This window comes from Streptomyces sp. Ag109_O5-1 (assembly GCF_003814875.1).
In the GTDB taxonomy this organism is placed as follows: domain Bacteria; phylum Actinomycetota; class Actinomycetes; order Streptomycetales; family Streptomycetaceae; genus Streptomyces; species Streptomyces sasae.
Genome location: NZ_RKQF01000001.1, coordinates 398,828 through 455,409 on the forward strand (window position 1 = coordinate 398,828; position 56,582 = coordinate 455,409).

The 56,582-nt window shown below is 70.8% G+C and carries 49 protein-coding genes and 4 pseudogenes (2 of these 53 running past the window's edge); 22 read left to right on the plus strand and 31 right to left on the minus strand.

Going from position 1 to position 56,582, the window contains the following annotated elements:
• On the plus strand, positions 1-193 hold the end of the coding sequence (gene hemC / locus EDD90_RS01800; RefSeq protein ID WP_123971402.1) for a hydroxymethylbilane synthase. Its footprint begins 743 nt before the window's first position; the window shows 193 of its 936 coding nt (coding positions 744-936); its start codon lies beyond the left edge, outside the window; its stop codon occupies positions 191-193.
• Positions 194-198: 5 nt separating this feature from the next.
• On the opposite strand, the gene EDD90_RS01805 is transcribed toward hemC, so the two are convergent.
• The 5 genes from EDD90_RS01805 to EDD90_RS01825 all read right to left on the minus strand — a co-directional run bounded on the left by EDD90_RS01805 (position 199) and on the right by EDD90_RS01825 (position 3,673).
• Positions 199-627 carry a VOC family protein gene (locus EDD90_RS01805; protein WP_123971403.1) on the minus strand — a complete coding sequence of 143 codons (429 nt, stop codon included), beginning with the start codon at positions 625-627 and terminating at the stop codon, positions 199-201.
• A gap of 230 nt (positions 628-857) precedes the next feature.
• On the minus strand, positions 858-1,385 hold the full coding sequence (locus tag EDD90_RS01810) for a hypothetical protein (protein ID WP_123971404.1): 528 nt from the start codon (positions 1,383-1,385) through the stop codon (positions 858-860).
• 194 nt (positions 1,386-1,579) lie between these two features.
• Positions 1,580-2,434 (minus strand): ABC transporter permease, encoded by an 855-nt coding sequence (locus EDD90_RS01815; RefSeq protein ID WP_123971405.1) that lies wholly within the window; start codon positions 2,432-2,434, stop codon positions 1,580-1,582.
• A complete protein-coding gene (locus EDD90_RS01820) occupies positions 2,394-3,221 on the minus strand; it encodes an ABC transporter ATP-binding protein (protein ID WP_123971406.1) in 828 nt (275 codons plus the stop codon). Before EDD90_RS01820 ends, EDD90_RS01815 begins: the two co-directional genes overlap by 41 nt.
• Complete coding sequence (locus EDD90_RS01825) at positions 3,218-3,673, minus strand: MarR family winged helix-turn-helix transcriptional regulator (protein WP_123971407.1); 456 nt, start codon at positions 3,671-3,673, stop codon at positions 3,218-3,220. Before EDD90_RS01825 ends, EDD90_RS01820 begins: the two co-directional genes overlap by 4 nt.
• 275 nt (positions 3,674-3,948) lie before the next feature.
• On the opposite strand from EDD90_RS01825, the gene EDD90_RS01830 reads away from it, so the two are divergent.
• Complete coding sequence (locus EDD90_RS01830) at positions 3,949-4,737, plus strand: RNA polymerase sigma factor SigF (RefSeq protein ID WP_123971408.1); 789 nt, start codon at positions 3,949-3,951, stop codon at positions 4,735-4,737.
• Between the two features lie 3 nt (positions 4,738-4,740).
• Here EDD90_RS01830 and EDD90_RS01835 read toward each other — a convergent pair whose 3' ends face one another.
• Positions 4,741-5,058, minus strand: coding sequence for an ANTAR domain-containing protein (locus tag EDD90_RS01835; protein ID WP_123971409.1), 318 nt, complete (start codon positions 5,056-5,058; stop codon positions 4,741-4,743).
• A gap of 127 nt (positions 5,059-5,185) precedes the next feature.
• On the opposite strand from EDD90_RS01835, the gene EDD90_RS01840 reads away from it, so the two are divergent.
• Complete coding sequence (locus EDD90_RS01840; RefSeq protein WP_185148874.1) at positions 5,186-6,007, plus strand: VOC family protein; 822 nt, start codon at positions 5,186-5,188, stop codon at positions 6,005-6,007.
• On the opposite strand, the gene glgX is transcribed toward EDD90_RS01840, so the two are convergent.
• Together glgX and EDD90_RS01850 are read right to left on the minus strand one after the other, a co-directional pair.
• Positions 5,976-8,150, minus strand: a complete 2,175-nt coding sequence (gene glgX / locus EDD90_RS01845; RefSeq protein WP_123971411.1) for a glycogen debranching protein GlgX — start codon at positions 8,148-8,150, stop codon at positions 5,976-5,978. The genes EDD90_RS01840 and glgX overlap by 32 nt on opposite strands.
• Before the next feature lie 23 nt (positions 8,151-8,173).
• Positions 8,174-8,677, minus strand: a complete 504-nt coding sequence (locus EDD90_RS01850; protein WP_123971412.1) for a pep a2 — start codon at positions 8,675-8,677, stop codon at positions 8,174-8,176.
• Positions 8,678-8,984: 307 nt separating this feature from the next.
• Here EDD90_RS01850 and EDD90_RS01855 point away from each other — a divergent pair, with 307 nt between their 5' ends.
• The 8 genes from EDD90_RS01855 to EDD90_RS01890 all read left to right on the plus strand — a co-directional run bounded on the left by EDD90_RS01855 (position 8,985) and on the right by EDD90_RS01890 (position 20,472).
• Positions 8,985-9,278: a DUF5133 domain-containing protein gene (locus EDD90_RS01855; protein ID WP_123971413.1), complete on the plus strand. Its 294-nt coding sequence runs from the start codon at positions 8,985-8,987 to the stop codon at positions 9,276-9,278.
• Positions 9,279-9,380: 102 nt separating this feature from the next.
• Positions 9,381-11,366, plus strand: a complete 1,986-nt coding sequence (locus EDD90_RS01860; RefSeq protein ID WP_123971414.1) for an alpha-1,4-glucan--maltose-1-phosphate maltosyltransferase — start codon at positions 9,381-9,383, stop codon at positions 11,364-11,366.
• Positions 11,363-13,081, plus strand: coding sequence for a maltose alpha-D-glucosyltransferase (treS, locus tag EDD90_RS01865; RefSeq protein WP_123971415.1), 1,719 nt, complete (start codon positions 11,363-11,365; stop codon positions 13,079-13,081). Before EDD90_RS01860 ends, treS begins: the two co-directional genes overlap by 4 nt.
• Positions 13,082-13,112: 31 nt before the next feature.
• Positions 13,113-14,468, plus strand: coding sequence for a maltokinase N-terminal cap-like domain-containing protein (locus EDD90_RS01870; RefSeq protein WP_123971416.1), 1,356 nt, complete (start codon positions 13,113-13,115; stop codon positions 14,466-14,468).
• Between the two features lie 4 nt (positions 14,469-14,472).
• Positions 14,473-16,677, plus strand: coding sequence for a 1,4-alpha-glucan branching enzyme (gene glgB / locus EDD90_RS01875; protein WP_123971417.1), 2,205 nt, complete (start codon positions 14,473-14,475; stop codon positions 16,675-16,677).
• 151 nt (positions 16,678-16,828) lie between these two features.
• On the plus strand, positions 16,829-17,917 hold the full coding sequence (locus tag EDD90_RS01880) for a glutamate--cysteine ligase (RefSeq protein WP_123980782.1): 1,089 nt from the start codon (positions 16,829-16,831) through the stop codon (positions 17,915-17,917).
• Positions 17,918-18,046: 129 nt separating this feature from the next.
• Entirely contained in the window at positions 18,047-19,951 is a 1,905-nt protein-coding gene (locus tag EDD90_RS01885; RefSeq protein ID WP_123971418.1) for a long-chain fatty acid--CoA ligase, read from the plus strand.
• A gap of 89 nt (positions 19,952-20,040) precedes the next feature.
• Positions 20,041-20,472: an ATP-binding protein gene (locus tag EDD90_RS01890; protein ID WP_123980784.1), complete on the plus strand. Its 432-nt coding sequence runs from the start codon at positions 20,041-20,043 to the stop codon at positions 20,470-20,472.
• A 13-nt stretch (positions 20,473-20,485) separates the two neighbouring features.
• On the opposite strand, the gene EDD90_RS01895 is transcribed toward EDD90_RS01890, so the two are convergent.
• Positions 20,486-21,295 carry a methyltransferase domain-containing protein gene (locus EDD90_RS01895; RefSeq protein ID WP_123971419.1) on the minus strand — a complete coding sequence of 270 codons (810 nt, stop codon included), beginning with the start codon at positions 21,293-21,295 and terminating at the stop codon, positions 20,486-20,488.
• Between the two features lie 250 nt (positions 21,296-21,545).
• Between EDD90_RS01895 and EDD90_RS01900 the strand changes: the two genes are divergently transcribed.
• Entirely contained in the window at positions 21,546-22,922 is a 1,377-nt protein-coding gene (locus EDD90_RS01900; protein WP_123971420.1) for an NAD(P)/FAD-dependent oxidoreductase, read from the plus strand.
• Positions 22,923-22,938: 16 nt separating this feature from the next.
• Entirely contained in the window at positions 22,939-25,188 is a 2,250-nt protein-coding gene (locus tag EDD90_RS01905) for an FUSC family protein (RefSeq protein WP_260327520.1), read from the plus strand.
• Positions 25,189-25,195: 7 nt separating this feature from the next.
• Here EDD90_RS01905 and EDD90_RS01910 read toward each other — a convergent pair whose 3' ends face one another.
• Together EDD90_RS01910 and EDD90_RS01915 are read right to left on the minus strand one after the other, a co-directional pair.
• The gene (locus EDD90_RS01910; protein WP_123971421.1) at positions 25,196-26,020 is read right to left on the minus strand and encodes a SigB/SigF/SigG family RNA polymerase sigma factor; all 825 of its coding nucleotides are present in this window, start codon (positions 26,018-26,020) and stop codon (positions 25,196-25,198) included.
• A 238-nt stretch (positions 26,021-26,258) separates the two neighbouring features.
• Positions 26,259-26,693 (minus strand): ATP-binding protein, encoded by a 435-nt coding sequence (locus EDD90_RS01915; RefSeq protein WP_123971422.1) that lies wholly within the window; start codon positions 26,691-26,693, stop codon positions 26,259-26,261.
• Between the two features lie 397 nt (positions 26,694-27,090).
• Here EDD90_RS01915 and EDD90_RS01920 point away from each other — a divergent pair, with 397 nt between their 5' ends.
• The gene (locus EDD90_RS01920; RefSeq protein WP_123971423.1) at positions 27,091-27,540 is read left to right on the plus strand and encodes a cyclic nucleotide-binding domain-containing protein; all 450 of its coding nucleotides are present in this window, start codon (positions 27,091-27,093) and stop codon (positions 27,538-27,540) included.
• An 11-nt stretch (positions 27,541-27,551) separates the two neighbouring features.
• Here EDD90_RS01920 and EDD90_RS01925 read toward each other — a convergent pair whose 3' ends face one another.
• A complete protein-coding gene (locus EDD90_RS01925; RefSeq protein WP_123971424.1) occupies positions 27,552-28,856 on the minus strand; it encodes an MFS transporter in 1,305 nt (434 codons plus the stop codon).
• A 96-nt stretch (positions 28,857-28,952) separates the two neighbouring features.
• Entirely contained in the window at positions 28,953-29,669 is a 717-nt protein-coding gene (locus EDD90_RS01930; protein WP_123971425.1) for a TetR/AcrR family transcriptional regulator, read from the minus strand.
• Between the two features lie 123 nt (positions 29,670-29,792).
• Here EDD90_RS01930 and EDD90_RS01935 point away from each other — a divergent pair, with 123 nt between their 5' ends.
• Both EDD90_RS01935 and EDD90_RS01940 read left to right on the plus strand, forming a co-directional pair.
• Positions 29,793-31,007: a saccharopine dehydrogenase family protein gene (locus EDD90_RS01935; RefSeq protein WP_123971426.1), complete on the plus strand. Its 1,215-nt coding sequence runs from the start codon at positions 29,793-29,795 to the stop codon at positions 31,005-31,007.
• 114 nt (positions 31,008-31,121) lie between these two features.
• Positions 31,122-31,376, plus strand: a complete 255-nt coding sequence (locus tag EDD90_RS01940; protein WP_123971427.1) for a WhiB family transcriptional regulator — start codon at positions 31,122-31,124, stop codon at positions 31,374-31,376.
• Here EDD90_RS01940 and EDD90_RS01945 read toward each other — a convergent pair.
• The 4 genes from EDD90_RS01945 to EDD90_RS01960 are packed head-to-tail and all read right to left on the minus strand — an operon-like array spanning position 31,369 to position 36,137.
• Positions 31,369-33,228, minus strand: coding sequence for a cell wall metabolism sensor histidine kinase WalK (locus EDD90_RS01945; RefSeq protein WP_123971428.1), 1,860 nt, complete (start codon positions 33,226-33,228; stop codon positions 31,369-31,371). The genes EDD90_RS01940 and EDD90_RS01945 overlap by 8 nt on opposite strands.
• The gene (locus EDD90_RS01950; protein ID WP_123971429.1) at positions 33,225-33,923 is read right to left on the minus strand and encodes a response regulator transcription factor; all 699 of its coding nucleotides are present in this window, start codon (positions 33,921-33,923) and stop codon (positions 33,225-33,227) included. The genes EDD90_RS01945 and EDD90_RS01950 overlap by 4 nt, the downstream gene beginning before the upstream one ends.
• A gap of 19 nt (positions 33,924-33,942) precedes the next feature.
• On the minus strand, positions 33,943-34,680 hold the full coding sequence (locus EDD90_RS01955; protein ID WP_123971430.1) for a L,D-transpeptidase family protein: 738 nt from the start codon (positions 34,678-34,680) through the stop codon (positions 33,943-33,945).
• 41 nt (positions 34,681-34,721) lie between these two features.
• Positions 34,722-36,137, minus strand: coding sequence for a M1 family metallopeptidase (locus EDD90_RS01960; RefSeq protein ID WP_123971431.1), 1,416 nt, complete (start codon positions 36,135-36,137; stop codon positions 34,722-34,724).
• Between the two features lie 170 nt (positions 36,138-36,307).
• On the opposite strand from EDD90_RS01960, the gene EDD90_RS01965 reads away from it, so the two are divergent.
• A complete protein-coding gene (locus EDD90_RS01965) occupies positions 36,308-36,655 on the plus strand; it encodes a DUF488 domain-containing protein (RefSeq protein ID WP_123971432.1) in 348 nt (115 codons plus the stop codon).
• Positions 36,656-36,665: 10 nt separating this feature from the next.
• On the opposite strand, the gene EDD90_RS01970 is transcribed toward EDD90_RS01965, so the two are convergent.
• On the minus strand, positions 36,666-38,342 hold the full coding sequence (locus tag EDD90_RS01970; RefSeq protein WP_123971433.1) for an FAD-binding dehydrogenase: 1,677 nt from the start codon (positions 38,340-38,342) through the stop codon (positions 36,666-36,668).
• Positions 38,343-38,355: 13 nt separating this feature from the next.
• The gene (locus EDD90_RS01975) at positions 38,356-38,982 is read right to left on the minus strand and encodes a TetR/AcrR family transcriptional regulator (RefSeq protein WP_123971434.1); all 627 of its coding nucleotides are present in this window, start codon (positions 38,980-38,982) and stop codon (positions 38,356-38,358) included.
• Positions 38,983-39,105: 123 nt separating this feature from the next.
• Between EDD90_RS01975 and EDD90_RS01980 the strand changes: the two genes are divergently transcribed.
• The 3 genes from EDD90_RS01980 (at position 39,106) to EDD90_RS01990 (ending at position 41,818) form a co-directional block, all read left to right on the plus strand.
• Positions 39,106-39,732, plus strand: coding sequence for an alpha-ketoglutarate-dependent dioxygenase AlkB (locus EDD90_RS01980; RefSeq protein WP_123971435.1), 627 nt, complete (start codon positions 39,106-39,108; stop codon positions 39,730-39,732).
• An 87-nt stretch (positions 39,733-39,819) separates the two neighbouring features.
• Entirely contained in the window at positions 39,820-40,572 is a 753-nt protein-coding gene (locus tag EDD90_RS01985) for an MBL fold metallo-hydrolase (RefSeq protein ID WP_123971436.1), read from the plus strand.
• A 10-nt stretch (positions 40,573-40,582) separates the two neighbouring features.
• Positions 40,583-41,818, plus strand: coding sequence for a DUF4032 domain-containing protein (locus tag EDD90_RS01990; RefSeq protein WP_123971437.1), 1,236 nt, complete (start codon positions 40,583-40,585; stop codon positions 41,816-41,818).
• Positions 41,819-41,854: 36 nt separating this feature from the next.
• Here EDD90_RS01990 and EDD90_RS01995 read toward each other — a convergent pair whose 3' ends face one another.
• From EDD90_RS01995 to EDD90_RS56705, 5 genes and pseudogenes are all read right to left on the minus strand, one after another.
• Entirely contained in the window at positions 41,855-42,724 is an 870-nt protein-coding gene (locus EDD90_RS01995; protein ID WP_123971438.1) for a universal stress protein, read from the minus strand.
• 288 nt (positions 42,725-43,012) lie between these two features.
• A pseudogene (locus EDD90_RS02000) lies at positions 43,013-44,106 on the minus strand (integrase core domain-containing protein).
• 71 nt (positions 44,107-44,177) lie between these two features.
• Positions 44,178-44,491: pseudogene (locus EDD90_RS02005) on the minus strand (transposase); the annotation flags it as partial.
• Positions 44,492-44,574: 83 nt separating this feature from the next.
• Positions 44,575-44,775 (minus strand): hypothetical protein, encoded by a 201-nt coding sequence (locus EDD90_RS56700; protein ID WP_260328825.1) that lies wholly within the window; start codon positions 44,773-44,775, stop codon positions 44,575-44,577.
• A 20-nt stretch (positions 44,776-44,795) separates the two neighbouring features.
• A pseudogene (locus tag EDD90_RS56705) lies at positions 44,796-45,020 on the minus strand (nucleotidyltransferase family protein); the annotation flags it as partial.
• A gap of 83 nt (positions 45,021-45,103) precedes the next feature.
• On the opposite strand from EDD90_RS56705, the gene EDD90_RS02015 reads away from it, so the two are divergent.
• Positions 45,104-47,257, plus strand: a complete 2,154-nt coding sequence (locus EDD90_RS02015; RefSeq protein WP_123971439.1) for a SpoIIE family protein phosphatase — start codon at positions 45,104-45,106, stop codon at positions 47,255-47,257.
• A 393-nt stretch (positions 47,258-47,650) separates the two neighbouring features.
• Here the strand turns inward: EDD90_RS02015 and EDD90_RS02020 are convergent, their stop codons facing one another.
• The 7 genes from EDD90_RS02020 to EDD90_RS02055 form a co-directional block, all read right to left on the minus strand.
• Positions 47,651-48,637, minus strand: coding sequence for a diacylglycerol kinase family protein (locus EDD90_RS02020; RefSeq protein ID WP_123971440.1), 987 nt, complete (start codon positions 48,635-48,637; stop codon positions 47,651-47,653).
• 59 nt (positions 48,638-48,696) lie between these two features.
• Positions 48,697-49,743: an NAD(P)-dependent alcohol dehydrogenase gene (locus EDD90_RS02025; protein WP_123971441.1), complete on the minus strand. Its 1,047-nt coding sequence runs from the start codon at positions 49,741-49,743 to the stop codon at positions 48,697-48,699.
• 23 nt (positions 49,744-49,766) lie between these two features.
• Positions 49,767-51,035 (minus strand): cytochrome P450, encoded by a 1,269-nt coding sequence (locus tag EDD90_RS02030; protein WP_260327521.1) that lies wholly within the window; start codon positions 51,033-51,035, stop codon positions 49,767-49,769.
• Between the two features lie 60 nt (positions 51,036-51,095).
• Positions 51,096-52,499 carry an NAD(P)/FAD-dependent oxidoreductase gene (locus EDD90_RS02035; RefSeq protein ID WP_123971443.1) on the minus strand — a complete coding sequence of 468 codons (1,404 nt, stop codon included), beginning with the start codon at positions 52,497-52,499 and terminating at the stop codon, positions 51,096-51,098.
• On the minus strand, positions 52,496-52,714 hold the full coding sequence (locus EDD90_RS02040) for a ferredoxin (RefSeq protein ID WP_123971444.1): 219 nt from the start codon (positions 52,712-52,714) through the stop codon (positions 52,496-52,498). Before EDD90_RS02040 ends, EDD90_RS02035 begins: the two co-directional genes overlap by 4 nt.
• Positions 52,715-53,209: 495 nt before the next feature.
• Positions 53,210-53,635, minus strand: coding sequence for a hypothetical protein (locus EDD90_RS02045; RefSeq protein ID WP_260327522.1), 426 nt, complete (start codon positions 53,633-53,635; stop codon positions 53,210-53,212).
• 498 nt (positions 53,636-54,133) lie between these two features.
• Positions 54,134-55,537, minus strand: a complete 1,404-nt coding sequence (locus EDD90_RS02055) for an IS1380 family transposase (RefSeq protein ID WP_123971446.1) — start codon at positions 55,535-55,537, stop codon at positions 54,134-54,136.
• 178 nt (positions 55,538-55,715) lie between these two features.
• Between EDD90_RS02055 and EDD90_RS02060 the strand changes: the two are divergent.
• Positions 55,716-56,582 (plus strand): annotated as a pseudogene (locus tag EDD90_RS02060) (SDR family NAD(P)-dependent oxidoreductase); it runs 50 nt beyond the window's last position.

Sequence of the window (56,582 nt, forward strand, 5' to 3'; positions counted from 1 at the left end):
CGCCGGGTACGCCCGTGTCGACCACGCGGGTGAACTGTCGCTGCGCGCCTGCGTGTTCACCCCGGACGGCAAGACCCGGCTGAACGCCCACGAATGGGCGGGCCGTCTCGACCCGGCCACGCTGGGCACCTCGGTCGCCGTGGCGCTGCTGCGGCAGGGCGCCCGCGAGATCATCGACGGGATCCCCCACTAGGGCGGCTACGGGCGGACATAGGGCCGGGTCATGATCTCCATGTTGTGGCCGTCCGGGTCGTCGAAGTAGGCGCCACGACCGCCGAACAGCCGGTTGATACTGCCGGGTTCGGAGTGGGCGGGGTCGGCGTAGTAGGTGACCCCGAGCACCTCCAACCGGGCGATCATCGTGTCGAACTGTTCGTCCGGCACGAGGAACGCGTAGTGCTGTGACTGGATCGGCTCGTCCCGCTTCTCGTAGTAGTCGAGCGTCACCCCGTTGCCGAGGTCGACGGGCAGGAACGGCCCGAACGGGGCGCCGGCCTTCAGACCGAGGATCACGGCGATGAACTCGGCGGACAGCTGCCGGTCGCTCGCGTAGACGGCGGTGTGGTTCAGCTGGACACCGGCCGCCGGCGGCTCGGATGCATGCGGGTACTGCGGGTGAGGGGACATCGGTGACGTTCTCCGGTCTCGGGATCCGCTGTGGTGCGGCGCCGCACACGGGCGCCGGGAGCAAAGACACGGAGAAGGGGGGCGGGCCTCTTGCCCGCCTCGTGCTCACGCCGAGGCCGGGAACCTCACTCGTGCGTGGCCCATGGCCGACCCGGCAGTCACCCGAGCGACGTTAGCGGTCGTCCCGGACGGGGGCAACGCCGTTTCCGGCCGTGCTCCAGATGTCCGCATCAGGCGGAGGAGCCGGGCTCCGTCTGGTCCTTGAGGAAGACGCTCACCTGGTGGGCCAGGCTGCCCGGTCCGGCGCCCTGGCAGGCGGTGGCGGCGGTCGACTCCAGTACGCCGATGCCGCCCGCCCACAGCCGGCGCTCGGTCCACTCCTCGTCGACGCGCAGATGGACCTGGATGTCCACCTGGGTCAGGGCGGCCTCCGGACCGGCGGCGTAGAGGACGGCGGTGGCGCGGCGCAGCGGGTAGACGTCGAAGCCCTCGATGAACTGGGAGTTGCGCCAGTCGATGAACGCGCCCTCCCCGTCGGGGCCGACCCGGACGTCGATCTGGCCGTCCTCCAGCTGGACGCTGTGATGGCGGGAGCCACGGTTCTCGATGGTCACCCGGGCGCTGAAGTACGTCAGACCGGCCGCGGCGTCGTCCCGGCCGCGGGGCGGCTCGGCCTCCTCCAGACGGTGGACGCGGACCCGCAGACCGGCATGCTCCTCGTACTCGTGCCAGTCCCCGACCACGTTCGGCTCGTACACAATGCCCCTCTCGACCCCCGCTGTTTATCTGTGCGCTCAGCGCACTGTCAAATGAGCGGAATGCGCTGTGGCCAGGGGATTCGCCCGCTTTGATCGCTGATCAAGCGTTGCGCAGGGCTTATCCCGCTCCGGGTCTTCGGGGCGGGTGGTGCCCGCGTGCCGCACATCACGTCGGCCGGCCGCCCACGGCAAGATCAGCGGGCCAGGCGGCCGAGCAGCGAGGAGGCGGCGGTGATACCGAGGGCCGCGGCGACCGCCAGCACACCGAAGTCGAGGGCGAGATGCGCGGGCGTGCCGAGCAGCAGGCCGCGCAGGGCGTCGACCTGATAGCTCAGCGGGTTGGCCTTGCTGACCGCCTGGAGCCAGCCGGGCATGATCGCCACGGGATAGAGGGCGTTGGAGCCGAAGAACAGGGGCATGGTGATCGCCTGCCCGATGCCCATCAGCCGGTCGCGGCTGAGGACGATGCCCGCGATGCTCATCGACAGGCAGGAGAAGAAGGCGGAGGCGAGGACGACGGCGAGGCCGACCCCGAGCAGTTTCAGCGGGTTCCAGGTGAGGGCGACCCCGAGGATCGCGGCGATGACGATCACCACGACGGCCTGGATCAGGGACTTCACCCCGGCCGCGAACGCCTTGCCGGTGATGAGTGCCGAGCGCGGGGTCGGGGTGACGAGGAGCTTGTTGAGGATGCCGGCGTCGCGTTCCCAGATGATCTGGATGCCGTAGAAGATGGCGATGAACATCGCGGACTGGGCGATGATGCCCGGCGCGAGGTAGTCGATGTAGGGGATGCCGCCGGTGGGTATCGCCTTGATCCGGGTGAAGGTCTGGCCGAAGATCAGCAGCCAGAGGGCGGGCTGTATCGCCCGGGTGTAGAGCTCGGTGCGGTCGTGGCGGAGTTTCTGCAGCTCGACGGCGCACATGGCGAGGACCCGGGCGGGCAGCAGCCGCCAGCCGGAGCGCGGCTTGGGCGGGGTGAGCAGCAGGGACGCCGCTCCCGTGTGCTCAGCCGACGCGGTTCGCGGTGCGGCGGGTGCTTCGGACATCGCGGAATCCTCCTGACTGCTCGTCGAGGCCGCTGCCGGCCACGTCGCGGAAGACGTCTTCGAGGGTGGGCAGGGTGTCGGTGCCCTGGCGTTCGGCCAGGCCCCGGCGGAGCTCGGTGGGCGTGCCGAGGGCGCGGATGCGGCCGCGGTGCATCAGGCCGACCCGGTGGCAGTGCTGGTCGGCCTCGTCCATGTAGTGGGTGGTGACGAGGACGGTCATGCCGGTGGCCTCGCGTACGGCGTTGATCTGGTCCCACACGCTGGTGCGGGCGATCGGGTCGAGGCCGATGGTGGGCTCGTCGAGGATCAGCAGCCGGGGTGCGCTGACCAGGGCCTGGGCCAGTTCGAGACGGCGGACCATGCCGCCGGAGTAGGTGCCCGCGAGCCGGTCGGCGGCGTCGGCGAGGTCGACGGCCTCCAGCGCCTGGGCGACCCGTTCGGCGCGTTCGCGCCGGGGGACGTCGAAGACACGGGCGAACAGGGCGACGTTCTCGCGTCCGGTGAGCCCGCTGTCGGCGGACAGCTGCTGCGGGACATAGCCGAGCAGCCGCCGTACGGCCATCCGGTCCCTGCCGGTGTCGTGGTCGAAGACGCGGACCATTCCGGCGGGCACGGGGAGCAGGGTGGTGATGCAGCGGATGGCGGTGGTCTTGCCGGCGCCGTTGGGGCCCAGCAGTCCGAAGACCTCGCCCTCGCCGACGGTCAGGTCGAGCCCGTCGACGGCCTTGGTGTCCCCGAAGGAGTACGAAAGCCCGGTGCAGGCGACTGCGGTGGTGTCCGGCGTCATGATTCCTCGGCCTCCTCGTTCAGGGTGACGGCCAGCCTGCGCAGCGCCGGAAGCGCCGCTCTCAGCGCTTCCCGGTCGGCCTCGTCGAGCCGGGCGACCCGGCCGGCGACGAGTTCCGTGCGGCGCCGCTGCCAGTCGGCGAGGCGTTCGGCGGCGGCCTCGGTCAGCAGCAGCCGGGCGGCACGGCGATCGGCGGGGTCGGTCTCCCGCAGCAGGTAGCCGTCCTTGACTAGCTGGTTGACCAGGGTCGACACCGAGTTGCTCGCCAGGTACAGCTCCTTGGCCGCGTCCGAGATGCCGATCCCCGGCCGCGACTCGACCAGGCGCAGCAGCTCGACCTCGGCGCCCCGCAGCCGGGGCAGCGCCAGCCCGCGGCGCAAGCGGCGGCGGATCAGCCGCTGGATGCCGAGAAGGGCGTCGCCCAGCTCTTCCGGAAAGGTCTGCGATTCCACACCTGGAAGATTACCTCTGCTACAGAGATATCTCCTTCAAGGGGGAGTCAAGGGAGACCCCGGCCGCGACTGTAGGCCACATGAGAACAATCTCACCTTTTCGGGTTAATTGTTTCCCTTTACCCTATTCAGGGCATTCGCAGATCAGTGCTTCGGACCGGAGGCACATGCGTGGGAGCCGGCTTCCGCCCGGCCGCCCCGTGACCCCCGACGGTCCGAGCGCGTTCCTCCCACGGTGTCAGTCCACCCAGCACATGCTGAGGGAGGTGCGCGCGATGCGTACCACCTGCAAACCCAGGTCCCATCCGCACGACGACGCCCCGGACACGGCCCAGGACTTCGTACGACTGGCCGAGCTGCCCGAGGGGCCGCAGCGCCGGGCGCTGCGGGACGAACTGGTCGAGCTCTGGCTGCCGATGGCCGAGCGCATCGCCGTACGGTTCCGCGGCCGCGGGGAGACCCTGGAGGATCTCTACCAGGTCGCCGCACTGGGACTGGTGAAGGCCGTCGACCACTATGCCCCGGAGCGTGGCCGGGCCTTCGAGGCGTACGCCGTGCCGACGATCACCGGCGAGATCAAGCGCCACTTCCGCGACCACATGTGGACCCTGCATGTCCCGCGCCGGGTCCAGGAGCTGCGCAACCGGGTCCGGGTCGCCCTCAAGGAGCTCGGTCAGACCACCCCGGGCCGCGCTCCCACCGTCGCCGAGATCGCCGCCCGCGCCCAGCTCACCGAGAGCGAGGTGCGCGCCGGGATGGAGGCGCTGGACTGCTACTCGGCGCTCTCGCTGGACGCCGAGGTGCCCGGCGGCGACGGTTACGTGCTCGGCGACACCCTCGGCGCCGACGACTCCGGCTACGACCTGATCGTCGACCGGACCGCGGCGGAGCCCTGTCTGCAGGGCCTGCCCGAGCGTGACCGGCTCATCCTCTACCTGCGGTTCTTCCGCGGTATGACGCAGAGCCGGATCGCAGAGCAGCTGGGCATCTCGCAGATGCATGTGTCCCGCCTGCTCAGCGCCTGTTTCGACCGACTGCGCGAGGAACTCCTGGCCGAGGTCTGAGCCTCACTCGACGGGCGGCGCGCCGGGGATCTGGGTCGGACCGTACCGCTCCAGGGCTTCCGCCAGTTCGGCGCGGATCTCGTCGGGCATGCCGCCGGTGCGCCCCCAGGCCAGGATGAGGTCCGCGACGTTGCGCAGCTTGATGTTGGTGTGCTGGGAGACCTCCTTGAGGATCTCCCACCCTTCGTCGGGCGTGACCCGGCCGAGGGCGACCACCATCCCGATGGCCTGGTCCACCACGGCATGGGAGGCGACGGCTTCCTTGAGCTGGTCGACCTCTTCCTGGAGGTGGAAAATCCTGTCAGGCTCGCTTTCGCCCATCCCCCCATCGTGTCACTCGTCCGGCCCCCTGCCACCGGGGTACTCGGCAGGCGTTTCTGCCGCTTCCGGTTGGAGACTGGTGTCAGACCGGTTCCCCAGCCGGCCCCGACACCAGGACACGAGCGCCATGAACAACGACATGCCTCCCCCTCCCCCCGGCCCCGCGAAGAAGAAGCGAGACGTCGTCTCCACGCACTCGGTCTTCGGGGCCCCCTGCTGGGTGAGCCTGACCAGTCGCGACCTCCAGGCCACGGAGGATTTCTACAGCGCCGTGCTCGGCTGGCGATGGCGCAGCGTCCGGCTCGGCGACCACTTCCGGATCGCCCTGGCGGACGGGGTGCCGGTCGCGGGCATCGCCGCGGTCGCCGCGATGTGGCAGATGGCGGTGGCCTGGACGCCGTACTTCGCCGTGCAGAACGCGGACGAGTCCGTCGCCCGGGCCCGTGAGCGTGGCGGCACGCCGGCGGTGGGGCCGCTGTCCTTTCCGCCCGGCCGGGCGGCGCTGATCGCCGACCGGGACGGCGCCGTCTTCGGCATCTGGGAGGGGGAACTGGTCTCCAACTGGGAGACCTGGCGCCGGGCCGCCCCGACCTTCATCCGCCTGCACACCCGCAACGCCTTCGACTCGGCGATCTTCTACGGCGAGGTCCTCGGCTGGGCCTCCGACAAACAGGGCTGCTGCGAGGTGGAGTACGAGGGCGGCGAGGTCGTGCTGCGCAGCCGGGGCGATGCCGTGGCCCGTATCGACTCGGGCGCGGTGGAGGCGGCGCCCGATCCGTCGGTACGGCCGCACTGGCAGGTCCACTTCGCGGTCACGGACGTGGGCGAGTGCGCACGGGCGGCCGAGAAACACGGCGGCAGCGTCCTGGAGGAGCAGGAGCTGGAGGCGATCCTGCGCGACCCGGACGGAGCCCAGTTCACCGTGACCGCCCGCCCGCTCCTCCCCTAGTCCTGCGGTCCTTGCCTCGGGACGGCTTGTCGTTGCCGCGGGACGGCCGGGACAGCAGGACCAGGCTGCGGGCCTCGACGCGCAGGCGGGTACCGGCCTTGCGTTCGCGTTCGTAGGGGATGCCGTCGGGTTCGGCGGTGTCGATGAGGGTGGTCCAGCGTTCGCCGTAGGAGTCGTCGGGCAGGCAGAAGTCGACCGGTTCCCAGTAGCCGTTGAGGAGCAGCAGGAACGAGTCGTCGACCAGGCGCCGCCCGTACGGGTCGCGTTCGGCGATGGCGTCGCCGTTGAGGAAGACGCCGACCGAGTGGGCGTCGGGGCGCTGCCAGTCCCGGTCGGTCATCTCGCGGGCGTCGGGCAGCAGCCACACCAGGTCGGGCAGCGGCTGCCCGGCATGGGTCGCGGTCTCGCCGCGGAAGAAGCGGCGTCGGCGCAGCACGGGATGGGCGGCGCGCAGTGCGATGACGTTCCGGGTGAAGTCGGTGAGGCTCCGCTGTTCCTCGGTCAGCTCCCAGTCGGTCCAGGAGACCTCGTTGTCCTGGCAGTAGGCGTTGTTGTTGCCGCGCTGGGTGCGGCCGAGTTCGTCGCCGTGGCCGATCATCGGGATGCCCTGCGAGAGCAGGAGCGTGGCGAGGAAGTTGCGCTGCTGGCGGGCCCTGAGTTCGAGCACGGCCGGGTCGGTGGTCTCGCCCTCGGCGCCGCAGTTCCAGGACCGGTTGTGGCTCTCGCCGTCCCGGTTGCCCTCGCCGTTGGCCTGGTTGTGCTTGTCGTTGTACGACACCAGGTCGCGCAGCGTGAAACCGTCGTGCGCGGTGACGAAGTTGACGCTCGCCCGCGGCCGCCGCCCGCTGCGCTGGTACAGGTCGGAGGAGCCGGTGAGCCGGGAGGCGAACTCGCCGAGCGAGCCCGGTTCGGCCCGCCAGAAGTCCCGTACGGCGTCCCGGTAGCGGCCGTTCCACTCCGACCACAGCGGCGGGAAGTTGCCGACCTGGTAGCCGCCCTCCCCCACGTCCCAGGGTTCGGCGATGAGCTTGACGCGGCTGATGACCGGGTCCTGCTGGATCAGGTCGAAGAACGCCGAAAGACGGTCCACCTCGTGGAACTGCCTCGCCAGCGTGGCCGCGAGGTCGAAGCGGAAGCCGTCGACATGCATCTCGGTCACCCAGTACCGCAGCGAGTCCATGATCAGCTGGAGCACATGCGGGTGCCGCATCAGCAGGCTGTTCCCGGTGCCGGTGGTGTCGTAGTAGTGCGCCCAGTCGCCGTCGACGAGGCGGTAGTAGGAGGCGTTGTCGATGCCCCGGAAGGACAGCGTGGGGCCCATCTCGTTGCCCTCGGCGGTGTGGTTGTAGACCACGTCGAGGATCACTTCGAGCCCGGCCGCGTGCAGCGCCTTCACCATCGCCTTGAACTCGTTGACCTGCTGGCCCCGGCTGCCGAAGGCGGCGTAGGCGTTGTGCGGGGCGAAGAACCCGATGGTGTTGTAGCCCCAGTAGTTGGACAGCCCCCGGTCCTGGAGGACGCCGTCCTGCACGAACTGGTGGACCGGCATCAGCTCGACCGCCGTGACGCCGAGCGCGGTCAGATGCTCCAGGACCGCCGGGTGCGCGAGACCGGCGTAACTGCCCCTGAGCCGTTCGGGTACCTCCGGATGGGTGGCGGTGAGGCCGCGGACATGGGCCTCGTAGATCACCGAGTCGGAGTACGCCCGCAGAGGCGGCCGGTCGTCGCCCCAGTCGAAGTAGGGGTCGGTGACCACGCCGAGCATCGAGTGCCCGGCGCTGTCGCCGGGGGCCGGCCCGCCCGGGGTGCGCTCGTACAACGACGTATGGTTGTCGATCTGGCCGTCGACCGCCCGGGCGTACGGATCCAGGAGCAGTTTCGCCGGATTGCAGCGGTGGCCGAGGTCCGGGTCCCAGGGACCGGTGACCCGGTAGCCGTAACGCTGCCCGGGGCCGACCCCGGGCAGATAGGCGTGCCAAACGAAGCCGTCGACCTCGTTCATCGGCACCGGCCGCCGGGTCCCGGCGTCGTCCACCAGGATCAGTTCGACGTGCTCGGCGACCTCGCTGAACAGGGCGAAGTTGGTGCCCTGCCCGTCGAAGGAGGCCCCCAACGGGTAGGGGTGCCCGCTCCACACGGGCACCCCTTTCCGGGACTTCCTCGCCGTCACCGGGCGCCCGCCAGGACCCCGTCGGCGGGTTCGGCCAACTGGGCGACCGGGGCGGCGCGGGGCACCCGCAGCGTCCGGCGGATGCTGGGCGCAGGCGCGGTCGGGACCAGCGGGACGCGCTCGCCGGCCCGGGCCCGCTGCGAGAACCAGATGATCTTGCTGCCGGTGTCCGAGGCACAGCAGCCCCAGCCGTCGCTCATGGCGGCGATGTGCGCCAGGCAGGAGCGCAGATCCTGGTCGGGGCGGAGATCGCGGTCGTCGTCGCCGATCGCGGTGATGAGGTGCTGCCCGTTCCACCACATCTCGATGGACGTGTGCTTGTCCGTGGCGTGCTGGTCGATGGCATGCAGCAGCAGTTCGGCGCCGCCGCAGACGGGGTCCACGAGATTGTCGAGATCCCAGTAACGGAGATGGGCGGCCAGGATACGGCTGACCTGTCCGACCCGTTCCGGGCTCACCTCCACGTCGAGGTGGTAGTAGCAGGGCACTGCGGTCTTCATTGTCGCTAGCTCCTCACCGGCGAAGCTCCCGCTCCCCCTCACCCACCCGGAAATCCGTTCCGGACGCACAGCGTGAGCAGTTGATCGCTCCTGAGTCACCTTCACTGTGGGGCCGCTACGCCATTCGTGCAACACGAGAGCCGCACGGGGTGGTTGAAGATCCAACAAGACGCTCGGTGATGACACGTGCACCATGAGTGAAAGCCTCGATTCGCCGTAACGGCTCCGTGCCTCTCCGTGCCCGGACGCTCCCCCGAACGTCGGGGACACGTGCCCACTCGAGAGCGTCGGAAGGAAAGACACGGCCATGCTGCTACCCGCGAAGGCCGAGGTGGCCCGGCAGCTGCGGCGCTACCGGGCGTGGGAGCGAGTGATGCTCGCCTCGCCGCAGGACCGCGAGGTGCGCTCCACCTTCGAGGACTCGGGCTACACGCTGTGCGTGCTGATGGGCAAGCGCTGTGCCCGGGAGGCTGTGGACGCGGCCGAGCGCTATCTGCGCACCAGCCTCGTCACCTATCTGCGGGAACAGGGCGGCAGGGCCCAGCTGAGCGAGAAGGTCCGCCGCGGTCCGCCGTCGGACCGGAGTTCCGCGAGGCAGTGATCCCGAAGACGGACCCCGCGGGAAGACACCGGTCTTCCGGCGCATCACGGACCGTGGAGCCGGGCCCCGGGCCCGGCTCCACGCACGGCGGAGGTGAGACCCATGAAGGCGACTGAGGCCATCGGCCGTGTTCCGGTGCGCGACGTCCGGCCGGCCGTGGAGTGCGGGAGACATCCGGCGAAGGCGGTCCCGGGCGAGACGTTCGAGGTCACCGCGACCGTCTTCCGCGAGGGGCATGACGCCGTCGGCGCCAATGTGGTGCTGTGCGACCCCGAGGGCCGCCCCGGTCCGTGGACGCCGATGCGGGAGTCGGTCCCCGGTACCGACCGCTGGGGCGCCGAGGTCACCCCGGACGCGACGGGCCGCTGGACGTTTCACGTGGAGGCCTGGAGCGCCCCGCTGACCACCTGGCGGCAGCACGCGCGGGTGAAGATCCCGGCCGGCATCGACACCGGTCTGGTCCTGGAGGAGGGCGCGGAGCTGTACGAGCGCGCGGCCGCCGGGGTTCCCGAAGGCCCCGAGCGCGAGCGGGTGCTGGCGGCGGCACGGGCCCTGGGCGACGACAGCCAGCCCCTCGCCACACGGCTGGCGTGCGCGCTGGCCCCCGAGGTGGACGAGATCCTCGTCCGGCATCCGCTGCGGGAACTGGTCACCGCCTCCGAGCCGCTGCCGCTCCTCGTGGAGCGCGAACGGGCCCTGTACGGCTCCTGGTACGAGTTCTTCCCGCGCTCCGAGGGCACGCCCGAGCGGCCGCACGGCACTTTCCGGACAGCCGCCCGGCGGCTGAAGCCGATCGCCGACATGGGCTTCGACGTCGTCTACCTCCCGCCGATCCATCCGATCGGGACCACGTTCCGCAAGGGCCGCAACAACACCCTGACCCCGGGGCCGGACGACGTGGGCGTGCCCTGGGCGATCGGCTCCCCCGAGGGCGGGCACGACGCGGTCCATCCGGACCTGGGCACCGTCGAGGACTTCCAGTGGTTCGTGGAGCAGGCGAAGGGGCACGGCCTCGAAGTCGCCCTGGACTTCGCGTTGCAGTGCTCGCCGGACCATCCGTGGGTGGAGAAGTACCCCGAGTGGTTCCACCACCGGTCCGACGGGACCATCGCCTACGCCGAGAACCCGCCGAAGAAGTACCAGGACATCTACCCGATCGCCTTCGACGCCGACATGGACGGCCTGGTCGCCGAGACCGTCCGCGTGCTGCGGCACTGGATGTCCTGCGGGGTGCGGATCTTCCGCGTCGACAACCCGCACACCAAACCGGTCGTCTTCTGGGAGCGGGTGATCGGGGAGATCAACGCGGCCGACCCGGACGTCATCTTCCTCGCCGAGGCCTTCACCCGCCCCGCGATGATGCGCACCCTCGCCCAGATCGGCTTCCAGCAGTCGTACACGTACTTCACCTGGCGCAACACCAAGCAGGAACTCACCGAGTACCTCACGGAGCTGTCGGGCGAGTCCGCCGCCTGGATGCGGCCGAACTTCTTCGCCAACACCCCCGACATCCTGCACGAGTACCTGCAGCACGGTGGCCGCCCCGCCTTCGAGACCCGCGCCGTGCTCGCCGCCACCCTCTCCCCCACCTGGGGCATCTACAGCGGCTACGAACTCTGCGAGAACACCCCGCTCAGGGAAGGCAGCGAGGAGTACCTCGACTCCGAGAAGTACCAGCTCAAGCCCCGCGACTGGGCACGCGCCGAAACGGACGGCATCGCACCCCTCGTCACCCGCCTCAACACCGTCCGGCGTGCCCATCCGGCGCTCCGGCAGCTGCGCAACCTGACCTTCCACCACACGGACAACGACTCCGTGATCGCGTACAGCAAGCGCTCCGGGACGGACACGGTTGTGGTTGTCGTCAACCTCGATCCGCACCACACCCAGGAGGCGACGGTCTCGTTGGACATGCCGCGACTCGGCCTGGACTGGAACTCCGCCCTGTCCGTGCGGGACGAACTGACGGGTGAGACCTACTCATGGGGCAGGACCAACTATGTGCGCCTCACGCCCGGCCGGACGCCGGCGCATGTGCTCCAGGTAGGGCGACCGACCCCAGCGAACGGAGGACCCAGCGCGCCATGACTGTCAACGACCCCGTCCCGGACACCTTCGAGGACACCCCTGCCAAGGACCGGGACCCGGACTGGTTCAAACGCGCCGTCTTCTACGAGGTCCTGGTCCGCTCCTTCCAGGACAGCGACGGCGACGGAATCGGCGACCTCAAGGGCCTGACAGCCAAGCTCGATTATCTGCAGTGGCTGGGCGTCGACTGTCTCTGGCTCCCCCCGTTCTTCAAGTCCCCGCTGCGAGACGGCGGTTACGACGTCGCCGACTACACCTCCGTACTCCCCGAGTTCGGTGACCTCGCCGATTTCGTGGAGTTCGTGGACGCCGCCCACCAGCGCGGTATGCGCGTCATCATCGACTTCGTCGTCAACCACACCAGCGACCAGCACCCGTGGTTCCAGGAGTCCCGCAAGAACCCCGACGGGCCGTACGGCGACTACTACATGTGGGCCGACGACGACAAGCAGTACCAGGACGCGCGGATCATCTTCGTCGACACCGAGGTCTCCAACTGGACCTTCGACCCCGTGCGCGGCCAGTACTACTTCCACCGTTTCTTCTCCCACCAGCCCGACCTCAACTACGAGAACCCGGCGGTGCAGGAGGAGGTCCTGGCGGCTCTCCGGTTCTGGCTGGACCTGGGCATCGACGGCTTCCGGCTGGACGCGGTGCCCTACCTGTACGCGGAGGAGGGCACCAACTGCGAGAACCTGCCGCCCACCCATGAGTTCCTGAGGCGGGTCCGCCGCGAGATCGACGCGATGTATCCGGACACTGTGCTGCTGGCGGAGGCGAACCAGTGGCCGGAGGACGTGGTCGACTACTTCGGCGACTACGAGAAGGGCGGGGACGAGTGCCACATGGCATTTCACTTCCCCGTGATGCCGCGGATCTTCATGGCCGTGCGCCGGGAGTCCCGCTACCCGGTCTCGGAAATCCTCGCCAAGACCCCCGCCATCCCCTCCGGCTGCCAGTGGGGCATCTTCCTGCGCAATCACGACGAGCTGACCCTGGAGATGGTCACCGACGAGGAACGCGACTACATGTGGGCCGAGTACGCGAAGGACCCGCGGATGCGCGCCAACATCGGCATCCGCCGCCGCCTCGCGCCCCTTCTCGACAACGACCGCAACCAGATCGAGCTGTTCACCGCACTCCTGCTCTCCCTCCCCGGCTCGCCGATCCTCTACTACGGCGACGAGATCGGCATGGGCGACAACATCTGGCTCGGTGACCGGGACGCCGTCCGCACCCCCATGCAGTGGACGCCGGACCGCAACGCCGGCTTCTCGACCTGCGACCCGGGACGCCTCTACCTGCCGACCATCATGGACCCGGTCTACGGCTACCAGGTCACCAACGTCGAGGCGTCCATGTCCTCCCCGTCCTCCCTGCTCCACTGGACCCGGCGGATGATCGAGATCCGCAAGCAGAATCCCGCCTTCGGACTGGGGTCCTACACCGAACTGCAGTCCTCCAACCCGGCGGTGATCGCGTTCCTGCGGGAGTACGAGGACGACCTCGTCCTCTGCGTGCACAACTTCTCCCGCTTCGCCCAGCCCACCGAGCTCGATCTGCGGGTCTACGACGGCCGGCATCCGGTGGAGCTGATCGGCGGGGTGCGGTTCCCCGCCATCGGTGAACTCCCGTATCTGCTCACCCTTGCGGGACACGGCTTCTACTGGTTCCGGCTCTCCCGGGTCGCCTCCCACATCGGCCGGCGGCGCTGAGCGTGCGGAGCCGAGGAAAGGACGCGTCACCATGGTGAAGACCGTTGACCTGCCCAGGAGCACGGCGGCAGGTCTCGACCGGCCGTTGGCCTCGCTGGGCGGGCTGCTGCGCGACTGGCTGCCCCGGCAGCGCTGGTTCGCGGGCAAGGACCGGCCTGTCACTGATCTGTCCGTGCTGTCCGTGACCGAGCTCTTCCCCGGCTGTCTGCATCTGCTCGTCCACGCCGACCACTCCCAGGGCGGGGGCGCCTCCCCGTCCGGCGACTGCTACCAACTCCTGCTCGGCGTGCGCGAACACCGCGCGCCCCGGCTGGAACGGGCGTACATCGGCCGGGCCGAGGAGGGTCCGCTGGCCGGGCTCGCGGTGTACGACGCCCTGTACGACCCGCACGCCGCCGAACTGCTGCTGGAACGGCTGCGGATCCCCGGCACGGTGGGTCCGCTGCGCTTCGAGACGGCCCCGGATGCGCGGATACCCGGCGGACTCGCGCCCCGGTTGCTGGACGCCGAGCAGTCCAACTCCTCGCTGGTGTACGGCGACTCCTACATCCTGAAGGTGTTCCGCCGGATCCAGCCCGGCATCAACCCGGATCTGGAGGTGCCCGGCGCGCTGGCCGCGCAGGGCTGCGCGCGGGTACCGGCGCCGGTGGCCTGGTTCCGCACCACCGAGCCGAGTCCCGCGACCCTCGGGGTGCTGCAGCCCTTCCTGCCCGACGCGGCCGACGGCTGGACCCTGGCCCTGCGCGCGCTCGCGGCCGGGGACGACTTCGCCACCGAGGCCCATGAGTTGGGGCGGGCCACCGCGGACGTGCATCTCGCGCTCGCCACCGCCTTCCCGTCCGCCGTCCACGAGGAGCACGGCCGTACGGCGGAGGCGATGTCCGCCCGGCTGGACGCGGCCGCCCTCGCCGTCCCGGCGCTGCGGCCGTTCGTACCCGGGCTTCGCGGTGCCTTCGACGCGCTCGCCACCTGCGACTCCGGGCCGCCCGTCCAGCGGATCCACGGCGATCTCCATCTGGGGCAGGTGCTGTGGGCGGACCGCGAGTGGTTCGTCATCGACTTCGAGGGCGAGCCGTCCCGGCCGCTCGCCGAGCGGCGCGGCAACCAGTCGCCGGTCCGCGATGTGGCCGGCATGCTGCGGTCCTTCGACTACGCGGCCCGGCAGCGCCGCCCCTGGCGTCCGGAGTGGGCGCGCCGTTGCCGGGAGGCGTACTGTGCGGGCTACGCGGACCGGGCGGGCTGGGACCCGCGCAAGAAACACGCGCTGCTGCGGGCCCAAGAGACGGACCGCGCGGTGTACGAGGTGGTGTACGAGGCCCGGCACCGGCCGGCCTGGCTTCCGGTTCCGATGGCCGCGATCGAGCGGCTCGCCCGCTGGGGAGGCTGACCTGATGGCACTGCGTGACTCCGCGCTCCCCGAGCCCTCCGGCCCCTCCCGGCCCACGGCCCCGCCCCTGGACCCCGCCGACCGTGAGCGCCTCCTCGCGGGCGCCCACCACGATCCGCACGCCCTGCTGGGCGCCCACCCGGTGGACGGCGGCACCCTCGTCCGCGCGCTGCGCCCGCAGGCCCGCGCCGTGAGTGTGCTCGTCGACGGGGCGCGCAGCCCTCTGGCGTCGGAGGGCGACGGACTCTTCGCGGCCGTGCTGCCGTACGCCGAGGTCCCGTCGTACACCCTCCTCGTCGAGTACGAGGACGGCGAGCACGAGGTCCACGACCCGTACCGCTTCCTGCCCGCGCTCGGCGAGTTCGACCTGCATCTGATCCGTGAGGGGCGGCACGAACAGCTGTGGAAGGCGCTCGGCGCCGAGCCGATGACCCATGACGGGGTGCCGGGGACACGGTTCACGGTGTGGGCGCCCAACGCCCGCGGGGTGCGGGTGGCGGGGGACTTCACGTGCTGGAACGGCACGCAGTACCCGATGCGCTCGCTGGGCGCCGCCGGGGTGTGGGAGCTGTTCCTGCCGGACGTGGGCGAGGGTGCCCGGTACAAGTTCGAGATCACGTCCCGGCACGGTGGCCGGTTCCTCAAGGCCGACCCGATGGCCCGGGGGACGGAGGTACCGCCGGCGACCGCCTCGGTCGTGACGGTCTCGCGTCATGAGTGGGACGACGGGGAGTGGATGGCGCACCGGGGCGACACCCCCGTGCACGAGGCGCCGTTCTCGGTGTACGAGATCCATCTGCCGTCCTGGCGGCCGGGCCTGACCTATCGTCAACTCGCCGAGGAACTTCCCGCGTACGTCGACGACCTCGGTTTCACCCACGTCGAGTTCATGCCGGTCGCGGAGCATCCCTTCGGCGGCTCCTGGGGCTACCAGGTCACCGGCTTCTACGCGCCGACCTCCCGGCTCGGCACCCCCGACGACTTCAGGTACCTGATCGATGCCCTGCACCGGGCCGGGATCGGCGTGATCATGGACTGGGTGCCGGCGCACTTCCCCAAGGACGACTGGGCGCTGGCCCGCTTCGACGGGGATCCGTTGTACGAGCCCGGGGACGAGCGGCGGGCCGAGCATCCGGACTGGGGGACCTACGAGTTCGACCTCGGGCGGGTGGAGGTGCGCAACTTCCTGGTCGCCAACGCCGTGTACTGGTGCGAGGAGTTCCACATCGACGGCCTGCGGGTGGACGCGGTCGCCTCGATGCTCTACCTCGACTACTCACGGGACTCCGGGCAGTGGACGCCCAATGTGTTCGGCGGGCGCGAGGACCTGGACGCGGTGGCGTTCCTGCAAGAGATGAACGCGACCGTGTACCGGCGGGCGCCGGGCGTGGTGACCATCGCCGAGGAGTCCACCGCGTGGGACGGGGTGACCCGCCCGACCGACAGCGGCGGTCTGGGGTTCGGGCTGAAGTGGAACATGGGCTGGATGCACGACTCGCTGGAGTACATCCGGCACGAGCCGGTCCACCGCAAGTACCACCACGACGAGATGACCTTCTCGATGGTCTACGCGTACAGCGAGAACTACGTGTTGCCCATCTCCCACGACGAAGTGGTGCACGGGAAGCGGTCCCTGGTGTCGAAGATGCCGGGCGACTGGTGGCAGCAGCGTGCCGACCACCGCGCGTATCTGGCCTTCATGTGGGCCCATCCGGGCAAGCAACTGCTCTTCATGGGGCAGGAGTTCGCCCAGGGCGGCGAGTGGTCGGAGGCCGACGGCCCCGACTGGTGGCTACTCGACCCGGAGTACGGCGCCGAGGCCGATCACCGGGGCGTGCGGGATCTTGTCCGTGATCTCAACTCCGTGTACCGCACACGCCCCGCCCTGTGGCAGCGCGACACCGATCCGGCGGGTTTCCAGTGGGTCCTGGGGGACGCGGCCGAGGACAACGTCTTCGCCTTCCTGAGGTTCGACGCCGAGGCCCGGCCGTTGCTGGCGGTCTCCAACCTCTCCCCCGTCGTCCGTCCCGGCTACCGTCTGAACGTGCCCAAGGGGACGCCCGTCTGGCGGGAGATCCTCAACACCGACAGCGCTCGCTACGGCGGCGGGGACGTCGTCGGCCGGGGGCCGCTGCTCGCCGACGACGGCACTCTGCGGCTCACACTGCCGCCGCTCGGCACCGTGTGGCTGGAGCCCGTCGCCCCGTAGCCCGCCGACGGCACCGTCACGTGTTCCCGCGGCCCGGTCCGGGCAGCACGGGGTGAGAGCCTGTGCCACATGCCCGGCCGGGGATGTGACACAGGCTCTCAGAGACCCCGCCGCGCCCGGTCGCGGCCCGGACGGAGGGCGGTCCCCGGTGCTGCGTACCGTCGGAGTGGAGGAAGAACTCCTGCTGGTCCACCCGGACAGCGGGGAGCCGATGTCCAGGGCGGCCGATCTCCTCGACCGTGCCGCCCGGGACGATCCCGGGCAGGCCGTGTTCCAGAAGGAGCTGTTCGGGCAGATGCTGGAGCTCGCCACCAGTCCGCAGTGGGACATGGCGGACCTCGGCGCCGAGATCGTCCGCTGCCGCAAGGAGGCGGCCCGGCTCGCCGGGGAGATCGGCTGCGCGGTGGCGGCGCTCGCCACCTGCCCGCTGCCGGTCACTCCCGCGCTCAGCGCACACGAGCGGTACCGGTGGATGGCGAGCCGGTTCGGGAGCGCGACGCTCGACAAGTTCGTGTGCGGCTGCCATGTGCATGTGTCGGTGGAGTCCGACGAGGAGGGCGTCGCCGTCCTCGACCGCCTCCGGCCGTGGCTCCCGGTGCTGCGCGCGCTCAGCGCCAACTCGCCGTTCTGGCAGGGCCGGGACACCGGTTACGCCAGCTTCCGCAGCCGGCTGTGGTCGCGCGGCCCGTCGGCGGGGCCGACCGAGCTGTTCGGGTCGGCCGAGCGGTACCGGCGGCGGGTCGCGGACATGGTGGCCAGCGGGGTCATCCTGGACATGGGGATGGTGTACTTCGACGCCCGGCTGGCCGTGCACTACCCGACGGTGGAGATCCGGGTGACCGATGTCTGTCTGCGGGCGGAGACCACCGTGCTGGTCGCCACGCTGGCCCGGGCCCTGGTGGAGACGGCTGCCCGGGACTGGCGGGCGGGACGGCCGCCGCTGGACCACAGCGTGAGCATGCTCCGGCTGGCGTCCTGGCAGGCCGCCCGCTCCGGCCTGGACCAGGACCTCCTCGATCCGGTGACCATGCGGCCCCGGCCCGCCGTCGACGTGGTGCGTTCGCTGCTGGCGCACACGGCGGACGCGCTCGTCGCCAGCGGTGACGCGGTCGGCGTCGAGGAGGCCCTCGCACAGCTGCTGCACAGCGGCGGCGGCGCCCGTCAACAGCGATCCTTCCTGGAGCGCACGGGCAGCCTGCGGGACGTCGTGGTCGAGTGCGTGCGCCGTACGCAGGGCTGATCTCATGTCATCGGTGGGACACGAGTTGACCGTTCCTGACACGGGCCGCCCTCCCCTGGGCTACATTCGACCCGCGTCGACAACAGTACCGATCGGGAGGGTCACCCTCCGTACATCCAGGAGCAGCGCATGCGCGACTACGCCCTCGCTCCGACGACCGCTTCGACCCTGGCCGGCGGGCTCGCCGACAGCATCTTCGAGACGGCGGACCGGAACCCGACCCTGCCGGTGCTGGCGCGCCGGCCCGACGCCGCCGCCGCGAGCTGGGAGGTGGTCACGGCGGTCGAGGTGCGGGACGAAGTGGTCGACCTGGCCAAGGGGTTGGTCGCGTCGGGGATATCGCCGGGGCACCGGGTGGCCATGATGGCGCGCACGCGCTACGAGTGGACGGTGTTCTGCCTCGCGCTGTGGTCGGTGGGGGCCGAGGTCGTCCCGATCCACCCGACGTCCTCCCGGGACCAGGTCGAGTGGATCCTGCGGGACGCCCGCTGCGTGGCCGTGGTGGTCGAGGACGAGCTGGCGGTGATGACCGTCGGGACCGTGTGCGAGAGCCTTCCCGGGCTCAAGCACGTGTGGCAGCTGGACTCGGGGGCCGTTGCCGATCTGGTGCAGAAGGGCCTGTATGTCCCGCTGACCACGGTGGAGTCGCTGCGCCGGATCGTGATGCCGGACTCCACGGCGGCCATCACCTACACCTCCGGCACCTCGGGCCGCCCGCTGGGCTGCGCGCTGAGCCACCGTGGGCTGGCGTACCCGTGCGACACCCTGCTGGCGGGCTGGGGGCACACCGCCGCGCAGCCGGGCGAACAACCGTCCGTGCTGGCCTACCTGCCGTTCTCGCATGTGTACGGCCTGATGGTGATGGTGCTGTGTCTGCGCGGCGGGGTCCTGATGGGCCACGAGCCGGAGATGTCCGAGGCCGCGCTGGCCTCGGCGCTCGCCGCCTTCCGGCCGACCTATCTGTACGCCGTGCCGTCGGTGCTGGAGAAGCTGTACAAGACGTTCCTGCGCACCGCCCAGCAGTCGGGCCGGGGAGCCCTGTTCGACCGGGCCGCGGAGACCGCCCGGGACTTCGCCGCCGCCGAGGAACGGCAGCGGCTCGGCACCGGCGCGGGCCCGGGCTTCGACCTGCGGCTGCAACACGCCCTGTACGAGCGGACGGTGTACCGCAGGCTGCGGTCCGTGCTCGGTGGCCGGGTGCAGCGGGCCACGTCCGGCGGTTCCTCGCTCAGCCGTGAACTCACCCTGTTCTACGAGGGCATCGGCATCTATGTGCACGACGGCTACGGCCTGACCGAGTCCAGCGGCGGGATCACCATGCAGCCGCTGGGCCGCGAGAAGTCGGGCACGGTCGGCCAGGCCCTGCCGGGCACCCAGATCCAGGTGGCCGACGACGGCGAGATCCTGGTGCGCGGGCCGTCCGTGTTCCAGGGGTACGTCGGTGACGACTACGCGACCCGGGCCGCGCTGCGCGGCGGCTGGCTGGCCACCGGGGACATCGGGCGGCTCGACTCCGCGGGCTATCTGACCATCACGGGCCGCAAGAAGGACATCATCATCACCAGCAGCGGCAAGAGCGTGGCCCCTGCCCCGCTGGAGCAACGGCTGCGGATGCACCCGCTGGTGCACCAGGCGGTGGTCGTCGGCGACGACCGGCCCTGTGTGGGCGCGCTGATCACCCTGGACCCGGACTTCCTGGCCCACTGGCGGGGCGCGCTGGCGGTGCCGGGCGACTCGCCCGGGCGTGAGGCGCGTGAGGAGAACGCGCTGCGCGAGGAGATAGCCCGGGCCATCGCGTCCGCCAACAGCGTGGTGTCCCGCTCCGAGTCGATCAGGGTCTACCGGGTGATCCAGGAACCGTTCGCCCCGGGCAACGGGATGCTGACGCCGTCGATGAAACTGCGCCGGGACGCCATACAGCGCCACTACGCGGCCGAGATCGACGCCATGTACCAGGCCCGTACCCACGCGGTACGGCGGCAGGGTCCCCCGGAGCCGGCCGACTGGGACGACTCGGACGACGTGTTCCGGTGAGCTGATCGCGCGTATCGTGTCCCGTCGTGGGAACTCGCCGGGAAGACCAGGACGGCGGCGACAGCCCCTTCCCGGGGCCGGGAGAAGAGATGGCGACCGGGCCACGGCGGGAAAGCGGACCGAGGGCGGAGACGTGTGAGCGCACGGCCGCCTTCCCGGGCGAACTGCGCAGCGTGACCGGTGCCCGGCTCGCCGCGGACGGCTACCTGGCCGACCTCGCCCGCACCTCGCCGCCCGCCAGCCCCGAGAGCTGGGACGACATCCTGCTGGTCGTGACGGAGCTGGCTGCCAACGTCGTCCAGTACGCGCCGGGGCCCTTCGCGCTGCGGATGCGCCGCACCTACGACGGTGTGCACATCACGATGCACGACACCAGCCGGGTCCGGCCCGAGCCCCGGCCCTTCCGTCCGCACCGGGGCGGGGGCGGTATCGGCTGGCATCTGCTGCACACCCTGTGCGACCAGGTCAGCGTGGTCGTCACCGAGGACGGCAAGGACGTGCACGCGTTCCTGCCCTGGTGAGAGCCGGGTGCGCTCACCCGGGCCGGTGCGCGACCACCCCGAACATCGTCACCGACATGTGCAACGCGCTCCGCTCGGCGGCCTCGGAGAGCTCGGCGTACAGGGCGTCGCGCTGGTCCTCGCTGAGGGCTCCGGAGCGTACCGCGGACTCGCCGAGCATGCGGATCACCGGCCAGGCGACCGAGCGGTGGTCCTGGAGCAGGGCCTGCGAGCCGCGGTCGTCGACCACGAACCCGGCCGCGCTGAGCTGGCCGACCAGGCGGCGCCCCGAGCTGGGGTTGGCGCCGTTCAGGACGGCCGAGGTGAGGGCGCGCACCACCTCCGGGTCGCCGGGGTGCAGGATCGTGGTCGCCCAGTCGGTGTCCAGGAGTGCCACGCGGCCGCCGGGGCGCAGCACCCTGGCCATCTCGGCGACCGCCTTGTCGGGGTCGGCGAGGTGCTGGAGGACCCGTTCGCACCAGACGACGTCCATCGAGCCGTCGGACAGCGGCAGAGCGAGCGCGTCGCCGTCCGTGAACCGGGCCCGGCTGTCCGCGGAGCGTTCCTCGGCGACCGCACGCAGTCCCGCGTTGGGTTCGACGCCGATCGCGACACCGTCCGGACCGACCGCGGCGGCCAGCACCCGGGTCTGCGAGCCGGTTCCGGAGCCGACGTCGAGAAGTCGCTCGCCGGGCCGCACCGCCAGCGCCTCCTCGGCCCAGGCGCGCAGCCGCCGTACACCCGGGTTGGTGTCCTGGGAGTCGAGGGCGCCCACCAGCGGGGCCATGCGGTCGGGGTCGATGTGCCGCTTCTGGAAGCCCGTCCCGGGCTGGGTCTGCGCCATGGCGGGCACTCTACTGGCGTACGTGATCGCCGTGGGGCGCCCTCGTACCGGACGGAAATCCGGCGCATATATGTGCGACCGCCGGTTTCCCCCGTGGTTCCAGGGGCATGCTGGAGCCCACGCGTTCGGCTGCCTGCTCCGCCCGGCTGGCGGAACGGCGTCGGGCACGGTGGGATCGATGTGGTGCGAAGCAAGCGTTCCAGGGCATCCGAACGGCGTCGAGCCGGACGGCCCGGAGCAGCGGAAAGGGATGGACACCGTGACACGACCCAGGATCCTGGTGGTGGGCGCCGGCTTCGCCGGAGTGGGATGTGTGCGCCGCCTGGAGCGGAAACTCGCCCCCGACGAGGCCGACCTCACCCTGGTGTCGCCGACTTCCTACCAGCTCTATCTGCCGCTGCTGCCGCAGGTCGCCTCGGGTGTGCTGACCCCTCAGTCGATCGCCGTCTCGCTGCGCCGCAGCAAGAAGTACCGCACCCGGATCATCCCGGGCGGTGCGATCGGCGTGGACCTCAAGTCCAAGGTGTGCGTGGTCCGCACCATCACCGAACAGCTGATCAACGAGCGGTACGACTACATCGTCCTGGCCCCGGGCAGCGTGACCCGCACCTTCGACATCCCGGGGCTGACCGATTACGCCTTCGGGATGAAGACGCTGGCCGAGGCCGCCTACATCCGCGACCACGTGATCTCCCAGCTCGACCTGGCCGACGCCAGCACCGACCCGGCCGAACGGGCCGCGCGGCTGCAGTTCGTGGTGGTCGGCGGGGGATACGCGGGCACCGAGACCGCGGCCTGTCTGCAGAAGCTCACACACGCGGCCCTGCACCGCTATCCGAACCTGGACCCGAAGCTGATCAAGTGGCATCTGATCGACATCGCACCGAAGCTGATGCCGGAGCTCGGTGACAAACTCGGCCGCAGCGCCCAGGAGATCCTGCGCCGGCGCGGAATCGACGTCTCCCTGGGGGTGTCGATAGAGAAGGCGGGACCCGAGGAGGTCACCTTCACCGACGGCCGCGTGGTGCCCACCCACACCCTGATCTGGACGGCCGGCGTGGTCGCCAGCCCGCTGATCGCCACCCTGGGCGCCGAGACGGTCCGCGGGCGCCTCGCGGTGAACGCCGAGATGACCCTGCCGGGCCACGACGGGGTGTTCGCGCTGGGCGACGCGGCCGCCGTACCGGACAGGGCGAAGGACGAGGAGGGCGCGGTCTGCCCGCCGACCGCGCAGCACGCCATGCGGCAGGGCAGGGTCGTCGCCGACAACGTCATCGCGACCCTGCGCAACCAGCCGCTGCACCCGTACGAGCACAAGGACCTGGGGCTCGTGGTGGACCTCGGCGGCAAGGACGCGGTCTCCAAGCCGCTCGGCATCGAACTGCGCGGACTGGCCGCCCAGGCGGTGGCCCGCGGCTACCACTGGTCGGCGCTGCGCACCAATGTGGCCAAGGTCAGGGTGGCGACCAACTGGGTGCTGAACGCCCTGGCCGGCGACGATTTCGTCCGTACCGGCTTCCAGTCCCGCAAGCCCGCCCGGCTGAAGGACTTCGAGTACACGGACACGTACCTGGCCCCGGAGCAGGTCCGGGCGCGGGCAGAGGGAACGGGCAGCGCCCCTGCGTGACACAGGGCGCGCCAAAGTGAGAGCGGCCGGGGGGTCGGTGCGGGCGGAGCTGTGGGGGCGGCTCGCCGCGTCCGATCCCGGGCTGCTCCGCCTCACCGCCGGCCTGCGCACGGTCACGTCGATCGCGCTCACCCTCGCCGTCCTGGCCGTGCTGCGGGCCGACGTGACCCATCTGGTGGCCGGGGCCATCACCGCGATGGTCGCCACCTTCGCGATCCGCGAGAAGCAACGCGCCCAGCAGGCCGCCACGCTCGCGCTGGGCCTGCCGACGGCGCTGGCCTCGATGTCGCTGGGCGCACTGCTCAACTCCCGGGTGGTGATCGGTGACCTGTTCTTCGTGGCGCTCATCTTCTGTGCCGTGTACGGCCGTCGCTTCGGCGACCGGGGCACGGCGCTGGGTCTCATCGGCTTCCAGATCTATTTCGTCTCGCTGTTCGTGCACGCGACCGTGCCCGCGCTGCCGGGGCTGTACCTCGCGATCACGGTGGCGTTCGGCTGCGCGGCGCTGGCCCGGTTCGCGCTCGTACAGCAGACCCCGGCAGGCATCCTCGACGCGCTGCGGGGGGCCTTCCGGGCCCGCTTCGCGCAACTGGTGGCCGCGCAGGCCGAGCTGCTCGACGCCGGACCGGACGAACTGGACAAGGTGGTGGAGGAGGTCCGGGTCAGGACCGCGAGGCTGCACGAGACGGCGCTGCTGATCCAGGGGCGGCTCACGGACGGCACCTCCGACGAGGCGGTGGCCCGGCTGGTGCAGCGCCGGATCGCGGACGCCGAGATCGCCGCCGAGCGGCTCGGACTGCTGCTGCTCACCGCGCGTGGTGAGCGGCGCGCGGACACCCTCACCCTGCATCTGCCGGGCGCCCACCTGCCGTCGGCGGCGCCGGCGCCGGTGGGGGACGAGTCGCTGGAGCGGCTGCGCCTGGACCTGGAGGCGCTGCGGCTGCTGGTGCTGCGGCCGGCCGGCCCGCGGTCGGGGACGGCGTTCGCCCAGCTGCGCAACCGGCTTCTCGGCTACCGCGAGGAGGAGAACCTGCCGGACGCCTCCTCCGCCGTCCAGGACGTCTTCCGGGGCGTCGGCGAGACCGCGCGGGCGGTGCTGGGGCTGCGGATCGCGATGGACGGGCCGCAGGACGAGTCCGACGACACCCCGGCGACCGCCCGGTCCCGGGAGGAGCTGGACGCCGAGGACGCGGCCATCGAGGGCGCCGAGGAGGACGAGCGGGAGGCGGAGGAGCAGACCGGGCTGCGCCGGCCGACCACCCGGGCGGCGGTGCAGGTGGCGGTGGGCTCGTCGCTGGCCATCGTCGGCGGCGAGTTCCTGTCCGCCCAGCGCTGGTACTGGGCGGTGCTGACCTGCTGGATCGTGTTCATCAACACCGCGTCCACCGGCGAGATCCTGGTGAAGGGCTACCGGCGGCTGCTGGGCACGGTCCTCGGCGTCGTGGCGGGTATCGGGCTCGCAGGCCTTGTCGGGCACCACACCTGGACGGCGTTCGGGCTGGTGCTGCTGTTCGTCTTCGCGATGTTCTACTCGGCGCCGCTGTCGTACACCCTGATGTCGTTCTTCGTGACGGCGATGCTGGGCCTGCTCTACACGCTGCTCAACACCTACAGCCTGGACGTGCTGGTGCTGCGAATCGAGGAGACGGCGCTGGGCGCGGTGTGCGGGGTGATCGCGGCCGCGGTGGTGCTGCCGGTGCACACCGACCGCCGTACCGACGAACTGCTCGTCGCGACACTGGACCGGCTGGCCGAGGTCACCCGGGCCTCGGCCGACCAGTTGAGCGGGGCACCGCCTGCCGATCTGGTGGAGAAGGCCCGTGACCTGGACCAGGCGCTGGCCGACCTGGCGGCGGCGGTCCAGCCGCTGACCCATCCGATCACCCCGCTGCGCTCCCGCCGGGACACCGCGCGCTATGTGGTGGCGCTCCTGGAGACGTGCGCCTATCACGCGCGGTCCCTCGCGGCGACGGCGGAGCTGCTGCCCACCCATCCGGCGATCGCGGCGGATCCCCGGCTGCGCGGGGCGGGCGAGCGGATCGTGCACAACATCGAGGCGATCGCCGCGCATGTCGCCGAGCGGGAGCCCGCCCCCGGGATCGAGACCGGCCCGAGCATCGCGGCGATGCTCAAGCCGGGCACCCTGGGCGCCCCGCGTTACGGCCGGGTGACCGACCGGGTGCTGCGGCATCTGCAGCGCCTGGACGAGGCGGTGGCGGGCCTGGCCCGGCCGCTGGAGGTGACGGTCCGGTCCCGGGCCGGCTGACGGTGCGTCACCGGCTCATGGCCTCGGCCCGGACCCGGGCGCAGCTGCGGCTGATGAGCCGGGAGACGTGCATCTGGGAGATGCCCAGGCGGTCGGCGATCCGGCTCTGCGTCATGTCCTCGAAGAAGCGCATGTAGAGGATGGCCCGCTCCCTCTCGGGCAGTTTGCGCAGCCCTTCCTTGGCCGCCTCCCGGTCGATGACGACGTCGTAGGAGGTGTCGCTCTCGCCGAGCGTGTCGGCGAGGCTGTAACCGTCCTCACCCACGGAGAGTTCGGCGTCCAGAGAGAGGGTGCTGAAGCTCTCCAGGGCCTCCAGGCCGGCGGTGACCTCCTCCTCGGTCAGACCGGTGCGGGCGGCGAGGTCGGCGACGCCGGGTTCGGGGGCGCCGGGGATCTGTGTGAGGTCCCGGCGGGCCACCCGCACCCGGTTGCGCAGTTCCTGCACCCGGCGCGGCACGCGCAGCGCCCACATCCGGTCCCGGAAGTGGCGCTTGACCTCGCCGGTGATGGTGGGCACGGCGTAACTCTCGAAGGCACCCCGTGCGGGGTCGTAGCGGTCGACGGCCTTGACCAGGCCGAGCGCGGCGACCTGGCGGAGGTCCTCGACGGACTCGCCTCGGTCCCGGAAGCGGCCGGCTATGCGGTGGGCCATGGGCAGCCAGGCGGCGACCAGTTCGTCGCGCAGGGCGTGCCGCTCGGGGCCGTCGTCGAGGGCGGCCAGGCGGGCGAAGAGGGCTGCCGTGTCCGGTGCGTCGTCGTGGCTGCGCCGGGACGCGGCCGGGGTCGTGTGGTCGGGCGTGCGGGGACGGCTGGTCGACAGGTCGGTGGGCATGCGGAATCGCTCCTGAACTGTGGGTTTCAGGGCGTCACCGGAACGTGGTTCCGGGACTCGACCCGAACTGCGGTGTCAGGGTCGCCGCGGGAGCACCACCCGGGCCGCTCTGCCGGGCCCGGGGGCCGGTCGGTGACCGTTCCCGCTGGCGCGCGCCTCCGGTCCGAAGCACGACAGTCCGCCTGCCCCTCCGCTCCCGGCGCAAACACCGCCGCGGGAACTTGGCCCGCGGCTCGGGTCAGGGGCACGGCCTCAGGGGCACGACCGCGGTGATCCGCTTGCCACCGCGGGGCAGTCCGGCGACCTCCACGTCACGGGCCAGCCGGCAGACGATGGGCCAGCCCCGGCCGCCGGGGCGACAGCGGCCGCCCTCGTCCACGGCGGGCACGGCCACCGGTACCTCGTCACTGCGGTCGCTGACGGAGACGCGCACCGCACAGCCGTCGACGTCGACGTCGAAACCGGTGATGCCACCGCCGTGCAGAATCGCGTTGGTGGCCAGTTCCGAGGTGACGAGCAGGGCGTCCGCCAGGTCCGCAGAGGCACAGGGCAGGGCCTGCCGGGCGACCGCACCGCGTACGGCTCTGCGGGCGTCGGCCGGCCGCAGCGGCGGCGGCGGCAGGTGGGACTCGGGTCGTACCACTGCGGATCGGGTCAGATACTTCTCGCGCATCCTTTCGCCCCCTGGCTGGTGGACCGCTCGGTTTCGTGAGTCTGTCCGTACGGGTCTCTCCTTGTTCGGCTCACCGGTGAGAGCGCGGTCAAACACGCCGATGGCCCGCGAGGGCTTCCCCAAAGTGAAACGGGTCACGTACCCTGTTCCCTGCTACGCGAAATAGCCCTGGATGGTTTACCGTTCACTCATAAGTGGTCGAGGAGTCGACGGAAGGTCCTCCCGCGCCACCTCTTGACGGCCCTGGCTGGCCTCCCCCGTCCAGCCAGGGCTTTTTAACGCCCGGACGCGCCTCCTCCGGCCATTCTCAGGCCCTTCGAGGTGCCCGGCGCGACGGCAGAGGCTGAAATGGGCATAGGGAAAGCCCCGTACCCTCGCCGGCGAGGAGCCCCGCGCCATGACCAAAGCCATCAAACTGCTGACCGCCCTGCCCCAGGCGCAGCGCGAGCGCCTCATGGAACTGGCCCAGGAGGTCTCCTTCCCCGAGGACAGCAGGATCTTCGAGGCGGGCGGTACGGCGGACCGCTTCTGGGTGATCCGCTCCGGGGCGGTCAACCTGGACCAGGAGGTGACGTCTCACAAGCGGGTCACCGTCGCCAGCCTGGGCGCCGGCGACCTGCTCGGCTGGTCGTGGCTGTTCCCGCCCTACACCTGGGACTTCGGGGCGGTGGCCTTCAGCCGGGTGCGGGCCTACGAGTACGACGCCGCCGCCGTGCTCGCGCTGAGCGTGGAGGACCCGCTGCTCGGGCTGTCGCTGGTGCGGACGGTCGCCGAGATCCTCGCCAGCCGGCTGGAGGTCACCCGGGGCAAACTCCTGGACGCGTACGCCGGACGACGGCCCGTGTAGGGGTGCGGAGCTCAGACGCGGTAACGGCGCAGGGCCGGGACGGCGGCGGCCAGCGCCAGCATGACGGCGACGACCAGCAGCCCACCGCCCGCGACGGCCGCGCGCGGCCCGAACACGGACCCCATGGTGCCGTGCAGGACGTCGGCGAGGCGCGGGCCGCCCGCGACCACCACCGTGAAGACCCCCTGCATCCGGCCGCGCATCTCGTCGGTGGCCGCGGACAGCAGGATCGCGCCCCGGAAGACCATCGAGACCATGTCGGCGACCCCGGCGGCGGCCAGGAATGCCACGGCGATCCAGAGGTTGCGGCTCAGCCCGGACCCGGCGATGGCGGCTCCCCAGCCGACGACCGCGCCGATCACCATCCAGCCGTGCCGGCGCGCCCGGGAGAAGGTGCCCGAGAAGAGTCCGCCGAGCACCGCGCCGACGGGGATCGCCGCGAACAGCAGGCCGAGCGCGAGCCCCTCGCCGTAGGAGCCGTAGGTCTGTGCGGCCAGCTGCGGGAACAGCGCGCGGGGCATGCCGAAGACCATCGCGATGATGTCGGCCAGGAACGACAGCAGCAGCACCTTGTGCATGGAGATGTAGCGGAACCCCTCCGCGATCTCCCGTACCCCGGCCCGGCGGCCCGTGGCACCCGCCAGCGGTGGCAGGGCGGGCAGCCGGTAGACCGCCCACACCGTCACGCACAGCGCCAGCGCGTCGATCAGATACAGCTCGGGCAGGCCGATGACCGGGATCAGGGCACCGGCGAGCAGCGGCCCGACCACCTGCCCGGTCTGCATGACCGTCGAGCCGAGGGCGTTGGCGGCGGGCAGCTGTGCCTCCGGGACGAGCCGGGCGATGGAGGCGGTACGGGCCGGGGCGTTCAGCCCCCAGAACGCCTGCTGCAGGGCGAGCAGCACCATCAGCGCGGCCACGGACTCCAGCCCCGTGACGGCCTGGAGCCAGAACAGCAGCGAGGTGAGGGCTATGCCGCAGTTGGTGATCAGTAGCAGCCTGCGGCGGTCCATGGCGTCGGCGACCGCGCCGCCCCACAGCGCGAACACGATCAGCGGCAGCAGCCCGGCCAGGCTCGCGGCGCCGACCCAGGCCGAGGATCCGGTGATGTCGTAGATCTGCTTGGGCACGGCCACCGCGGTGAGCTGGCTGCCGACCGAGGTGACGATCGTCGAGGACCACAGCCGGCGGTAGGCCGGGACTGCCAGCGGACGGGTGTCCATCGCCCAGCGGCGCCAGCCGCGCCGGGGTGGGGCCGCCGTGGTCTCGTCGGAGGGCTGTGCGCCGGACTGGGTGCCGCTCTGGCTGGTGTCCACGGTGTTCCTGGTGTCCTGGTCTTCTTGGTGGTCGCTACATCTTTCAATGGCAGGATCACTATCCCAGCAACTTCTGCCCCCGCCGAACCGGTTGTCTCAGGATGCGGCCGCAGGGGCGTTGCACAAGCCGCGTTCCGCGCTGTCCAGGAGCATCTCCAACGCCGTCGGATAGGCGCTGGTCACCATGCGTTTCGCCAGCAGAGGGGCCGCCTCCGCGATACGCGGGTGGGTGGTGGCGGGCAGCCGGGCGTACGTCGAGCTCCACTTCGCCTCGTCCGCGCGCTGGAAGTCCTTCGGCAGGGCCAGGGACGCCGCGTCCAGGGCGGCGAAGGCCAGGGTCTGGTCGATGAAGGCGTGGTAGACGCGCACGGTCGCGGCCAGGGGGAAGCCTGCCGATCTCAGGACCTCCAGGACCGCCTCGTCCGCTGCCAGTTCATGGGCCCGTCCCGTCACCCGGTTCGCCGTCAGCAGGGCCGCCTGCGGGTGGGCCAGGTACTCCGCGTGGATACGCAGGCCGATCGTGCGCAGGTCGGTCCGCCACTCCCCCGTCGGCGCCCAGCCGGACAGCGCCTGGCCGATGAGCGCGTCGCCGATCGCCAGGGTCAGGTCGTCCATGCCCCGGAAGTAGCGGTACAGGGTGCTGGGGTCGCAGTCGAGGGCCAGCCCCAGGCGGCGGGCGGTGAGGCCGGCGCTGCCGTGTTCGCGCAGCAGACGCAGCGCCGTCCCGACGATCAGCTCCTCGGACAGCACGGTGCCGCTGCGCGTCGGACGGCGCCGGCGCCGCCTGTCCTCCGTTACGACCTGTTTGGGCATCGCCCGCTCCCCTGCACCCGTCCTTATGCCAACGCCATTGACCTTATGCGACGGCCCGGCGTTTGATTCCGGCCAAGGCGCCCCGTACTCGACCTCGCACTCTGTTCGAGAAGGAGATTCGCCATGCGTGTACTGCTCGTGGGAGCCGGTGGTGTGGGCACCGCCGTCAGCCGGATCGCGGCCCGCCGCCCGTTCTTCGAGGCGATGGTGGTGGCCGACTACGACCCGGCACGGGCCGAGGCGGCCGTGGCGGCCGTCGGTGACGACCGGTTCCTCGCCGAGCGCGTCGACGCCGGTGACGAGGCGGCCGTGGCCGCGCTGCTCGCCCGGCACGGCTGCGACGTACTGCTCAACGCCACCGACCCGCGCTTCGTGATGCCCCTGTTCCGGGCCGCACGCAAAGCCGGGGCGGCCTATCTCGACATGGCGATGTCGCTCTCCCGGCAGCACCCCGGACGGCCGTACGAGGAGTGCGGGGTCAAGCTGGGCGACGAGCAGTTCGCGCTGGCCGGGGAGTGGGAGCAGGCGGGTGCGCTCGCCCTGGTGGGCATGGGGGTGGAGCCCGGTCTGTCGGACGTGTTCGCCCGGTACGCGGCCGACGAGCTCTTCGACGAGATCGACGAGGTCGGCATCCGCGACGGCGCGAACCTGACGGTCGACGGCTACGGCTTCGCGCCCTCCTTCAGCATCTGGACCACCATCGAGGAGTGCCTCAACCCGCCCGTGGTGTACGAGAAGGGGCGTGGCTGGTTCACGACCGAGCCGTTCAGCGAGCCGGAGGTGTTCGACTTCCCGGAGGGGATCGGGCCGGTCGAGTGCGTCAATGTGGAGCACGAGGAGGTGCTGCTGGTGCCGCGCTGGGTGGACGCGCGGCGGGTCACCTTCAAGTACGGGCTGGGCCGGGAGTTCATCGAGACGCTGAAGACGCTGCACCTGCTGGGCCTGGACAGCACCGCCCCGGTGGCCGTGCCCGGCCCGGACGGCCCGGTCGCGGTCTCGCCCCGGGACGTGGTGGCCGCGTCGCTCCCCGACCCGGCGACGCTGGGCGAGCGCATGCACGGCAAGACCTGCGCGGGCACCTGGGTGCGCGGGACGAAGGACGGGCGGCCGCGCGAGGTGTATCTCTACCACGTGGTCGACAACCAGTCGTCCATGACGGAGTACGGTTGTCAGGCCGTGGTGTGGCAGACGGCCGTCAATCCGGTCGTCGCCCTCGAACTCCTGGCCACCGACGCGTGGTCGGGCTCGGGCGTCCTCGGCCCGGAGGCGTTCCCGGCCCGCCCGTTCCTCGACCTGCTGACCGAGTACGGCTCCCCCTGGGGCCTGCGCGAGCAGTGACCGCCCGCGAATTCCAAGGGACTTGGCCGTTTCGACCGCGCCCGCTGCGGTGACCCGGATCCGAGCAACGCGCACCCGAAACGGCAGAGTCGACTTGGATGGCAGGTGACTTCGATGGACGACTGGCGAGAGCACGCCGCATGCCGCGCCGAGGACCCCGACCTCTTCTTCCCGATCGGCACGACCGGCCCGTCACTGCACCAGACGCGGCGGGCGAAGGCCGTCTGTGAGCGCTGCCCGGCCCAGGAGCCGTGCCTGCGCTGGGCGATGGAGACCGAGCAGACCGTCGGCATCTGGGGCGGCACGACCGAGGCGGAGCGCCGGCTGCTGGCCCGGCGCCGGCAGCCGGCCGCGCGCCGGTTCAGCTGACGTCGGCCGGCTCGGCCGCCCCCGGCAGCCGCAGGGTGAACTCGGCGCCCTTGCCGGGTTCGCTCCGTACCTCGGCGGTGCCGTCGTGGGCAGCCATCAGGTGCCGCACGATCGGCAGGCCCAGGCCGCTGCCCCCGGTGCGCCGGCTGCGGGACTTCTCCGCGCGCCAGAACCGTTCGAAGACGTGCGGCAGGTCCTCCTGCGCGATGCCCTGCCCGGTGTCGGTGACGGTGAGGACGACGTCGTCGCCGTCCCGGCGGACGGCCAGTGTGACGGTGCCGTCGGCGGGGGTGTGCCGGATCGCGTTGGAGACCAGGTTGCCCAGTGCCTGCCGCATCCGCACCGGGTCGGCGTCGAGCCAGGCGCTGCCGTCGGGATCGGTCAGCAGGGTGACCCCGGCCGCGTCGGCGGCGACCCGGTGGGCGGCGGCGACCTGGTCGAGCAGGTCGGCGGCGCGGACCGGCTCACGGTGCACACGCAGGGTGCCGGCGTCGGCGGCCGCCAGGTCCTGGAGGTCGTCGATGATCCGCTGCAGGACCAGTGCCTCCTCGTGCAGCGAGGACAGCAGTGCCGGGTCGGGGTCGACCACACCGTCCCGGGTGACCTCCAGCCAGCCCCGGATGTTGGTGAGCGGGCTGCGCAGTTCATGGGCGATGTCGCTGACCATCGCCTTGCGCTGCTCCTCCAGGCGTTCCCGGCGCTCGGTGAGGTCGTTGAACGCCTCGGCCAGCAGCCCGGTCTCGTCCCGGGTCCGCACCGGCGCCCGTACGTGCAGTTCGGGCGGCTGCTGCGCGGCGAGGGTCAGCGCGCGCAGCGGTCGTACCAGACGGGTGGCGACCACCGCCGTGACGGCGACCGTGACGGCGAGGACCAGACCAGCGGCGCCGACGATCCTGGTCTTGTTGGCCCGGGACATGTCGAAGCGGGGTGCGACCTGGTCGCCGATGCCGAGGAAGAGTTCGGCGGCGGGGGCCACATACGGTTCGAGCTGGATGCGCCGGGCGTTGGTGATGCAGTTCTTCGCGTTCTGGTCCGTCCCTCGCTCGGTCCTCTTCTTGGTGACGAGGAAACCGCCGGAGACCGGGTTGCGTCCCGTGGTGTCGTAGGTGAGGGAGAGCGGGCCGCCGAGGTCCATGTCCCTGGCCTGGAGGCAGGGGCGGGCCAGGTCCGTCAGCGCGGTGAGCGCCTTGGTCTCGGTCGAGGTCGGGTAGTCGAGCGCGTCTCTCGTCTCGGCCGTCGACTCGCCGTAGAAGTTGCCGCACCCGATCTTGATTTCGAGGGGAGCGTCCCTCTCGTCGTCGACGACGACATGCGGCCGCCCGCTCGGGGTGTGCTGGACGGTGACCCCGATACCCACGCGGTCGTAGCACTCCTGCACCTTCTTCGCGACCGCGTCCAGCTTCTCGCGCTCCGGCGCGGTCAGCCGGAACGGGCCCACCGCACGCGGGTCGATGCCGCTGAGCTGGGCGCCGAGTTCGGTGTAGGTGTCGGTGTGCAGGGGGTCCACGGCTGCGGCCGGCCGGGGTGGCAACGGGGTGCCCTGGCCTGCCGAGTCGGCGATCAGCGTGCGGTCGGCGGTGGTCAGCGCGATCCTGCGGCCGGTCTTCGCGGCCAGCGTCCGGACCGTGCGCCGGACCCCGGTCCAGTCGGGATGGACGGCCGCGTAGCCGCTCAGCTGCGCGAGGATCCTGTTGTCGGCGGCGAGGTCCTGCCCCTGTTCCTCCTCCAGCGCGCTGGTGGTGGTGGTCACCGCGAGCCAGGCGGTGGCGGCCACCGAGCACACGGCGATCAGCACCGAGGTGAACAGCAGCCGCACGAGCAGCCGTTTGCGCCACGGTATCCGGGGCTTCACGGCCGGCCGCCGCTCAGCTTGTAGCCGACCCCGAACACGGTCACCAGTCGCACCGGCCGCCGCGGATCGGCCTCGATCTTCCGGCGCAGGTTCATGACGTGGACGTCGACGGCCCGTTCGGTGGAGGCCCGGTCGAATCCGCTGGTGCACTGCAGCAACTGCCGCCGGGTGAACACCCGGTCCGGCTCCCCGGCCATGGCGAGCAGGATCTGGAACTCGGCCGGGGTCACCTCCACCGGCACCCCGTCACAGCGCACCTCGTGCCGCACGGGATCGACGCTGATCCCGGCGGCGGTCACGGCGGGTTCCTCCCGCACCTCCGCGGCCCGCCCACTGCGCCGCAGGACCGTCCGGATCCGGGCCATCAGCTCCCGCGGACTGTACGGCTTGGTCATGTAGTCGTCGGCGCCCAGCTCCAGGCCGAGCAGCACATCGTCCTCGTCGGAGCGGGCGGTGAGCATCAGCACCGGGATCTCCGGGTCGCCGCCGCGCAGCACCCGGCACACGCCGAAGCCGTCGATCACCGGGAGCATCAGGTCGAGGACGACGAGGTCGGGCCCCAGCCGTCGGGCCGCGTCCAGCGCCGCGGCCCCGTCGTGGACCACCGTCGCGGTATGGCCCTCGGCCAGCAGGGACCGCCGGATCAGCTCGGCCTGCATCTCGTCGTCCTCGGCGACCAGCACATGTGCGCACACGGGATCGGATCCTAAGCGCCTACTGGGCGAGCCAGTCGGCGTATCCCATGACGACGACCGGATGCCGGTCCGGGTCGAGAGTGCGCAGCAGCTCCTTCATATGCGCCTTGGCGACGCTGACGCACGCGTGCGTCGGCCCGCCGTGGTCGACGTGCAGCCAGACCCCGCCGCCGCGCTTCGCGCCCATCGGCCGGGTCCAGTCGAGCGGTGAAGTGCCCGGCTGACGGTTGTAGTTGATGGCGACGACGTAGTCGAAGGAGCCCTCCAGCGGCTCGCCCTCGAAACCGGTACCGGGCGAGCGGAAGCCGTAGGACTGGTGGTAGGGCAGCCTGCTCCCGGGGTCGGTGAGCAGGCCCCCGGCGTCGGTCAGTCCGTAGACGCCGACGGGTGAGCGCAGATCTCCGGCGAGGTGGTGCTCGCTCCAGCCGTCCCTGCCGTTGTGCGCGGGCCAACTGGCGCCGGGCTGCCAGGTGTCGTCGTCCCGCTCGTACAGGACGACGGTGGAGAGCGGGGAGTCCTTGCCCCGCCCGCCGGCGACGACGACCTGCTCCGCCCGCTCGGGTATCGCGGCCGTGGTCCTGGGCCCGAGCCCCGGTATGCCCTGGGCCTGCGGGCTGCTCTCGGGTGTGGGGGAAGCCGTCGTCCGCGCCGCCCGGTCGTCGTCCGACCGGCTCGGCGCGGCCTCGGCGCCTCCCCCGCAACCGGAGAGCAGGAGGGGGGAGGCGAGGAGGGCGACGGCGGTTCTGCGTTGGATCATGAAACGAGGGTGACCGAGATTTGTAAGGAAGTGGTCAGGATTCAGGCCTGGTTCGGCTTGCCCTTCTCGTACAACCACGTGTGGAACAGCGAGCCGAGGTCCTTACCCGACTCCCCCTCGGCCAGCTTCACAAACTCCGCGGTGGTCCCGTGCCCGTACCGGTGCTCGCTCGCCCAGGCCCGCAGGATCCGGAAGAACACCTGGTCCCCCACGGCCTTCCGCAGCTCGTGCAGCGCCATCGCGCCCCGCGCGTACACCGGTGTGCCGAAGATGTTCTCGCCGCTCCCGGGGTCCCCCGGCGGGTACGCCCACAACTCGTCGCTCGCCGGCTTGGCGTACAGCGCGTCGAACGCCTTCTGCGCGCTGTCGCCGCCGTGCTGCTCGCTGTAGAGCCACTCGGCGTACGTCGCGAAGCCCTCGTTGAGCCAGATGTCCTTCCAGGCGGTGAGCGAGACGGAGTCGCCGAACCACTGGTGGGCGTTCTCGTGGACGAGCGTGCTCAGGTCGGGTGCGGAGTCGTAGAGCGGCCGGCCCTGGGTCTCCAGCGCGTACCCGACGCTCGGCGCGTGGTCGACGATCGACCCGGCGGACCGGAACGGGTACGGCCCGAACAGCTTGCTCTCCCACTCCAGCACCGACGGCAGCTTCTTCAGCACGGCCGCCGACCCGCTCGCCTCTCTCGGGTCGACCGCGTTGTACACCTTGATCCCGTCCCGGGTGGTGTACTGCTCGACCTTGAACTTGCCGACGGTGGCGGTGGCGAGATAGGCGGCCATCGGCTCGCTCTGCCGCCAGCGGAAGGTCGTCCGGCCCTGGGCCGTGTGCTGCCCGAGGAGGACGCCGTTGGCGACGGCCGTGCTCCCCTTGGGGACGGTGATGGTGAAGTCGTACGACGACTTGTCCTTGGGGTGGCTGTTCGCCGGGAACCAGGTCATCGCGCCCTGCGGCTCCCCGGCGACGAACGCGCCGTCGTCGGTGGCGATCCAGCCGTCGGCCGAGCCGTCCGGGTCGGTGACCTGCTTGGGGGTGCCGTTGTAGCTGACGGCGACCCGGAACTCCCGGCCCTTCGCCAGCGCACGCGACGGTGTGACGACGAGTTCCTGTCCGCTGCGGCTGAAGTGGGCCGTCCGTCCGTCGACCGTCACCCGGGTGACCTTCAGGCCGTTGAGGTCGAGGTCGAAGCGGGTGAGCTTCTCGGTGGCACGGGCTGTGAGGACGGCCTTGCCGTCGAGGTGGCGGGAGGAGATGTCGTAGCGCAGCGTCAGGTCGTAGTGGCTGACGTGGTATCCGCCGTTGCCGCTGAGCGGGAAGTAGGGGTCGCCCGCGCCCGAGGCTCCGATCGTGCTCGCCGAGGCCGGTCCGGCGGCGGCGAGCAGGGCCGCCACGGCGACCGGGACGGTGGCGAGGACCGCGTCGCGGCGGAGGACCGCGGTCCGTCTGCTGTTGGCAACCTGCACATTCGCTCCTTGAAGGGGTACACGATGATCAATCGCAGGCCCACAGACTAGGCGCGGCGGCGCGGCGGCATGCCCCTCATTCAGGTCAAGTCGCGCCGCGTCGGCGGCCGCTGCCGCGGGCCCGCCGCGTACGCTCGCCGCACCGTCACCGAGCCGAGAGGTGCCCGACCGTGAGCGTGCGCGTCCGCAGGATCTACGAATCGCCCGAGCCGGCGGACGGGGTGCGGGTCCTGGTGGACCGGCTGTGGCCGCGCGGGATGTCCAAGGAGCACGCGCACGTCGACGAGTGGCCGAAGGGGCTGACGCCGTCGAACGAGCTGCGCCGCTGGTTCCACGAGGGCGGGTCCTACGAGGAGTTCACCCGCCGTTACGAGGCGGAGCTGGACGCTCCCGAGGCCGCCGAACTCCTCGACGGCCTGCGCAAGACGGTCCGGAAGCGCAAGGTCACGCTGCTCACCGCGTCGAGGACGCCCGAGGAGAGCCACGCCAGTGTGCTGGCGCGGCTCCTCACGGAATGAGCCACGCCGTCTACTTGGCCGTCTGCTTCGCCGCGGCCCGGCCCGCCGCCCGCCCCGAGAACAGGCAGCCGCCGAGGAACGTGCCCTCCAGCGCGTTGTAGCCGTGCACACCGCCGCCGCCGAAGCCGGCCACCTCGCCGGCCGCGTACAGCCCGCCGATCGGCTTGCCGTCGGCGCCGAGGGCGCGGGAGTCCAGGTCGGTCTGGATGCCGCCGAGGGTCTTGCGGGTGAGGACGTGCAGCTTGACGCCGATCAGCGGGCCGGCCGCCGGGTCGAGGATGCGGTGCGGGGTGGCGACCCGGCCCAGGCGGTCGCCGATGTAGCGGCGGGCGTTGTGGATGCCCTGGACCTGGGAGTCCTTGCTGTAGGAGTTGCCGATCTGGAGGTCGCGGGCGACGATCTGGCGACGCACCTCGGCCGCGTCGAGCAGCGCCTTGTCGGTGAGCCCGTTCATCTTCTCGACGAGCTGGTCCAGGGAGTTCGCGGTCACGAAGTCCGCGCCCTTGTCGAGGAAGGCCTGCACCGGGCCGGGCGCGCCCTTGCCGAGCAGCCGGTCACGGAGCACGGCCTTGCGGTCCTTGGCGGTGATGTCGGGGTTCTGCTCGGAACCGGAGAGCGCGAACTCCTTCTCGATGATCTTCCGGGTGAGGACGAACCAGGAGTGGTCGTACCCGGCGATGTCCTCGGTGGTGCGCAGGTACTTGAGGGTGCTGAGGGTGTCGTAGCCCGGCAGGCAGGGATCGGGGAGGCGGCGGCCCAGGGCGTCGAGCCAGATCGAGGACGGGCCGGGCAGGATGCGGATGCCGTGGCCGGGCCAGATGGGGTTCCAGTTCTGGATGCCCTCGGTGTAGTGCCACATGCGGTCGCGGTTGACCAGGCGGACGCCGGCCTCGGCGCTGATGTCGAGCATACGGCCGTCCACGTAGGCGGGGACGCCGGTGACCATCTCGGCGGGGGGTGTGCCGAGACGTTCCGGCCAGTAGCGGCGGACGATGCCGTGGTTGGCGCCGATGCCACCGGTGGTGACGACGACGGCCTGGGCGGTGAGCTCGAAGTCGCCGATGCGGTCGCGGTTGGAGGCGACCCCGCGCGGTGAGTCGTCGGCGGCCAGGACCGTGCCGCGCACCCCGCGTGCCTCGCCGTCCTCGATGACGAGTTCGTCCACCTGGTGACGATGGTGGAAGGTGAGCAGTCCGTCGCGGGCGGCCTGCTTGGCATACCGGGCGAAGGGCTCGACCACACCGGTGCCGGTGCCCCAGGTGACATGGAAGCGGGGGACGGAGTTCCCGTGCCCGTCGGCCCGCAGGTCGCCGCGCTCGGCCCAGCCGACGGTCGGCAGCAGGCTGATGCCGTGGCTCTGCAGCCAGGGCCGCTTCTCCCCCGCCGCGAACTCGACATAGGCACGGGCCCAGCGCACCGCCCAGGAGTCCTCGTCGTCCTTGCGGTCGAACTGCGCGCTGCCCTGCCAGTCGCTCCAGGCAAGGTCGAAGGAGTCCTTGATACCGAGGCGGCGCTGCTCGGGCGAGTCGACGAGGAAGAGCCCGCCGAAGGACCAGAACGCCTGGCCGCCGAGGTTGGCGGCGTTCTCCTGGTCGACCAGGGCGACGCGCCTGCCCCTGCTGGTGAGTTCGTGCGCCGCGACCAGGCCGGCGAGGCCGGCTCCGACGACGATGACGTCCGCGTCCATGGCGACGCCTTTCTTATCCGAATCGGGTGCTGCCGTCGGTCAGCAGCGCGGTGAGCAGTTGTTTGAGCCAGGCGCGGGCCCGGTCCACGTCCTTGTCGAGCAGCAGTTGGACGGTGACCCCGTCGTACGCGGCGACCACCGCGTGGGCGGCGCCGTCGACGTCCCCGAGCACCGCGGGGATCGGGGTGTGGCCGCGGGCCCGGGCGAGCCGGTCGGCGATGGCCTGCCGCAGCCGGGCGCGGTGGTCGAGGAGGGCCTCGGCGACGGCCGGGTCCCGGGCGGCGTGCACCAGGAAGTCGCTCTTCACCAGCAGCCAGTCCACGTCCAGGAGCAGTACGTCGGTCACCCGGTCCACGGAAGCCGGCACGTCCAGGTCGGGTGCGTCGCCGGCGAGCGCGTCGGCGACCTGCCGGGCGATCAGGTCGGCGCGGTCCCGGTAGAGGGCGAAGAACAGCTCGTCGAGGGTGGCGAAGTTGGAGTAGAAGGCGCCCCGGCTGAACCCGGCGGCCTCGCAGACCTCCTCGATGGAGACCCGCCCGAAGCCCTTGGCGGCGAACACGGTGAACGCGGCGTCCAGCAGCCGGGCCCGGGTCTGCACCCGGCGCCGGGTCACGCGCTGGGGCCCACCGTCCACCGCCATGTCCTGACCTCCATTCGATACAGAAATGTATCGGATACATGAACGTATCGAAAGTCCCGCGACGCCTTCCGATGGCCGGCGATCAAAGGGAACATATTTTCGATTAGGGGGTACGCTGGCTTCATGGCCACGCACCTCCAGGGCTCCCTGTTCGACCAGACCGACGCGCTGCGGCTCGGCCCCCTCGACGGCATCGGCCGTACCGAGCTGGGCTCCGGCGCCTGGATCGACGTGCTGCCCGGCTGGCTGAGCGGCGCCGACGCGCTGTTCGAACAGCTGGCGGCGGACGTCCCCTGGCACGCCGAGCGCCGGCAGATGTACGACAACGTCGTGGACGTACCGCGGCTGCTCGCCTTCTACGGCGCGGCCGACCCGCTCCCGCACCCCGTCCTCACCGAGGCCCGGACCGCGCTCACCCGGCACTACGCCGACGAGCTGGGCGAGCCGTTCACCACGGCCGGGCTCTGCTACTACCGCGACGGCCGCGACAGCGTCGCCTGGCACGGCGACCGGATCGGCCGGGGCGCCCGAGAGGACACCATGGTCGCGATCCTCTCCGTGGGCGCACCCCGCGATCTGCTGCTGCGCCCGCTGCGCGGCGGCCCCTCGGTCCGGCGCCCGCTGGGACACGGGGATCTGATCGTGATGGGCGGCTCCTGCCAGCGGACCTGGGAGCACTGCGTGCCGAAGACGGCGCGTGCGGCCGGCCCGCGGATCAGTGTCCAGTTCCGGCCGCAGGGGGTGCGGTGACCCCGGTGCCCGGCAACGGGGTCACCGCTCCGTGTGGTTGGCTGTCCTCCGTTTCGATCTGCACCAACGGGCGAGCCGGAGAGATCAATGCGGGCCGAGGTACACGAAGTCGGCAAGGGCACCTATCTGGTGCACGGACACCACACCAACTGGGTGATCCTGAAGGACGGTGACGCCGTCACCCTGGTGGACACCGGCTACCCCGGGGACCGGGAGGGGCTGCTCGGCTCCTTGGCGGAGGTGGGCAGTTCACCGGAGGCGGTCACGGCCGTCCTGATCACGCACGCGCACAACGACCACCTCGGCTCGGCCGAGTACCTGCGCGACGCGCACGGCACCCCGGTCTATCTGCACGAGGCCGAAGTGCCGCACGCGCGGCGGGACTTCCTCCAGCAGGTGGCGGTCGGCGACGTGCTGAAGAACGCCTGGCGGCCGGGTGTGGTGCCCTGGCTGGTGCACGTGATAAGGGTCGGCGGCACCGAGCAGCACCCGGTCACCGCGCCCCAGGCGTTCCCGGTCGCCGAGGGCAGCCCCCTCGACCTGCCGGGCCGGCCGGTCCCGGTGCACACCCCCGGCCACACCGACGGGCACACCGTCTACCACCTGCCCGACGCCGGCGTCGTGATCTCCGGCGACGCCCTGGTCAGCGGCCACCGCACCTCGCGCATCCAGGGCCCGCAGCTGCTGCCCGACATGTTCCACCACGAGCGCGCCCGCGCCGTGGCCTCGCTCGACCTCATCGCGGCCCTCGACGCCGACGCGCTGCTGCCCGGCCACGGGCCGCTGCACCGGGGGTCCGTGAAGGCGGCCGCCCAGCAGGCCCGCGAACGCGCCGTCTAAGGTTCGGGCCATGGCATTGCAGATCAGCGCCACCAACCCGGAGCACCCCGCGCTCCTGCTCGAACTCCCCTGGGACGTCCCGCTGGAGGAGTGGCCCGAGGACTACCTCGTGCCGCTCCCCCGCGGTATCTCCCGGCACGTGGTCCGCTACGCCCGCGCGGGCGACGAGGTCATCGCGGTGAAGGAGCTGGCGGAGCGCCCGGCGCTGCGCGAGTACGAGCTGCTGCGCGACCTGGACCGGCTCACGATCCCCGCGGTCGACCCGCTCGCGGTGATCACGGGCCGGACCGACGCGGAGGGCGCCCCGCTGGAGTCGGTGCTGGTCACCCGGCACCTGGGCGGCTCGATGCCGTACCGCTCGATGTTCGAGACGACCATGCGCCCGGCCACCATGCACCGCCTGATGGACGCCCTCGCCGTGCTGCTCGTACGACTGCACCTGGCCGGGTTCGCGTGGGGCGACTGCTCCCTGTCCAACACGCTGTTCCGGAGGGACGCGGGCGCCTACGCGGCGTATCTGGTGGACGCCGAGACCGGCGACCTGCATGCGCAGCTGAGCAACGGGCAGCGGGAGTACGACCTCGATCTGGCCCGGGTGAACATCAGCGGGGAGCTGCTCGACCTGGAGGCGTCGGGGGCGCTGCACCCGTCGCTGGACCCGATCGAGTTCGGGTTCGAGATCTGCACCCGGTACGGCGAGCTGTGGCAGGAGCTGACCCGCACCTCGGTGTATCCGGCGGGCAAGTACCACTACATCGAGCGCCGGATCCGGCGGCTCAACGACCTCGGCTTCGACGTGGCCGAGATGCAGATCGAACACTCCTCCAACGGCGACACCGTCACCTTCGTGCCGAAGGTCGTCGACGCCGGCCACCACCAGCGCCAGCTGCTGCGGCTGACCGGCCTGGACGCCGAGGAGAACCAGGCGCGGCGGCTGCTGAACGACCTGGAGAGCTGGATGGCCACCCAGGACGACTACGCCCCGGGCGACCCCCTCGCCGCCCGCCCCGAGGTGCTGGCCCACCGGTGGGTGCGGGACGTCTTCCGCCCCACCGTGCGGGCCGTACCGCTGGAGCTGCGCGGATCCATGGACCCGGCCGAGATCTACCACGAGCTGCTCGAACACCGCTGGTACCTGTCCGAGCGGGCGCAGCACGACATAGGCCTGGACAAGGCGGTCGAGGACTACATCGAGAACGTGCTGCCGAAGGCACGGGAGACCCTGGAGCCGGTCACTCCGGAATGAGCCCGGGGTGAGCCCGGGAGTGGGTCCTGAAGCGGGTCAGTCGTGCGGCACCACGGCCACCGGGCAGTCGGCGTGGTGCAGCACCCCGTGCGCGACCGAACCTGTGCGCGCGCCGACGGCCGTACGGTGGGCGCGCCGGCCGACCACCATCAGCTGGGCCCGCCCGGCCTCCGCCAGCAGCACCTGTCCGGCGCTGCCCATCTCCACGTGCTCGGCGACCGGCACGTCCGGGAACCGCTCCCGCAGCGGCCGTACCGCCTCGGCCAGCGCCTTCTTCTCGTAGGGTTCCAGACCGCCGGCCTCGTCCAGCAGCTTCATCGACCCCGGGCTGTAGGCGAAGACCGGCGGCAGGGTCCAGGCCCGGACGACCCGGACCGTGGCCCGGCGGGCCGCCGCCGTCCGGAACGCGAACTCCAGCACCGCCGCGCTGTCCTCGGGCCCGCCCTGCTGGCCCACGACCACCTCCCGGCCGGCGGCCTCCGCCGTGGGCCGGTCCCCGGCGCGCACCAGCACGACCGGGCGGGCGGCCTCGGCGATCACCTGCTGGCCGACGGAGCCCAGCAGGAACCCGACGACCCGCCCGTGCCCGCGCGAGCCCAGCGCCAGCAGCTCGGATCCGGCCGCCGCGTCGACGAGCACCTCGACCGGGCCGCCCTCCACGACGTCGACACCCACCGAGAGGTCCGGATGCCGCCCGGTGACGGCCCGGACCGACTCGGCCACGCCCTCGGACACCCACCCGCGCTGGGCCTCCCGGTCACCGCCGAGCGCCTCGTGCTCCTCGTACCGCCAGGCATGCACCACTCTCAGCGGCAGCCCCCGGCGCACCGCCTCCCGGGCCGCCCAGTCCAGAGCGGCGAGGCCCTCCTCCGTACCGTCGACCCCTGCCGTGATCGGGCGTGTCATGCACCGGCCTCCTCGTCGGTTCCGCGTGTGCGTGATCAGTCTTCCGCACTGCGGGGTACGAGGTGGGCACGGGCGTACAAGAGCGAAGGCGGGCGATCGAACATACGATGGGCGGGAACCGGCGCGGTGGGCGCGCTCCTCCAGGAGGGACCGCCGTCCCGTGGAACCAACGGCTCGGGGTGGGAGACGTATGGCACAGGCTGCCGACGCAGCACGGACCGTCATCATGACCGTGGACACTGACCCTTGACATAAGGCTGCTCTTGCCGGAAAGCTCGTCCGTGCAGGTCACGAGGCATGTTCGTACTCGTGGAGGATTCCGCCGAGGCGGTCGCGTCGTCGTATGTCGAGGTGGGCGACGGCGTCCGGGTCGGTGATCGGTGTGGGGAGCGGTTGCAGCGGGCGGGTGTCGGTGATGCCCTGATGCGGCCTGTGGGAGTTGTAGAAGTCCTCGAACTCGCGCAGGGTGTGGAGGAGGCGCTGGTTCCAGATCAGCGTTCGGTCCAGGAACTCCCGTCTGCAGACCTGTACCAAGCGTTCCATGATCGAGTTCATGTGCGGCATACGGATGCCGCTGGGTACGACCTCGATCCCTGCGTCTTCCAGGACGCTGTCAAACAACTCGGGGAACGTGCCGTCCCGGTCCCGGATCAGGAACCGTGCCCGGCAGCCCGACTCCTCAAGGTCCATGACGAGATTCCTCGCGGCCTGTACCACCCAGGAGGCGGTCGGGTGCGCCGTCGCGGCGCCCAGGACCCGGATCCGGCGGGTCGCGTGCTCGATCACCGCGAACACGTACAGCCGCGCCCCGGTCAGGGTGACCGTCTCGAAGAAGTCGCACGCCACACGGGCGCCGGCCTGGGAACGCAGGAAACTCCCCACCTGCTGGAACTCCGTTCGGACGCGGGGTCGATCCCGGCCCCATTCAGGATCTGCCATACCGTGGAAGCAGCCACCCGCACGCCCAGGACGAGCAGTTCGCCATGCACTCTCCGGTAGCCCCAACCGGGATTCTCCCGGGCCAGACGCAGCACCAGGACACGGACGGAGCGCACAGTGCGGGGCTGGCCCGGGCGGCCCCGCCGGGAACGGGCCGTGTGTCGGCGCGCGAGCAGGTCGCGGTGCCACCGCAGCACCGTATCGGGCACCAGCAGCCGCACCTGGCGCAGCACGCCACGCGGGAGACGGTGCAGCAGCACGGCCAGGAACGCCCGGTCGCCCGGAGCGAACCGTGCTCTCTCCTTGCCGAGTTGGCGTTCCAGCACCATGAGCTGATGGCGCAGGGCAAGGGGCTCGATGTCCTTGCCGTGGTCGCTCATAGGCAGCAGGCGCAGCATCGCGAACGCGTTCGTCACAGCGAGATACGTCAGTCGCAGCAGCACGGTCGGTCATGTTCCCGCAGTACCCGGCTCGCCGCCACACCGCCTCCCACCAGGATGGATGAGGTTTTCGGCAGCGGCAGGGTGGTGGCCGTCTGGATGACGAAGTCCTCGTCGTCAGGAGCGAGCAGGCGGGGACGGCCTCCCGCCCGCTGAGGGTCCAGGCAGGCCAGGCCGATCTCGTTGAACCGATGAATCACATCGCCCACGGTGTCATCGTCGGCCTGCACCAGCTGGGCGATCACCGGGGCTCGGTTCCCGCCGGCCGAGCCAACAGCATCATCGCGCGCCGGTAGCGCACCGAGCTGGTGCTGCCCCGGCGCACGATCTGCTGCAGCCTCTGCCCCTCCTGGCCAGTCAACCTGCGCACACGGACAGGCTCAGCCACCCCACCCCCAGCGATCGGATCGGACGTCACCGCTCATCCAACCGCTCGGACACCCATCCCGGCGAACCTACGTGGTCAGAGCACTAGAGCGGGAAGACGGTCCCGGGCTTCGCCGTGGCGAATGTGTCGACGACCCGCCCGCTGCTGTCGGAGTCGGTCAGACTGTGGCCGGGAAGGAAATGCTGCTGCGGCCAGTGGCGGCCGACCGTGGCCGGGCCGTCATCGGAGCGTTCGGCGACCGCGGCGTGGGTGACCGCCCCAGGTCCGCTGCGACGGGGGTCCATCTTGGCCTGGCTCGGCCGACCGTGCCAGAGATGCTGCGGGCTTCGTTGCGGATCTCCGCCTCGGCCGGCAGGTCGGCGAACACCTCCTGACCTGCCTTGATCACGGCGTCCTCTGCTTCCCAGGAGAGGTCGCCGCTTTCGAAGCAGAAGACGTCGTAGTCCTTGATGCCGTTGGTCGGAGGCCTGCCGGTGACCCCGTTCCACATCGTCTGGAACCGGCAACCCGCCGTCACGTACCAGTGGGGACCGCTCGCCGCGGGCAGCGGGCCCGCACCGCCCCGCCTATCATGCAGAGGAGGCGCACGACTCCGCGAAGCGAGCGCAGCGGATGGCCAATGGCAAGGACCTGCAGCCCGCTGCCGTCCAGGAGCTGCTGGATCAGATAGTGGCCCGGACGGTGGCTGGTACGGGTGCGCACGCGGGAGCGTTCTTCCTGCTCGAGCCCGGCGGCGGAGTCCTGGTCCTGGATGCGAGCCTCGGGATGCCCACCGGGTTTGTCGGTCTGCTGCGACGTCTACGGGTGGCTGCCGTAGCCGACGGCCCCCTTGCAGAGGCGATACTCCAGCGGCATCTGGTGTGGGTCGCTTCCGGCGAAGAGTTCGCCCGCCGCTATCCCCAGCTGGCCCTGACCTTCCCCTTCGTGGGCGCCGTTGCGGCGACGCCGATCGTGGCAGGCTCCCGCGTGTGGGGTGCCATGCTGCTGCTGTTCTCTCAGAAATCGTCCGCTCTGGATGCACGCGCACGCGGCCGGTTCACCACCGCAGCCCGCTGCATCGCCGTGCTCCTGCAGGACGCCGCCGCGGCTGGGAACTGCTTGCAGCCCGGTCTCACGGCACGTCTGCTGCCGCCGACACCCACGCATCCCTCGACACCGGCTGACCCTCAGGCCACAGCTGACTTCATAGCCGCTCTTCCCGAAGGGGCCTGCCGGCTTGACGTGAGGGAGCGGGTCACCTTCGCCGACCACACTGCGGCCGACCTTCTGGGTGAGAGCATCCCGCACCTGCTGGGTGCCCGCGTGTGGGAAGCCGTGCCGTGGCTGGCTCCCGCGCCTTACCGACTGCGGTACAAGGCCGCACTCGCGAGCCAGCTCCCGACGTCCTACACGGTGAAACAGCCCCGCACCGGCAGAGAACTGCTGCTCCAGCTATACCCGGACCGCACCGGTGTCAGCCTGCGTATCTCCGCTCCTGCCGGCGCTCCCGACAGCCGGGACGAACTGGCCCTCGGTACCGTGGCGGCGCCGGGCCCCGCCAGCCTGGACGCCCATTACCACATGATGCAGCTCTCCGGCGGCTTGGCCGCGGCGGCGTCCGTCGACGAGGTCGTGGAGCTGGTGGCCAGCCACCTTCTGGTCTCCCTGAACGCGCACGCCTTCGCATTGCTGGTCGCAGAGGCCGGCCGGGTGCGAGTCGTCGGCCACCACGGCTTCAGCCCGGAGCTGGTGGACCTCGTCGACCACGCCCCCCTTGCCTCCGACCTCCCGCTCCCCGGGCTGACCACCGGCGCACCGTCCTGGGGGCTGCCCCAGGGGGTTCCGTCCTTCTTCGCCGACCGGGACGAGCTGCGTGCGGCGTATCCCGAGAGCGCCTCCATCGACGACGACATGGGCGCATGGGCATGGCTGTCGCTCATGGCCTCCAGCCAGTACCTCGGAGTCTGTGTGGTCGGCTACCGGCAACCCCACTCCTTCACGTTGCAGGAGCGCGCCACCCTCACCGCCATCAGTGCCCTGATCTCCCAAGCCGTGGACCGCGCCCGGCAGTACGACGCCAAGCACCAGTTGGCGGAGGGTCTCCAGGCCGGCCTGCTGCCCCGTACGCTGCCGACGATGTACGGCCTCGACGTGGCCGCCCGTTATCTGCCCGCCAGCCACGGCATGGAGGTGGGCGGAGACTTCTACGACCTCATCCGCCTGTCGGACACCGAGGCCGCCGCCGTCATCGGAGATGTGCAGGGCCACGGTGTCAGCGCCGCCAGCCTGATGGGCGAGGTGCGCACCGCAGTGCGCGCCTATGCCGTCGTCGGCGCCACTGCAGGCGAGGTCCTGGCCCGTACCAACCACTTGTTCCACGACCTCGACCCCGGCCTGCTCGCCAGCTGCCTGTATGCGCACATCGATTCATTCCACCGCAGTGGCCAGCTGGCCACCGCGGGCCACTGCCCGCCCCTGCTGCGCCACCCCGACCTGCACACCGACATCCTGGCCGCGCCGCCGGGCCCGCTGCTGGGCGTCGACCCCACGGCGGAGTACCCCACAACCGACATCCCACTGCGTCCCGGCGCCCTCCTGGCCCTCTACACCGACGGACTCATCGAAACGCCCGGCACCGACTTCGAAACCGCCCTCACCGACCTCGCGGCCGTGCTGTCCAGAACCACCGGCTCGCTGGACGACATCGCCGACACACTTCTCGCCCACGCCCAGCCATCAGGAGACCGTGCCGACGACACCGCCCTCCTCCTGCTGAAGGTCTGTTGAGGCGGGCTTCGGCGCTGCCGTGACGGCTGGACATCGGCGGAGGGCGACAGCCGGGCCGCCGGCCCCCGCCACCCAGCGGCGCGCCCTGTTCCACCGTCCGCACCCCCAGCCCTGATCTCCGGAGCCGGATCGGCCGGCCAGCGGCGAACAGCGAAAAGCCGCACGACCGCGGCAACGCTCGCTCCGGCGTCCGCCGCCCGCTCGGCATCACTCCCAGATCACCGTCGTCCGCCACGATCGTGGCTGATTCCGCATCTGCCCGTTCTGTCTGGGACGTGCTGCGCTGCGCGGAGCGTTGCCAGCCAGGGCCGCGCGCTGTGTGCACACGTGGTGACCGCTGTGTGAACACGTCGTGACCGGGGAAGTCCGCGCGTCTGCCCGGTTCGGCTTCGGTCAGCCGGTATGACGGCCGTGAACAGTTCGCTCGACAGCCGAGGCCACCCGCCGGATGGTGCCCCAGCCCGGCGGCCGCTCGGCGGGCGCGGCGCCCGGCCGACGGCGGGGAACCCATACCCGTAGCGTTCGGGGACTGATCCGGCACCGCACGGGAGTCGCCAGGGTGACGGCTTCACCGTCCAGTCCGACGGGGACGAACGGGACGTCGGCATCGACGACAACCTCTTCAGAGGTGGCCAGATTGGTCAGGCCGTGCGTCTGTCCACCTCGCAGCCGGGCGGCCGTCTCGGCGGGCGTCTCCGCCCTGGCGGCCAGTACCCCCAGGAGCCCGGAGTCCAGCTGCGCACGCCTGGCAAGCCCGGCCGGGTCATCGACCCGGTAGGGGTTGTTGCTCACCAGCACGGCATCAGGCCGGTCCACAGTGAGCAGCCCGGCGCGTACCACCAGCTCCGGGCCCTCGTGGCGGGCCAGGAATTCCGGGAGGATCCGCACCACGGTGCCGATCTTGTCGTCCCGATAGGCCGGGTCCTGCACCAGGGCGGCATAGGCACCGAACGACACGTTGTTGACGAACACCCGCCCGTCGGCGAACCCGAGATCCACGCGCAGCTCGACGCCGTCCGTGAGGGCCTCCAGCGCGGCCGAAGGGTCGTCACGGTCCAGGCCGAGGTCCATCGCGAAGTGGTTGCGCGTACCGGCCGGAATGACCACGAAAGGAAGACCCGCCTCTGCGGCAACCCCGGCGACAAGTGCCTGCGTGCCGTCTCCGCCGGCCACGCCCAGCAGATCCGCACCGTCATCCACCGCGCGCCGCGCGACAGTCGCGAGGTCCTGGGGCCGGGAAGGATCGAGCAGCAGAACCTGAGCCCCCAACGCACGGGCCTTTTCCGCGATCCGGAACCGGCTCGCCTTCCCGCCTCCCGAACGGGGATTCACGATCAGATACGGCCGCCGCGCAGCTGTCACCGGTCGGAACGCGTTCATGACGTTTCCTCCGACAGTTACGGCCTACGGCACCAGCCCGGCCGTCTTGATGACAGTACTCACGAGTGGGGGGTGATGACGGCGCGTCCTTGGATCTTGCCGTCGTGCAGGAGCTGGTATGCCTCGTGGGCGCGTTCCAAGGGGAAGTGCTCGACCAGCATCTTGATCTTTTGCTGCTGGGCGAGGGTGATCACTTCCATCAGTTCGGGAAGGGAGCCCCAGTAGGGCGAGGCCACCGAGCACTCGTGCGGCGGGCTCGAGAAGTTGACGGGCAGGGCTCCGCCGCCGAGACCGACGATGGTCACGTGGCCAAGCACCCTGGCCACCTGAGCGGCCATCCGCAGAGTCGGGTCTATGCCGACCATGTCGAGCACGAGCTGAGCGCCCTGCTGCCCCGTCATGTCCTTGATGTGCGTGACCGCCTCCTCGCCCGAGAGGAGCACCTCGTCCGCGCCCATGCGCTGGGCGGTCTCCAGCTTGCCGGCATCGGTGTCCACGGCGACGACCGTGGTCGCCGCGCTGAGCGCTCGCACCGTCTGGATGGCCATCTGGCCCAGACCGCCCACCCCGATCACCACCGCGGTCGATCCCGGCCCCAGCAGGTGCACCGATCGCTTGACGGCGTGATAGCTGGTCAGCCCCGCGTCGCTGAGCGGGGCGGCCTGGCACGGGTCGAGGGTGCCCAGCGGAATCAGGAATCGCGCCGCCGGGACCAGCAGGTACTCAGCCATTCCGCCGTCGTGACCGCCTCCCAGACCGCCGCCCTGACCACTGACCTTCTGGCAGTAGTTCTCCCGGCCCTCCCGGCAGTTGGCGCACACTCCACAGCCCCAGGGGCCGTAGACCATCACAGGGTCTCCCGCCGCGAACCCCGTGACACCCGGTCCCAGCTTCTCCACCCATCCCGCATTCTCATGGCCGAGCGTGAAGGGCAGTCCCGTGGCGAACCCGGGTGGTGGTCCGGGTGCCTCCATGATGTGCAGATCTGAGTGACACGCACCGGCACCCCCGACCTTCACCAGGACCTGCCCCGGCCCGGGCTCGGGCACCGGTACCTCGCGCAGCTCGGGCGGTTGCTGCCATCCGACCAGCTGAAAAGCCCGCATAGCGATCCTTCACGCATGCCGAGTCAGTCGCGGATCCCGTCGATGTCGACCAGGAGATGGCGCGGGCCGCGGAAGATCTGGTTGTGGCGGTACGGCGGTGGGTCCTCTACGAGCCGGGGGTTTTCCACCCGGCGGACGAACTCGCCGACCGCGACCTGGACCTCGAGCCGCGCGAGCGGAGCGCCGAAGCAGAAGTGGATACCCTGGCTGAACCCGAGGTGCTGGTTGTCCCGGCGTTCGAGGTCAAGCTCGTCGGGGTTGGCGAACCGCTTCGGGTCGCGGTTCGCCGAGCCGTATGCCAGGAAGATCGGCGCGCCCTTCGGGATGGTGGTGCCTGCGATGTCGATGTCTTCCACGGCGGAGCGGGTGTGCCAGAACTGGACCGACGACTCGAAGCGCAGCAACTCCTCGACCCCGGGCACGATCAGCTCGGGCCGGCGGCGCAGCTTCTCGAGCGCGTCGGGGTGCCGCAGCAAGGTGAGCACGCTGTGGGCGATGAGATTGACCGTGGTTTCGTGCCCGGCGAAGATCAGGAGCAAAGCATTGCTCACGAGCACGCCCTTGGACATCCCCCCTTCCGGGCCGTCCTCGTTCACCAACGCCGAGAGCATGCCCGGGCCGGGCTGTTGGGCGTACCGGTCGAGCAGCTCAGCTGCGAACTGCCCGAACTCCTTCACGGCCCGGCGACCCCCGGCCAGTCGGCTCTGCATCTCCTCGGAGGCAGCCTCGGGGCCGAAATCCAAAGCGTCCAGGGCCGTCTCGATCCAGCTGTGGAAGCGTGGCTCGTCTTCCAGCGGCACGCCCAGGACCTTGCAGATCACGGTCACCGGCAGGGGGTAGGCGAACTCGTCGACGGCATCGAACCGGGTCTTGCCCTGCATGTTGTCCAGAAGGCCGTCCACGATGCGGCGGATCTCGGGTTCCAGGTCGGAGATCAGGTGAGGGGAATGGGGCGGACCGACGAAACGCGGCGTCATCATCCGGCGATCTCGATCGTGCTCGGGTGGATCCTGGGTGATGATGTTCGGCTCCAAAGAGATGACCGCCTCCGTGATCGGCTCGGCCTCCGCCGAGCCCTCGGCCGGGGCCGCAACCGGGACGGGGAGCTTCCTGACATCCGAACTGACCCGGGGGTCGTGCAGCAGCGCGACGATCTCTTGGTAGGTACTGACGACATAGGTGCCGTCCGGCTGCCGCGCCACCGGTGTCCTGCGGAGTTCCGCGTAGAACGGGTACGGATTGGCGCGGTTGGCGTAGCGGAGGGCCTGCTGCCAGGGGGTTTCCTCGACCACGAGGCTCCCCTCCTTCTTCCTGTCGATGCTGTCCGCTTGCACGCCCATCCGGCGGGCGCGTCAACGAGGGCGAGACCGGAACTCGGCCCTCCGCTCGCTCGGGTCGTGGCCGGTCAGGACGACGTCAGGGATCGCCGTCGGGACGCCGGGTTGCGGGAACTCGGCCGGGATCGGCTTCATGTCGGGGGGCTGGTCCCAGCCCGGCGGCGGAGGCGGGAACGGACCCGATTGCTCGATCAGCTTCCCGTAGTACTCCAGCCACTTGCCGTGATCGAAGGTGACGGCGGCGACGATGCGGCCGCGGCGACCGTAGGCGGCGGCGAAGTGGCGCTCCTTGACGGACCCCTGCGTGAAGACGATCTCGTCGCCGAAAGGCGGCACGCCGACGGACTTGATGTTGACGCCGAACTGACCGGACCAGAAGCCGGGCAGCAACAGATGCGGGCGGTAGTGGGGCTCGAGGTTCACCATGTTGTGGGCCGCGGCCTCGGCGCCGAGAACGGCATTGTCCCAGTGCTCCATCGCGAGGAACTGGTACTCGTACAGCACGTGGGGCGCGCGCGCCACGTCCCCTGCCACGTAGATGCTGTCGGTGATCACGCCGTTGATGTCGAAGGCGCGACCGCCGGCGTCGCAACCGACGCCCCAGAAACCGGACGCCAGCCCGGCGCCCTCCAGCCATTCCACGTTGCGGATCGACCCCAGCGAGGCCACCACCACGTCGACGTCGATGGTGGCTCCATCCGAGAGATGGGCACGCCGCACGTGTCCGCCGGAGTCGCCCTCCAGTGACGACACGCCCAGCCCGCAGCGCAGGTCCACGCCGTGGTCGCGCTGCATCTGCGCGGCGATCTCACCGATCACCCCGCCGAGCGCGCCGACCAGCGGCGTCGAGCCCCGCTCGACGACGGTCACCGGGAGATCGAGTTCCCGGCAGACGGAGGCCACCTCCGAGCCGATGAACCCGGCGCCGATGACCATGACCCGCGACGGCGACTCGGCCAGCGCCTTCTGCAGCTGTGCGGCATCATCACGCGAGCGCAGCGTGTAGACCCCGTCCAGGGCGGCCTCGTCCGGGTTCGGCCACTGTCGCGCCCGGGTGCCCGTGGCGATCAGCAACCGGTCGTACGGGATCTGCTCGCCGTCGGCCAGGTGCACCTGCTTGGCGGCCCGGTCCAACCCGGTGGCGGCCACCCCGAGCCGCCACTCCGCATTCACTTCTCGCAGGCGGGGCAGCTTGGTGTGGCCGGCCGGCACCCAGCCTTTGAGCACCTGCTTGGACAGCGGGGGACGGTCGTAGGGCTCGTACGGCTCGTCCCCGATGATGGTCAGAGACCCGGTGAAGCCCTCCTCACGCAGAGCTTCGGCGGCCCGCAGTCCGGCCAGGGACGCACCGACGATGACGATCCGGCCGTTGGCTCTGAACTCCCGCACCAGCTCTGCGACCGTTGCCCGCACGGTCATGACTTCGCGCTCCCCTCCGTGCCGTCCAAGCGGTCGATCACGATCGCCTGCACCGGACACGCCGCAGCGGCTCGCTCAACCTGCAGGCGCCGCTCGTCATCGGGGTTCGGCTCGTAGGTAAGGCCTTCCTGGCCAGTCAATCTGAAGACCTCGTGCGCCAAATACACGCATTGTGCGTATCCCTGGCACCGATTCAGGTCCACGGCGATCCGCATGGGCAGACTCCTTCCGACTCTGCCGCCCAGCTGGACAGCCCACCCGTCGCCCCCGCCGACGCCACCGCTGAGCACCCGTATGTTCGATCTTCTTCGCCACGGCGGTACCTTCGCGGTGACGCTCACTGCCGGTGAGCCTCACGGTCCCGAGGTCGCGGTACACATCCGATGGCGTCGGCATCAAGGTTTGCCCCGGCCGTTCCGCCCTGAAAATCTCTCAGGGCAGCTGTCGTTCTTGATCACTGACCGGTTCGTGCACGTCCCGTGGGGCTTGCTTCCGGAGTGCCTGCCCGCACAGAGGGCCACCATGATCATCAGCGTTTGTGGAGACAATACGGCCCCGGCCGACCGAGCCGGCCGAAAGTCATACGGATCGTCGGCTTCGGCCGCTCGACGACCGTGAACCCGCAGCCTGCAGGTCACGCACCGCCTGCGGGGCCGGGCGGCTCTGGGAGGTCACGCAGTGCATGCCGGTGCACACAAATCCCGGCCTGGCTATCTGCTGGCCAGGGCTTCGGCCTCCGCACGGGCCAGCAACGCTTCCAATGAAGCGGATTCCGCCTCCAGGATCGCCGAGGCGGCGTAGTCGATCGCGAACGACGCATAGTCCTCAGCATCCTCCGCGTTGTGCTCGGCACGCTTCACGTCATGCTCGGCCTTGCGCTCCTGGAAACGGATCTTGGCCGTCGCTACATGCTCCTGCCATTTGTTCCTTGCCTCTTCCAGTGACGCAGCGGCAGCGGCCTTCTGTTCGGCTGCCTCACGGCGGAGTTCCTCTGCCTGCTGTTCCGCCTCCTGCTGAGCCTGTTCGACCGCAGCCGACAACTGCTCCCGGTTCTTGGTGATGGCACTTTGCACTTGCTCTTGCGCGTGCTTCGCCCGATCCGTCAATTGGGTGATGTGGTCCGTCGCCTCCGTCATGGCCCCACCTTTCCGATTGCTCGCAAAAGGGTCCTTATCAACTCCAACACATACGTCAGGAGGCCGCCATACGGGTGGCCACACAGACCGTTCCCAGGCTGGCCGGGTTCCTGGAAGACCTCACCACCGCCCGCAGCGACCACCGCCGCAATCCACGCTTCCGCCAAGGCGAAACGCGGCCACCGGCGGACGGGGCCTGGACTTCGCCCTCGACTGCGCCGACGTGCCCATCGTCCGCAAGCAGGCCGCCTCCGTGCTCGGCCTGAACGGCTTGTCGGAGTACGGGCCTTTCCGTACTCCGACACCGCGGGAAGCGGTGATAGCGGCGCTTGCCGAGGTTAGCCTGCGCGTTTCACTTCGCCTGGCTGAGCTGGTCGGGTCACGGTGAAGCGGTGGTTTCGGTTGCTCGTGGCCGGGTGGGCATGGCCGGGGCCCGACGCGCGGGTCGGGTTCTCCAGAATTCCTAGGGTCGTGGGTGGTCAGGGGCGGTGCCGCGGTTCAGGTGGCCGGCCGTGGCAGGGCCGCGAGGCGGGCGAATGCGCTGGTCAGCTCCTTTCGCCAGGGCCAGGTCGCGGAGATCCGCAGGTGCAGGCGGCGACCGCCGCGGGTGATGCGGGCAGCTGCGTGCAGCAGCCGGTAGCGGAGCTTCTTCGGCTCGGCGGTGGCCAGTTCGCCTTCCAGCAGCAGAGTGCGCGTCCAGGCGAGCAGGTCGATGGCGGTCAGAGACAACTCCAGCCACGCTTGGTTGATAGCGAAGTGGCGGGAGGGGAAGCGGCCGAAGCCGGTGGTCTTGCCGCAGCGGATGCGGTCCTCGACGCGGGCGTGCGCCCGGTGGCGTACTTCCAGGTGCTGCAATGAGCCTTCCCCGTAGGGGGTGTCGGTGAGGAAGACCTGGTGGCGCATGCCTTCGTCGAGGTCGAACAGGGATAGCTGGGCGCCGGGATGCGGGCGCTCACGCCGCACGATGATCCGCGTGCCCTCGGGGTAGCCGTCCAGGTCCACAAGGCCGGTCCGCTCGGCGACCGCCGCGCCGGTGCGCAGGGAGCCGTCCTGCTCCAGCGCGGGATGCCAGACACGCCCGGGCAGAGCGCGGATCGCGCGGCGGACCGGTTCGGTGACGGGATGTCCGACCGAGAAGAACGTCCGGATGCCGCGCGAGCGCAGGGCGCGTATGTGGTGCAGGAATGCCTTGGCGCTTCCGGCGCTGTCGGTGCGGATGAGGATGTCGGTGCCGTGGCGGTGGGCGTCGGGGATCTGGGCCAGGGCCTGCTCGAGGACGGCGATGTGATCGGCGGCGGTGTTGGCGCCGGCATTGCCCGGCCGCAGCACTCCGGCCAGGGCTTCTTTGGTGTTGTCCAGGAAGCACAGCAGCGGGTGGTAGCCGAAGCCGCGTTTATAGGTGGCTGCCGCCTGCTCCTTTTCGGAGTGGCAGGTGACGAGTGTGGCGTCGATGTCCAGGACCAGGCCCGCAAGGTCGCGTCCGCCCGCGTGGGCCGCGGGTATCCCAGGGCCGGTGTCGGCGGCCTGCATCCAAGCGACTTCGCGGGCGGCGGCGCGGGCCGCCCGCAGTGCCGCGAGGGCGGCAGGATCGATACCGGCCAGCAGCCGCCAGGCGGTTGGAGTGGAGGCCACCGGACCGAACACATCGGCCTGATCGCGCAGTAGAGCCAGGTCCGTGATGGCCTCGCCGCCGTCGGCGAGCATCACCGCCAGATCCACCGCGATCCTGCCCGGACTGTGTCCCGTCCCGCCAGGCCGCAGTCGGCGCAGCGCGTTGGTGAACGCGACGGTCAGGCCGGTGGCATCGGCGAGATCGGCCAGCAGACGGGACCCGGCATGGCTGACCACCCCGCGCCCGTCGGACGAGACGACAAGCTTGGGGCGCGACCCGGTAGTGTGCACGCAGAAAGTGCCTTCCTGCTGTGATGACAGAGACCTTAGACAAGCCTCATCGTCCCAGCTCAGAAGGCACTTTCGCGTTCTCGCTCAAGATCCGGACACCGCGGCAAGTGAAACGCGCAGGCTAGGCCTTCCGATCTTTCGTTGGACTCATGGTGGCGACGTTCCTAGCGTTGTCTGCATGAACACCTCGCGAATCGCCCTCGCCACGGGCGCCAATCAAGGACTGGGCCGCGCCTTCGTGGAAGGGCTGGCGGCCCGTATGCACCGGGACGACCTGGTCCTGCTCACTGGCCGCAATCACGAGTGACGGACGCCGCCCGCGAGGTCACACGGCTGCCTGGCACCGCCGCCCGCGAGGTCACACGGCTGCCTGGCACCCAAGCCCGTGTCGAGGGCCGCGTCCTGGACGTCACGGACAAGGATGCCATCGTCGCCCTCGCCGAGGACCTGCAGACCTGCCACGGAGGGGTCGACATCGTCCTGTCCAACGCCGTGGCCCGGCTGTTGCCCGACGAGTCACAAGCCGAGCGGGCCGACGAGTTCATCGACGTTTCCAACACCGCGACCCATGCGATCCTGCGTTCCTTCGCCCCCGTCCTGCGCCCGGGCGGTCGGCTGCTCGTTGTGGCCAGCACCCTGGGCACACTCGGGCACCTCAACCCCCGGCTGCACCATCTGTTCGACGGCGCGAGTCTCGACCAGGTCGAGTCCGCTGTCGAGTGGTGGCGCAGCGCCGTCCAGACCGGGACCGCGCAGGAGGCGGGCTGGCCCGTATGGCTAAACGTGCCCTCAAAGGTGGCTCAGGTCGCCGCCGTTCACGCGGTCGCTGCCGAGCGCCGCGAACACGACCTCGCGGTTGGCACCCGGATCGCCTCCGTGTGCCCTGGCATGGTCGACACCGCCACCTCCCGCCCGTGGTTCAGCGACTACAGCCAGGCCCAGTCACCGGCCCAGGCCGCCGAAGCCGTACTCGACCTGGTCTTCGCCGAGCCCGCCGATCCCGCCCTCTACGGCGAGTTGGTCCGCTTCGGCAAGGTCCTGGACT

Excerpts from the sequence above, each read along its gene's own strand:
- EDD90_RS01805 (WP_123971403.1), bottom strand. The coding sequence starts at position 627 with ATGTCCCCTCACCCGCAGTACCCGCATGCATCCGAGCCGCCGGCGGCC.
- EDD90_RS01815 (WP_123971405.1), bottom strand. The coding sequence starts at position 2,434 with ATGTCCGAAGCACCCGCCGCACCGCGAACCGCGTCGGCTGAGCACACG.
- EDD90_RS01820 (WP_123971406.1), bottom strand. The coding sequence starts at position 3,221 with ATGACGCCGGACACCACCGCAGTCGCCTGCACCGGGCTTTCGTACTCC.
- EDD90_RS01830 (WP_123971408.1), top strand. The coding sequence starts at position 3,949 with ATGCGTACCACCTGCAAACCCAGGTCCCATCCGCACGACGACGCCCCG.
- EDD90_RS01835 (WP_123971409.1), bottom strand. The coding sequence starts at position 5,058 with ATGGGCGAAAGCGAGCCTGACAGGATTTTCCACCTCCAGGAAGAGGTC.
- EDD90_RS01840 (WP_185148874.1), top strand. The coding sequence starts at position 5,186 with ATGAACAACGACATGCCTCCCCCTCCCCCCGGCCCCGCGAAGAAGAAG.
- EDD90_RS01850 (WP_123971412.1), bottom strand. The coding sequence starts at position 8,677 with ATGAAGACCGCAGTGCCCTGCTACTACCACCTCGACGTGGAGGTGAGC.
- EDD90_RS01855 (WP_123971413.1), top strand. The coding sequence starts at position 8,985 with ATGCTGCTACCCGCGAAGGCCGAGGTGGCCCGGCAGCTGCGGCGCTAC.
- EDD90_RS01860 (WP_123971414.1), top strand. The coding sequence starts at position 9,381 with ATGAAGGCGACTGAGGCCATCGGCCGTGTTCCGGTGCGCGACGTCCGG.
- treS (WP_123971415.1), top strand. The coding sequence starts at position 11,363 with ATGACTGTCAACGACCCCGTCCCGGACACCTTCGAGGACACCCCTGCC.
- EDD90_RS01870 (WP_123971416.1), top strand. The coding sequence starts at position 13,113 with ATGGTGAAGACCGTTGACCTGCCCAGGAGCACGGCGGCAGGTCTCGAC.
- glgB (WP_123971417.1), top strand. The coding sequence starts at position 14,473 with ATGGCACTGCGTGACTCCGCGCTCCCCGAGCCCTCCGGCCCCTCCCGG.
- EDD90_RS01885 (WP_123971418.1), top strand. The coding sequence starts at position 18,047 with ATGCGCGACTACGCCCTCGCTCCGACGACCGCTTCGACCCTGGCCGGC.
- EDD90_RS01890 (WP_123980784.1), top strand. The coding sequence starts at position 20,041 with ATGGCGACCGGGCCACGGCGGGAAAGCGGACCGAGGGCGGAGACGTGT.
- EDD90_RS01895 (WP_123971419.1), bottom strand. The coding sequence starts at position 21,295 with ATGGCGCAGACCCAGCCCGGGACGGGCTTCCAGAAGCGGCACATCGAC.
- EDD90_RS01900 (WP_123971420.1), top strand. The coding sequence starts at position 21,546 with ATGGACACCGTGACACGACCCAGGATCCTGGTGGTGGGCGCCGGCTTC.
- EDD90_RS01910 (WP_123971421.1), bottom strand. The coding sequence starts at position 26,020 with ATGCCCACCGACCTGTCGACCAGCCGTCCCCGCACGCCCGACCACACG.
- EDD90_RS01915 (WP_123971422.1), bottom strand. The coding sequence starts at position 26,693 with ATGCGCGAGAAGTATCTGACCCGATCCGCAGTGGTACGACCCGAGTCC.
- EDD90_RS01920 (WP_123971423.1), top strand. The coding sequence starts at position 27,091 with ATGACCAAAGCCATCAAACTGCTGACCGCCCTGCCCCAGGCGCAGCGC.
- EDD90_RS01930 (WP_123971425.1), bottom strand. The coding sequence starts at position 29,669 with ATGCCCAAACAGGTCGTAACGGAGGACAGGCGGCGCCGGCGCCGTCCG.
- EDD90_RS01935 (WP_123971426.1), top strand. The coding sequence starts at position 29,793 with ATGCGTGTACTGCTCGTGGGAGCCGGTGGTGTGGGCACCGCCGTCAGC.
- EDD90_RS01940 (WP_123971427.1), top strand. The coding sequence starts at position 31,122 with ATGGACGACTGGCGAGAGCACGCCGCATGCCGCGCCGAGGACCCCGAC.
- EDD90_RS01955 (WP_123971430.1), bottom strand. The coding sequence starts at position 34,680 with ATGATCCAACGCAGAACCGCCGTCGCCCTCCTCGCCTCCCCCCTCCTG.
- EDD90_RS01970 (WP_123971433.1), bottom strand. The coding sequence starts at position 38,342 with ATGGACGCGGACGTCATCGTCGTCGGAGCCGGCCTCGCCGGCCTGGTC.
- EDD90_RS01975 (WP_123971434.1), bottom strand. The coding sequence starts at position 38,982 with ATGGCGGTGGACGGTGGGCCCCAGCGCGTGACCCGGCGCCGGGTGCAG.
- EDD90_RS01980 (WP_123971435.1), top strand. The coding sequence starts at position 39,106 with ATGGCCACGCACCTCCAGGGCTCCCTGTTCGACCAGACCGACGCGCTG.
- EDD90_RS01985 (WP_123971436.1), top strand. The coding sequence starts at position 39,820 with ATGCGGGCCGAGGTACACGAAGTCGGCAAGGGCACCTATCTGGTGCAC.
- EDD90_RS01990 (WP_123971437.1), top strand. The coding sequence starts at position 40,583 with ATGGCATTGCAGATCAGCGCCACCAACCCGGAGCACCCCGCGCTCCTG.
- EDD90_RS01995 (WP_123971438.1), bottom strand. The coding sequence starts at position 42,724 with ATGACACGCCCGATCACGGCAGGGGTCGACGGTACGGAGGAGGGCCTC.
- EDD90_RS56700 (WP_260328825.1), bottom strand. The coding sequence starts at position 44,775 with ATGGACCCCCGTCGCAGCGGACCTGGGGCGGTCACCCACGCCGCGGTC.
- EDD90_RS02015 (WP_123971439.1), top strand. The coding sequence starts at position 45,104 with ATGGCCAATGGCAAGGACCTGCAGCCCGCTGCCGTCCAGGAGCTGCTG.
- EDD90_RS02020 (WP_123971440.1), bottom strand. The coding sequence starts at position 48,637 with ATGAACGCGTTCCGACCGGTGACAGCTGCGCGGCGGCCGTATCTGATC.
- EDD90_RS02025 (WP_123971441.1), bottom strand. The coding sequence starts at position 49,743 with ATGCGGGCTTTTCAGCTGGTCGGATGGCAGCAACCGCCCGAGCTGCGC.
- EDD90_RS02035 (WP_123971443.1), bottom strand. The coding sequence starts at position 52,499 with ATGACCGTGCGGGCAACGGTCGCAGAGCTGGTGCGGGAGTTCAGAGCC.
- EDD90_RS02040 (WP_123971444.1), bottom strand. The coding sequence starts at position 52,714 with ATGCGGATCGCCGTGGACCTGAATCGGTGCCAGGGATACGCACAATGC.
- EDD90_RS02045 (WP_260327522.1), bottom strand. The coding sequence starts at position 53,635 with ATGACGGAGGCGACGGACCACATCACCCAATTGACGGATCGGGCGAAG.